Genomic DNA, 57,671 nt, shown 5'->3' on the forward strand with positions numbered 1-57,671 from the left:
CATTATCTCCAAGCCGAAGGTTATCAATTACCTGATCAAAACCTTTTAACCCAGTGCTTACTTTGTCGTGTAAATTCATAGCACACCCTACCCCCTTCCGACTCCACAGTCAATTTGACCTTTCGGCAAAGGTCAATTGTTAAAGCTGTTAACTAATTTATCAAAATCAGACTTAAAAAGCTTTCCTGAATAATGGGGTGTTTTTCAAATCCACTTTCTGGGAATTCTCTTTCTGTCAGATAGTTCTTATTAATGGAAACATCACTCTTAACCAGCTTACCGTGAGGAGCCTTCCTCCAATTGCCTGCTTCCCCGCCTTTTCCAAGGCTGCCTTATGCTCTTTACAAACACCTCAGCCGCGTATCCTTAAGATACGCGGCCGGGCTGCTTAATACCGATCTGTACGCTGTACGCTGATCCACTGCTCAGTTGTGAATTTGTCTACTACCCAATGCCCGTTAAAACGTCCTACGCCAGAGTTTTTCTCTCCTCCGAACATTACGTGAGGCTCATGGGTAATTGATTGATCGTTCACATGGATCATACCGGATTCCAAGCGACGGGCCAGCTCCATCCCCTTGTAAAGGTCCTTTGTAAAGATGCTGCTGCTCAGGCCGTATTCCGTATCATTTGCGATTCGGATGGCTTCCTCCTCATCTTTAACTGGTATAACAGAACATACCGGTGCAAACACTTCATACCCATTGCCCCTTTCTTTAATTAATAGTTAGGGGAAGTATACATTTATTGCCAGTATAAAGTCAATCTTAGTTTACTTTTTAACGAAATAAGCTGGCAAGAAAGAAGAAACGGCATGCCGGAACATCTGTGGTGTATCTTTTTTCCGCCATAAAAATACCTCCAGGCTGAGTAAGTCTACCTTACATCAGCTTGGAGGTTACACAATCTTCGGGATGCTCCCGTTAACTTTTTGCAACAGAATTTTACTCTCAACCGTTTTTAATATTTTGTAATACATTTTTAAGATGGCTTACCACAGATGCTTTTGCCTTTTCTTTATCTCTTTCCTTAAGGGCTTGAATAATTTCACAATGTTCTTTATATATTTCCTGTCTGCGGTTTGCATTCTTAGTTGTATGGGTAGCAACCTCATCAATGATATCATAATAGGAATCAATAAAATTCATAAATATCGCATTATGGGAAAGCTCTGCAAGACGGTAGTGAAAATAGTGATCGATGGAACGCGCTCCTTTTTTCTTGTCTGTTTCTGAAATCAAATCATATAATTCTGCAATTTCTTCATCCGATGCAGTTTCAATGATTTTCTCCACGGTTCTTTGTTCTAAGCAAATTCGCATTTCAATTAAATCGCTATAAGTACCTTCTTTTAGTGTAATTCCCACAGAAATACTCATAATTTCTAAAATATTCGGATTAACAAATGTACCTTCTTTCGGCTTTCTGCAGATATAATTTCTTGCTTGCAATATCGTTAGGGCTTCTCTTAGAATTCCTCTGCTTACGCAGAATTCATCAGCCAAATCAAGTTCATTTGGTAATTTATCTCCAGGCTTTAAAGTTCCGTCTTTTATCTGTTCCATTATAACCCGTACAACTTTATCTGATAATCTTTCATTCTCAATTGGAGCAAAACCCATATTGATCCCTCGCTTCATCTCTAACTTTACATTTAAAAGGTCTGACATTTTAATTATACCTGAATTAATAGATAAGTCAACGAATTGCATTGACTTCTGGTAGTATATCCTAAATCTCCATAATTTCAAAATCACCGAATAAAGTTCTTCCCATGCCAATGGAACCACAGCCAAACATGCCGTACCGGAAGCTGTCATCCTTCATTTCCAATAATTTCTCATCATCTATGGACAAGGCAATCCAATCACCGACTGCTTCCAGAGTGAGTTTATAAGCGGTCCCATGCTTCCAGGCAAAATCAGTTTCTATTATTTTCTTAAAACCAAAATTATTTTTATAAATTGCTGCTTTGCCCTCTTCTGAGAATCCGGCAAAATATCCACGCATTACACCTTGAGCACGGATTTGTAACAGGTGGTTTTCCCCATTGATGGGAGTAACCGGCACTGTCATCCTAACATCCTTTGAAAAATAATTACCTGCATAAGCAAAGGATGGTTCGCACCTCATTAGAGACAGCGCATTTCCGTCTTTCTCCCAGGCTCCATGATTGACAGAAAATGGGGTAATTGTGCCAAATTCCTTTCCCTGCTTTGGGATTTTAACAGTATACTTGCTTTTACCTGTAATAGAAAATTCATCTAAGTATAAAAATCCTAAGGTTTTAGCTTTTGCAATGGAATAACCTTCTATTACAATACCTACTTCATCAATTAAATCCCCGTCCACCTCCGGTATCGCAAAGGTCACATCAATCCATTCCCCCTGCACTAATTTAATATATCCCTGTAAATGCTCTTTCTTATCGCTCATGGAACGGACATAAGGCGCTATCCCAAGTGTCTCCCAGCCGTTCCATTGATCCAGATAAAGCTTCATGGATACTGTCTGGCCCGGATATGCCGTAGGTGTAAATACCGGCATATAACGCTCATCAGAAAATTCATCCCGGCGGTAAAAAGGTTTATAGTACAGTTTACATTGATTTCCCCGTGTCATCCGATCGACTAATATCTTTAGGGAGCCGTTTCCTTCATATGCTATATCGGTGGAATGGCTTGCAGTACAGTAAAATGAATTTGATAACCGCATATTATGGGTGGATCCCGGCAGTTCAAAATCAAAATGCACTTCTCCTTCTTTTATACTGTTAAGAAGGGAAGCCGGGGCTTCTTCCTCAGCCAGTCTGTAACCCAGCAGAGCAACCTCTTTCGCATAAGTAGGTACATCCAGAATGTTCAAATAACCGGAAATCCCGGATAGAATAATACCATCATTCACTGGTTTCCGATAGCGTTCCGGCAGTCCTTGGGTCCCGCACATAACCCCCACCACGGTTCCCACATTGCCTGCATTACAGTCTGTATCCCAGCCGCACATGGTGGCAATTTCAACTGTCTTTGCAAAATCTCCATTCCCATATACCATGGATAATGCACATACACCTGCGTTAGGTATAATATGGCAGACACCGCCGTATTTATCATACCCCCAATCACGTACCAGCATGTTATAACAATCCCGCCAATTATCATTTTCTTTGTGAAAATCAAGTACTGCGTTTATAACTTTTGCGTATAAGCTATTGTCAGGAATTTGTAACAGCCCTACTCGAATAATTTCATGGATATCCTGGCATTGGAAGGCATGGGCAATGCATGCACAGAAGAAACGGGCACCATAAATTCCTTCTCCGTCATGGGATACACTGGCAGCACTCTGCCCGAATTCGGCTGCTTTAGCCGGCTGGCAGGGATTTACCAGTCCCCAGGTATCAATAAATATCTGACCTCCGATCTGTTCTGCAAGTAATTGACCATTTTGGTTCATGGACCCGGATTGGGGTGCAGAAATACCATGCTTTAAATTTAAGTAAGCAGTATGCTCCGTACTGATGCCATAACCGCCCCACCAGAACATGCCAACCCCCTCACGGGCATAATTCAGCCATGCCCTGGCAACATCCTGGGGTTTTAAATCACCGTTTTTTGCATCATCATATAAAGCCCGGAGAAAATAAACCGGCCCATTCACATCGTCATCTGCGGCAAAATTTTTATAGTCTTTTACATAATCCGTAATTTCACCGTATGTATTTAAAATGCGTTCATAAGTCCATATGGTTGGCTCTACAGGAGCCCCTAAGCGAATACCAATATTCATTCCCAAAAATCCGGAATATACTTTTTCCAAATATTTATCAGGTATCATATCCTCATTCTCCTTTGATCACTATGACCTGTCTATCAATCAGACAGACAGGCCATAGTATATTATTTAATTAAGGCTGCTAAATTAGCTGCACGGTCAAAGATATCAATTCCTTTTGTAAAGCTTAAACAGGTTCCTGATGGATATCTGGTTTTTTGTAACCACTTCTCCGGTATACCTTTTGCACCGTATTTTGCTCCAAGAACAGCTCCGGCTACCGCTCCAATGGTATCTGCATCCCGTCCAAAATTGCCGGCGAGAATCAAACCTGACTTGAAACTGCTATGTTCTAACTTCAAGCATCCAAATACTTCCGGTAATGCCTCTGCCACCGTAGAACGGTGGGTAGAGAATAATTCATAATGCAATGGCATCCAGGCATCTGCAATATCACCTTTTGCATCATCTACGATCTGAAAGGCACGTAATAATGTTTCCTTAAACCAGGACCCTTTTGGTGCTGTTTTTAAAACAGCATCTAATATTTCGTCCATGGTCGCATCAACCATTGCTAAGGATACTGCAACGGCAACAGCCTGGGCTCCCCAGACACCATCCATATAATGGCTTACGCTGGCATCAATTTCCGCCAGTCTGGCTGCTCTTTCAGGGTCACCTGCGCATAGAATACCAATTGGGCCGCTTCTCATGGCAGCTCCATCGCTTAAATAGTAAGCGTTGAATCTTCCTGATTCCGGCGGACGCATGCCTCTCCGCAGATTATTGCATGCTTCTACTTCGCTGACACCGCCGCGTTTCAGTTCATCTTCTGTTGCCACATGTCTTAACCACATAGTCACTACATCTTCTGAAGTAAAATCACCACCGGCTTCAATCATAATTTCAGCCGTCATAAGGGCAAATTCCGTATCGTCTGTACTCCAGGAAGAACTCTTGTTAAAATCCGTAGTTATTCCATAATCTCTTTGGTTTTCCGGGCCTCTTGCAGCATCACCGAAGGAGTCACCGATGGCTAACCCACACAGTGAACCGATTGCTTTATCCAGTGCAACTTCTTTATTTTGTATCAGGTATTCTCTTGTTAACATCATACGTTCCTTTCTTCCCTTGGTTATTTCAGTATTGTGTTCGCGTATTCTGTAATTTCCGCTCCGCCTAATGCATTCCAATCTGCAACAAATTGATCGAATTCATCAATGGAACGGTTGCCGCTTATTACATCCGCTGCAAATTCTATGTAAAGCGCCTGACTTGCATCCCAGTTTGTGGCATATTCATCCGGTATAACAAATGCATTGTCAAAAGAAGAATAAGTGTTGACCATGTCTAAAGATTTAAGGGCTGCTTCGCTAAAATATGGAGTCTTACTTGATATAGGCGCATCGAAATTTGCAATTGATTCATGGAAACGAGGCCACCATTCCGATATTTTAGCTGTTAATACAATTTCATTATTCTCTATATTGTATTCTTCACCTTCATAGCCCAACTTATCAAGAAGCTGACCCTCCTGACCGGCCATATACTCTAAGACTGCAAAAGCAGCTTCCTTATTTTCAGAATATTTGCTGATTGCCCAGCCGCGGGATTCCTTACTGACATCACCTGGAGTATATCCTTGTGCTGCGCCTTTTGCCGGCGGAAGAATAACTAATTTTGCATTTTCACCATTTTGTGTAACCATCTTATTATTGTAAACATTAACCACACTGCCCTGGGTTCCGCTTACAACTCCAACTTCACCGTTATAAAAAGCACTTTCTTTTGTATCCCATTTTTTTGTTAGCCATTCATTATCCAGTAAGCCCTCTTTATAAAGCTCTGCATAAAATGATAATTTTTCTTTTTCTGCATCAGTAACTTTGCTGTAAACATATTTATCACCTTGTTTTATCCAGGTTGCCTCACCCCCGAAAGCCAGATTAAATACGGTATCCAGCTCGGCAATATCTCCGGGAACGGTAAATGCCGCTTTTAGATTGTTGTTCTCTTTTAATTCCTTAAAGAATGCTTTATAATTATCTGTAGTCGGATTATCCAAAAGTGTTTTACCTGATTTTGCTGCATCAAACCAGTCTTGCCTCACAACCGGAACCTTTATCCTATCCGGTGACAACCATAAAAGATATGGATAGTTCCCTAATCTTTCCTTATTATATGGCTGCATTAATGCTTTAATATTCGTTGAATCATTGACATATTGGGTCAAGTCTTCCAAAATTCCTTGTGTAATGGCAAATTGATAATCACCGCCCTGGAAATACATCAGATCCGGAATTTCACCGCTTTGAAGCAACAGGCTCATACTTTCTGAATAGGTTCCTTCAGAAATCGGCGCCAGTTCAATATGTACTTCCCGGCCAAGCTCTTTTGATACACCGCTGCTTACTGCCTCCAGGAATTTTACGGAAACCTCATCATCTGCTGACATATCCTTTATTACTGCCTTAATTGTTACAGATGATGAATCATTGGTACTTTCCTGATTACTATCCTGAGTGCTTTGTACATTGGTACCGGAATCAATCTTTTTCCCGCAGCCTGCCAGGGACAGTACTGCCATTCCCATAACGAATAAATATGAAATTGTTTTTTTCATTTTACATTCCCTCCATAAAATTAATATAATTCTTTGCTGTGCCTTCTCACCAAACCATCTTTAATCTACTCTTTCACACCCCCTGACAAAACACCACTGGTATAATATTTAAGAATAATTGGATATAGTAATAAAATTGGAACAACAGCCACTACAATGGTTGCAGCTTTTAAGGAAGCGTTATCCAGTTGTGCAATATTATTATTAGCTAAAATATTGGATACACCCACAATTACCTGTGAATCTGAATTAACAACAAATTGTCTTAAAAGCACCTGTAAAACAGTGTGATTTTTGCTGGTTAAAAAGATACTGGATTTGAAAAATTCATTCCAGCGGAACACTGCATAAAACATTCCTACCGTAATTAACGGGATTTTGCATAAAGGAATCATGATCTTAAATAAAATGTTATAATGTCCGGCTCCATCTATTCTTGCAGCATCTTGAATGGAAGCCGGAACCTCTTCCATAAATCTCATTAATATGATCAGGTAATAGACATTTACACTTCTGTAAATAACCATGGAAAACAGGTTATCCAATAAATGAATATTTTTCATCAAAAAATATTCCTGTACAATACCCGGTTCAAATATCATCATAATAATAAAGAAATACATAAAGACCTTTTTGCCAACCAGTCCCGGCCTTGTTAATACATAAGCAGCACTGGAAGTCAATATAATATTTAAAAACACACCGGCAGCCGTAATAAATAATGAGTTCAGTATACTTCTGATTACAATAGGCTGTCCTAAAATAACCTGATAATTCACCGTAGAAAATCCTTTGGGCAGTATATCATATCCTTTCAGGCCATGAACTAAATCCGGTTGTGAAAGAGATCTTGCCAGGATATTCAATAATGGAACTAACATACATAAAGCTAAAAGCACCATAAGAAAGCCGCATAGAAGTTTGCCAATTGATATTTTCTTTCTTCTTTTCATACTTATCCTCCTACCATGCACCCTTACCAGTCAGCTTTTTGGAAAACATATGGGTAGAAACAATTAAGAGTGTACCTATTACACCTTTAAATAAATTCGCTGCTGTTGCTAAGGAATATTGGGAATTTTGCAGACCAATCCGGTAAACATAGGTGTCTATGATATCAATCTTAGAATTGACCGCAGCATTGGTAAAGTTCAGCACCTGGTCCAGACCTGCATTCATAAAGAAACCGATATTCAGAATTAAAACGGTAACCATTGTTACAGCCAAAGCCGGCAGAACAATACTTCCAATAAGCTGAAAGCGGTTAGCCCCATCTATTTTTGCAGCTTCATAAAGGGTTGGGTCTATCCCCATAATTGCCGTTAGATATACAATGGAATCCCACCCAATAGATCTCCAGGATTCTGATGCCAGCAGAACCCATCTTATTGAACTTTTACTTGTTAACAAATTCACTTTTTCAAAACCCAAATTGGTCAAAACGCTGTTTAAAATCCCGGTAGAAGGGGATAAAAATTCAAACCATATTCCCGCAATCACAACCCAGGAAAGGAAATGGGGAAGATAAGAAATCACCTGTATCCCCTTTCGAAAAGGACCTGCCTTGAATTCATTTAACATAATTGCAAAAATAATAGGCAGCGGAAAAAACAGGAATATCTTCATTGCACTGATGATCAAAGTGTTTTCCAGTATCTGTAAAAATACCGGAGTCGAAAATAATTTTTTAAAATATGTAAATCCCACAAATACATTGTCACCTTTAATCCGGTAATCATAAAAGGCCAATTTCATACCAATGATCGGAATCACATGGAATACAAAGAAATATATGAAAGTGGGCAGTAAGGTAAGATATAAAACCCTATCCCGCCAGATGCGTTTTAACTTTGATTGTGCCCCCCCAACGTTTCGTTTTGCCATCACCTGTACACTCCTTTTCTAAATGCTGACTATTAATTCACCTAAAGGTGCATGCTGCTGTGCCCCATAAACATCGGTATCATAACAAGTTCCTGATGATATTTTTCTCGCAAAAGTTATTTTAAACCCCAATGCCTTGTCATAAAATACAATTTGTGTAATTTTATCCTCCGTCAACTGGTATAGATTGGAAATAATGGTTTTATTAATAATATCACTGTTTTTTATTTTTTGATATATTACCGGATCATCAAAAAGCACATCCAGGGTAATTTCAAAAGGTCCGCTGTTCTTTGAACGTATTACTTTCGCACAATCATACAAGCTGCATTCTGCCATTTTTGTCTTCTCCTTTCCATTACATATCAGGGTATTCAATGGGGAACATCTGACAACTATCTTCTACCTCCATTAAATGGTAAACAGAAAATTCATATACTGCACCAAATGGAATATCACTTGGCGCAAATGGGAAAGCCAGATTTCCGGCAGTTGATTTTCTTCCGATGTAACCATAGTGAAGTAAACTGGATCGGAGGGAACCGCATACTGCATCAGCAAGTTCCTGGGACTTTGCAATTACCTCAAACACAATTCCGACTTCATGGGGTAATTCCTTTGAAGGTTCCAACTCTCCCATTACACCATTTATTCCATAATTAATAAAGTGAATCGTATAATCTTCCTCCGGTATATCCGAATAATAAGTTCTAACCTGCTCTTCTGCAAGTCTCTCGATTTCCTCTAACTGGGATATCATAAGAGAATCTCTTACACCCGCTACCACAAAGGTTCTGTAGGCAACTTTCATGGCTCCCTCTAATTTAATGCAGTAAGGATTTGATTTTTCAATTCTGCTTCCGGTTACAAATACGCTCTTTTCATCAACCTGTTTAAATTCACAATCTTTTAAATTTAAGGTTATTCCAGGACCGTGAAGGATATAGGGATGATCTTTTTCATAAAATGTATGTGCTGCCACGGAAAGAGGAGTACAAATTCTTTCATCGGATAAGGGTGTGATCATAAATCCTTCCTCTGTTATTGTTCCAAGCATGCAATCTTTCGTAGTTCCCGGTACGGCACAAAGGGCTGCACACTCAAGAATCTTACCGGCATGATATCCATAGCTCAGAGGAAATCCGTGATACACGGCTACTGCCGCAAAGGGAGATGGATCATAAGCTCTTCCGCAGATTATTATATCAGCTTTGGATTCCAATGCTGTTACAATCGGTTCATGCCCCATCTGGGCCACAATGCCATTGGTTAATTCCAACCGTTCTTCCGTCAATTCTTTTACAGAAAGACCCAAGGGCTGAACTTTGCCATGATGTAATTTTTCTTTTACCACTTCCTTAGGAATATCCGCCCATATGATTGCTACTTTTTGTGATTGCAATGCCTGTTCCTTGAGAATTTCTTTTATAATATTCCAGGTCCATTCAACATGAACTCTTCCCCCGCTTCCTCCGGCTGACCCGATTATTACCGGAATCTTAGCTTTTGCACCTTCCGTAATCATGATTTCCAAGTCTTTTTTACAGGCTTTTTCACTTACAATTGCCACTCCGGCACCTAATTTATGAGGTCCTGCATCGGTACTTCCCGCATCAACAACAATCGCATCCGGTTTATAAGACATTCCTTTTAGAAAAGAGGACTTGGGATATCCGTAACCCAGTATTCCACAGGGCGCTAGTATTTTTATTTCTTTCTTCATATGACCTCCAGAATTCAATGCACTATTAAGAACTTATAGGTTTATTCATCTAATTGTTTAACAATTAAATTATAGCACAATTACCGATCAAGTCAATAATATTTTCAATCATTCAACATGTTTTAACTTTAAAATATAAGAATCCCGAAATTTATATAATGATATTAAATCCCATGATAATATGAAGACTCACAAATAAAACATACGAAGCATTTATCCCCATCTCTATGATCTTGTCTTTATTTATAATTTCTCCAATATACAATAATTCTTGAAATCATTCTATGGCTTTTATAAATATGCGTTTTTTCCTATGGGGTTACCCTGACAGTTGAAAAGCATAACTTCCACGTTCATGGAATATATGATATAATTAAGCCTTAAATCAGAATAACACCATCACTGAACCTAATCATATATTTTCTTCGCTTTTACAAATCTCATGAAAGCCATATCACCCTAAGGAGGCCTTTTGAATGTCGCAGATAACAAAGCGAGCTTTGGAAACCTCGCTCAAAAATCTTTTATTACAGAAACCACTTAACAAGATTACCATATCAGACATTGCAAATGATTGCGGAATCAATCGAATGACCTTTTATTATCATTTCAATATGGCTAAAAGAAGAATGGACAGGTCTTCCAAAAGACAGGCTCTATTATCCCGCTGCCTCACTCTTTTAACAAATATGGAATTTCTATTTTTCAGAATTGTATTATAGCTTTTCTTTATAATATGCCAAATAAAAAACACGTCCAATTTTGTACTGTAACCCAAACATTGAACGTGTTTTTAAGATGAGACCGTTGCAAAGTAACTTATCTTATACCGCAACTCTGGAAATTGCTGTTTTTCTTTTGTACTCCTTCCAATTAAAATACTTAATTTTATACAAGGGCTCCGCCGCCATCTACGATGATGAACTGACCCTGAACATAACTGGAACTGTCGCTGGAAAGATAGAGAACCGTACCATTTAATTCCCCTTTTCTTCCAGGGCGTCCTGCTGGATTCAATGTATTATACTGGTTCAGAAATTTTTCTGACTTAAATAAGGTTTCACTCGTCATTTCACTTTCAAAAAGAGCCGGTCCAATGGCATTCACTGTAATACCATATTGGGCATAGGAAGCTGCCATACCTCTTGTCAAGCCAACCACTGCCGCTTTAGAGGAATTATAGGAATGTCTGATAAAAGCATCAAATTTATCTGCAACTACTGCATTTACGGATGCGATATTAATAATTTTACCATAGCCTCTTTCCTTCATCTGCGGAAGTACATATTTGCTTGCTAAAAAGATTCCCTTCACATTCGTATCAAAGGATTTATCCCAATCCTCCACGGACATGCTGTCTACACCGCCACGAACAGCAATTCCTGCATTATTTAACAAAATATCAATGTGGCCGAAGGTATCAAGCACGGTCTGCATTGCTGTCTTTACACTTTCCTCATTAGTGATATCACAGCTAACCGCAACTACCTTTCTGCCTGTTTTCTCAATTTCTGCTTTTACCTCATTTAGCTTTTCGATACGCCTTGCCAGTAATGCAACATCAGCTCCGGCTTTTGCATAGGCAAGTGCCGCATCTGCTCCAAGCCCTGAACTTGCTCCTGTTACTATAGCTACTTTTCCAGTTAAATCAAAAAAATTCTCCATTTCAATACATCCTTTCTTTTTTAAGAGACTACAAATAATATTCCCAACTATTGAATTAAATACGGCCTGTTTCCATAAATGCCGTACGGTCATAACGTCCGGTTAACAAATATGGAATTACATCATTGGCTTCTAATTTTTCTACTAAATTAAGTTTATGTACTAACAAACTGTTTTTTGAATAAGCACCGCCTATTATGGTGTTAACCGGCAGCTCTGCCCATGGGTCATCAATACTTGATTTTAAATTAAGCGATACAATTCCCGGCTCCCATGATTGATAATTATATTCGCATTGATTCATAAGCAATGCTCCGCTTCGGAAATGAGATACTCCGTTTTCATCGGGTATACGGTCAAAATGGAAATAGAAACCGCCTCCAAATGTCTGCTTACCTGCTGCCGGGAATTGATAGAGGGCAGCCGTCATAGGATTATTATATTCACCTAATTTCATGGTTACTTCTACAAGCTGTGTTCCTCTTCTCGTTACTCCTGCTGTTACCGTATCACCATTTCTTCTGATGACAAATTCTCCCCCCAGTTTCTTTGGAATACTTCCATTATCACGGCCGCATTGTACTGCCATCTCGGCTCCGGGTCCGCCAAGTACCAGACCCATGGTATATAAGCCAAGTGATTTGCCATAGGTTGCATAGACTCCTAAAATTGCTTCATAGTAATCATCTGCAAATGTCGGATTATTCACATGACAGATGGATAAGGTAACTATTGGCATAGAAAATGGTTTCAATGGCGGCGGCAGTATCCGTGCAATTGCTGATGGGTCAGTAAGATAGCTTATGTAGAGTCCCTCCTGATTATCCATAAGAGATACCTTACCGAAGTTTGGTAATTCATCTTTGGAAACCCGAAAGCTTGGAACTTTTTGTTTCTCTGTAAACAATTCACTTCCTGCTTCATAGCCTGTTCGTACTGCAGGTGCGATAGTTCCATCTTTTATGGCACTTCCTATTACCTTCACTTGTGCACCCTTTGCTTCTAATTCAGAAACCAGAGATTGATCCGGACTAAATCCAAGAGAAAGTACGACAGCATCTGCAGATACATTTACTTCTGCGTGGTCTTCCAGCCTCTCCAGTACAATACTGTCAGCTTTTATCTCTTTTAAGGAATGTCCCAGTAAATAATCTGCACCGTATTTACCCAAACGTCCACAGACGTCAGCTACATTGGTATGATTTGCATTTGGGGCAGGCTTGTCAAGCATATCAATAATGGTAACCTGATTTCCCTCTTCACAAAGATATTCTGCCGTCTCAAGTCCTGTAAGCCCTGCACCGATCACAGCTACTTTTTTCCCTTTTAATTCTGATTTACCTGACAGCACCCATTCCACCGTAAATACGTTGTTCCCCATTATTCCGGGAATCTTTCCGGGAATAATGGATGCAGAGCCTGTGGCAAGAATGACTGCATCCGGTTTATATTCCATAATCATATCTGCGGTTGCTTCCGTATTTAGCTTTACTTCTACTCCAAGCCGCATTAATTCACCGTTATAGTAATCAGCAATCCACTGCATACGTTCCTTTAACGGCGGTTTCTTGGCCAGATTAACAGTTCCTCCAAGTTCCCTTTGACGGTCAAGTAAAGTCACCTTGACTCCGCGAAGGGCGAGGGTTTGTGCTGCACACATTCCAGCCGGTCCGCCGCCCACAACAATTGCAGTATGTCCTTTGGCATCGTGAACAAGGTTCCCATATTTCCGTTCTCTTGCATATCTGGGGTTTAGTGCACATTCCGGCGGTAAACCGGCAGCGTTATATTCATTCAGACTTTCAAAGCAGCGCAGGCAGGAGATACATTTGCGTAACTCATTTTCTCTTCCTTCCAGTACTTTTTTCCCCCACTCTTCATCGGCATTCCAGGAACGTCCCATGGAAATAAAATCTACTACCCCTTCTTCCAGGAATTTTTCCGCTACTGCAGGTTCCCTAAATACCGATACACCGATTACAGGAATTTTTACATGACTTTTTACTGCTAAAAGCATGTCATGTCTCCAGCCCTGGGGGAAAGAAATTGGTTCTATGCAGGTCATGCCTGTTTCATATAATCCACAACTGATATCAATAAAGTCAATACCTGCCTGTTCTAAAGCCATGGCAATTTTTACACCATCCTGAATATGGATATACTCTTCTGTTACACCTGTCTTATCTAAAAATTCTTCTACACTTAACCGGACACCTATTGGGAAATCCGGACCACATTCCTTCCGGATTCCATGGATAATTTCAATGATCATTCTCAGGCGGTTTTCAAAACTTCCGCCGTATTCGTCTTCTCTTTTATTTGTATAAGGAGACAGAAACTGATGCAACAGATATCCATGTGCTGCGTGTAATTCCACGCCGTCACAACCTGCTTTTTGAACTCTGACTGCACCTTCAATAAACTGTAAAATCAATTGTTTTATTTCATCTATGGTAAGTGCACGTGTCTCCTGTTTTACTAATTTACATGGAATAGGGGAGGGTGCAACTACCGGCTGTCCGCCAAGAAGTGCAGACACCGTTTCACGTCCAGGATGATGCAGTTGTATAAATATTTTGCTGCCATGCTTATGTACTGCTTTTGCAAGTTCGGCCAGTGGTCCGATATGCCTGTCTTTTGTGACGGATAGCTGTCTCATAAGCCCCGCCCCATGGATATCATTGATACGGGTAATCTCTGGTATGATGATTCCTGCACCGCCAACCGCTCTTGCTTCATAAAAAGCAATCATATCTTCAGACGGTGTTCCATCAAGATTGGCAAGTCCACACCCCATTGGAGACATAACCAAACGATTCTTAATAGGTACCTTTCCAATTCTTCCCGCTTCAAATAATTTGTTATACATTTTTCCCCTCCTATTATGTTCCTGCAAAAAATTATCTGCATTAAGCGATAACCTTCATAATGCCATAAGAATACGTTAAAATCAGCAATTTAACAACGTGTACCATGAATGATAAAAATTTGACAATTTGTTCATGATGCACTATAGTAAAATTATATTTTAAACAAATCATTTCTGAAATGGGGGAAACTATGAAATTTACAAAGCTGATAGAAAAAATCTCAGAAGAATATTCCATTGACATCCTATCACAAGGAGAGGATTTAGAAATACATGATGTTGCTTTGATGGATAACAAGCATGATAATACGATTAGGAATACTCTTTACTTTGGTTATGATAAACAATTAAAAAATACAGCATCTGTTCCACCTCAATGCATAATTGCACGCACGGATCCTGCAGCGTCTCCCCTTTCCACTGTGGGTAATATTGCTTTGGTGACAGAAGACTCTTTATTTCCCATATTCAACGATGTGAAAACTTTGATTGAAACGACTCGCAAAGGAATTTTTGAAGAACTTACTGCTCTCGCAGATAAAACCCATAACATTGAAGCCGTTATTGATGCTGCCTCCGTAAGGCTTGGAAATTCTTTGCTATTTTGTGATATGAACTTTAAAATCATTGCCGCTTCTACATCTGTCCCTGTCCTCGATCCTCTTTGGATAGAGAATACAAAGCAGGGATACTGCTGCTATGAATTTATCAGTGAAGTAAAAGAATTGAAATCCATACGTAACGCTTCCCAGACTACAGCCGCAATAGAAGTCACCTGCACCAAATCCCCTTACCGTAAGTTAAGCAGTAAAGTTTTTCATAATCAAACTCAGATTGGATTTTTATTGATGATTGAAGGAGAGAACAATTTTCTTCCTTCCCATTTTGAAATGCTAAGCACAATAAGCCATGTGATCAGCTACACCATTGCGTACTATACACCGGACTTATTTAAAAAAAACAGCCTTTATCATGAACTATTATATAATATGCTGATTGGAGCGCCTTCCAGGGATATCATGCCAAGACTGGCAGAACTTCAATTTCCTGCCAAAATGATGGTTCTATTCATTCGTCCTATAAGATATCCTGGACAACCCTACTTAAAAAATTTTATATGCAGGAATCTGAAAACACAGATTCCCGGTACCCATGTTACTTATCATAAAAACGGTATTGTTGCGGTTATTCCCTTAAAGGAAGATATTGAAATGGATTCAGAGCTGCTGGAACTATTGAAATGCTTTTCTAAAAAGGAACACATACGAATTGGAATCAGTCATTCTTTTTCCTGCATTGAAAACTTTGTAAGCCACTATGAACAAGCCCATGCTGCATTAGAGTTGGGCCATAAATCAAACCCGGAAGAATTGGTGTCTCACTATCAAAATTATCAGATTTTTGATTTGTTTTCGGAAGTAAAAAATCCCGATCATTTAGAACGGTTCTGCCATCCTGCTCTGGCAGCTCTCAGTCAGTATGACCATGAAAACAGTTCGCAGTTGTATAAGACCTTATGTATGTTCATAGATAAGGGATGCAATATTAAATTAACTTCAGAAAGTCTATATATCCACCGAAATTCTCTTGTCTACCGTTTAAATCGTATCACTGAAATATGCCGGGTTGACCTTTCAGACATTAATACGCTTTTCCTGCTTCGGCTTTCTTTTCTCATAGACCGGTATAATGAGTTAAATGATAGCCTGACTAAATCCTTTCAGCATAATAGAATGCCTTGACAACTTATTTCATCCTTAATTGAATTTTCATAGTGAATCAGATATAATAAAGGAAAAGAATGAACAAATGATGCCAAAAATAAGTATGTCCATATGGAGAAACTTATGAGGAAAAAGGAGGACTCTACATGGCACAATTATTAACTAAGAAAATGATTCGTGAAGTGTTCGTTCGGATGTTAAGTGAACGTCCATTACATAAAATAACAGTGACTGATGTTGTTACTGCTTGTGAAATCAACCGGAATACGTTTTATTACTATTATGCGGATCTTTATGACATTATCTCTGAAATATTCCAAACAGAATTCCAAAAAGTAATCAACGATTATAACGATACTAATTCTTGGGAAGAGAGCTTGCTTCAAGCATTGAATTTTGCCGTAAAGAACAAAAAGGCTGTTTACCATATCTATAATTCCATACAGAAAGAGAAGTTGGAAAAATACTTATTTGATGTCTCAGGTAATGCCATAAGACGTTATGTGGAAAAGATAATGAATAGCCTTGATATTCATGCTTCCCATAGTGATATAAATATTATCATACTATTTTATCAATATGCCCTCACAGAAATGTTAATTAATTGGATTTCTTCCGGGATGAGCGTGGAACAAGAAAATATTATTCGCAGAAGCGGGCAACTATTTAGCGGAAATATAGAACGTTCTTTACGAAAAAGTGTTGAGTTAAATGATAATTGGTAAACTTGCTTCTGTAAGGTAAGTTTATAAAATATATGAAAATTCATCAAATAATCAAGAGTGTTCGATATTCGAACACTCTTGATTATTTGTCTGTATCAATGAAAATCTATTGTTGCTAGAATAAATACAGAAGCTTTATGGGTATGTCATTACGGCAAAATAAATTTGAATTCCCTGAGCTCACTATCATAAAGGAGGTTTAATCATATGTATTACAGCAGTGGTAATTATGAAGCTTTTGCGCATCCTTTGAAGCCGGAAGGTGTGGATAATAAATCCGCTTACTTGATCGGTTCCGGTCTTGCAGCTTTATCAGCAGCTTGTTTTCTTGTCCGTGATGGACAAATGCAGGGAGAACGAATCCATATTTTGGAGAAAGACGATCTCCCAGGCGGTGCCTGTGATGGTTACAAATACAATGAACTTGGATATGTAATACGGGGCGGACGGGAGATGGAAAGTAATTTTGAGTGTATGTGGGATTTGATGCGTTCCATTCCATCCATAGAAACAGAGGGTGTCAGTGTATTAGACGAATACTATTGGCTCAACAAACGTGATCCTAACTATTCTCTTATGCGCGCGACGATCAATCAGGGAGAAGATGCCCATACAGACGGAAAATTTGAGCTGCCCGATAAGGGATCCATGCAGATTATGAAACTGTTTTTTATGCAGGATGAAGACCTGTATGATAAACGCATCGACGAAATATTTAGCGATGAAGTGCTGAATTCTAATTTCTGGTTATACTGGCGTACCATGTTTGCCTTTGAAAATTGGCACAGCGCTTTGGAAATGAAACGCTACCTTCACCGCTTTATTCACCTCATCGGGGGCATGCCCGATTTCAAAGCACTTAAATTTACCAAGTACAATCAATATGAGTCATTAATTCTTCCGATGGTAAAATATCTTGAGAGTCATAACGTTCAATTCCACTATGGAACAAAAGTAGTAAATGTGGAGTTTGATATCCAAAAGGATAAGAAACTGGCAAAGAGTATCTTGTGTACCCACGGTGATACGAAGGATACCATCAACCTGACAGAGAACGACCTTGTTTTCATTACAAATGGAGGCTGCGTTGAAAATTCATCATTGGGCAGCCAAAATCATCCGGCAGAATTCCATTGTGATATCAATGCTGGTGGAGGCTGGGATATGTGGCGCAAAATCGCAGAACAGGATGCATCATTTGGAAATCCAAATAAATTCTGCAGCAACCCTGAGCAGAGCAACTGGATGTCCGCTACTGTTACCACTTTAGATGATCGTATCCCGCCCTATATTCAAAATATTTGTAAACGTGATCCATTCAACGGCAAAGTAGTAACAGGAGGAATTGTAACAGCGAAAGACTCTAACTGGCTTCTTAGCTGGACATTCAATCGCCAGCCGCATTTTAGCAATCAGCCAAAGAATCAGCTAGTTGGTTGGATTTATGGACTATTCAGCGATAAACCAGGTAACTTCGTGAACAAATCCATGCGAGAGTGCACAGGTAAGGAAATCTGTATGGAATGGCTGTATCATATGGGCGTACCTACAGATAAAATCGAAGACCTGGCAGAGCATAGCGCAAATACGGTTCCTTGCATGATGCCTTACATTACTGCATTTTTCATGCCTCGCCGTTTAGGTGACCGTCCTAGTGTTATACCTGAAGGCAGTGTTAATTTCGCTTTCCTTGGACAGTTTGCTGAGACCAAACGGGATACAATCTTTACTACAGAATATTCTGTAAGAACAGGAATGGAGTCCGTTTATACGTTATTGAATATTGATCGTGGTGTGCCTGAGGTTTGGGGAAGTACATACGACATCCGTAGTCTTCTAAATGCTACTGTACAGTTACAAGATGGAAAAACCTTAATGGGTCTTGATTTAGAACCTGACCAGAAAAAGGGTCTTGTTGAGGTGATTAAGAAAGTACAGAATACAGAAATTGAGAAGCTGCTAAAGGAATATCATTTAATAGGGTAAAAGGTCTTAGGGAGGGGATGCGGACAAAAAGCTGGACTAACTTTTTGTCCGCATCCCCTGATCAGCTTTTAATTGAGTGAATATCAAAAGTATTTTAACGTTCACTCAAACTGACTCGGTCACCGTCCTATATAAACTCTTCTTGGAATGGTTATCAAGTCGTTTCCAAGAGGTTCTGAAAATCTTTTTGCTAACACAGAAAAGGGTATATTTTTGAAGTACAAGATCTCCATCATTAAACAAAGCCCATTAACCTTGGGCTTTATTTAAAATCAGTCTGAAATTTTGTATTCGTCTACGACTCCCTGTTTAAAATCCTCATACATCTCTAAAGCCGTTCTTAGAAGCTTTTCTAAGTCCAAGCTTGTTGAATAAAGTGGTGGTTTAATTCTTTTATCAGGAGAAATCAACAATTTAGGATAGATACTCCATGGACTCCCTAATCTTACTTCTTCATTATGATAAACTACCCATATAAATTCTGCAACTCCTGAACGTAGTACCACATTAAACCAAATTCTATATTTGGGTAAATCTTCAACTAAACCTACTTTAAAAAACCTCTCCTTCTTATCATATTTTGTTTCATAACCAAGATCATTAATTATCTTAGTTACTTGTTCAATTGAAATATCAATTATATCCGCCTTTGCAGATATGTCCCTACTGCTTTCTGATAAAGCTTCATATCTCTCAACAAAATTAATTTTAGTCAAGACCTGTTTAATTTCAGGTTTTAATTCAAAACTCATTTTATTCACCTCTAAATCTTAATTCTACCCCATATTCATCAGCTATTCTTGTATATTCATCAATATTGGACAAATTTTAATCTGATCAACTACAACTTCAGGAACGCCAACATTTGTGCAACCACCTGGAATATAGCATTCCGGCCATGCCCCGGTTGTAAAATCTTGCACCTGATTCTTAATCTCATTTTCTCCTCCAATCTATCCCTTTATCGTACCCATTTCATCTATTGACAAAAAACAGAGTTCAACAATATTTTCCCACTTTATCTTATCTTTCAAAGAACAATTAAATGTCCCATGAAGAACGGTATCTTTCATCTTGACTATATATATTCGATTATAGTTTTGCCCATCTAAAGTATAGCCTACAAACTCAAACCAACTCATTGCATCGCCTTCATTTGTGACCACTTCCGTTTGTTCACTAGCCTTAATTGATGGATTAACATTTCTCAATGCCATCTGAAACTGGCTACATATTTCGTTCGCATTGCTATTTTTCGATTCAATTTCTAAAATGCTAAAACACCAGTTTACAGTACTATCTAAACTAGTTAATATCCATTCCGGGGCATCTTTAGACGGATATTTCATCAATTTTACCGATTCCGGCATTACTATAAATTGCTCTGGTAACAACATAGATATTTTAGAATCCGGAAGTGTGATACGCAAAAATGTAATTAACTCATCATCTACATAAATTCCGTTTTCTAATGTTGTATGCTGCTGACGCTCCAATTTCTTTCGAGATTCCACTATAGCTTCATCTATGTATTCCATGCTTTTCCTCCATACTTACGCACTTTTTCTCCTCATCTCGTGTCTCATAATTCTATCCTCCAGCAGCCTGAGATCCGTGCAGTTCGACTATATTGATTAATTTTAATTTTTGTTTTCCAATGATGCTGCAGATAACTTATCAACAAAACTCGTCCAGACTCCTGCCCATTCAAGTCCAAGAGATTTTCATCTCCTCTTTCATATATTCTCAGTCTATCTGATAATAAAGTATCTTTTCAGCTAATACATTTCATGAATGTTGTATTTTACAGTAATTTAAAATAAATAAAAACTTCCCAATGTAGTCATGAAATTTATTTCAATCTAATAATTCTGATTGATCAAATAAATCATTTAATTCTTCTAAAGAAGAATAGGGAATATCCAAAACATCAGATTGTACAAATGTATTATTTATTTTATGATATTGATAGCATACTCCATCTTTGAGCAATGCTTCCTCTAATGTACGATACAAGACATCAGTTTCTTTTATATAAATTGGACTGCTATAATATTCATCTAAACAAGAATAGTAAATAAAATCATGAATAAAATAGTAATTTATTTCCCTTTTCCCCATTTCTCCATAATAAATCAGCTTATATCTAACAACTATGTCGTTTTCATATTTAGTAATTTCTCCTCCTTCTGTACTTCCACCTACCAAAGTCCGTTTATCAATATCTAATCCTTCAGACAACAAATAGTCTCTCATGTCAAGATCTAAGCCCGCAGACGATATATAGTCACTCATGAATTGATTCATATATTCGCTTATTTCATCCTTAATAGTATCGCTTATTATTTTGCTATTTTCATTTTCGGTCGTTGTTTTAGCCAACGATAATTTGCAACCTGATAGCAATAATATTACTAATGTGGTTAATAATAAATTTTTTTTCTTTTCACAAGAATCGCCCCTCATAACGCTCTCTTTCTTACCACGTTTTTTCAAAAGCTTCTGGTGTTGCATAGATCTGTTTCAATTTGGCTGTTGTACTTCCCCAGTCAGGGAGATAAAAATGTGATTTATCAACGAGGCATTTCCAATCCCCTCCCCATTCTAGCTGTCTATAACTTCAACATGATGGCAGCCCCTTATGCTACACTTGTATATCTCCCCGTGCTCGTATGTAGGTATTATCATATACATGCCACACAAATCCTGCATACACTAAACATGTAGACACATAGGGAAGAACAGTCATCATATACCGTAATCCCAATTATCAGACAATAAATTCAATCGGAAATTCCAGTAAAATAATCACTTAAGTTATTATTAAAAGGTGGATAATCCGCCCCCACTGCCAGATATATAAAAAAGATTTTCCGTAACATTATTAAATACCACATCAAACTGTTCAAAGCCCGCTTTCATTGTTGGCATTGTAATAAAGTATTATTTTATCTATATACCCCTGATCCCTTCTCAAATAATACCATTTACTATCTTTACCACACTTTATTCCAAAATTTTCTAGAACTAGTTTGCTTTATATTTTGGCCAATAAAAGCTTTCACTCTTCATCAATAACTGTTACAATATCAAATGTTTCCAAATCAATCATTTTAATTTCGTTCCCTCCAAATCTACGAAAAAATACATAGTTGTCCACTAAATTAATACTTGTGTCTCGCAAGCCGCCTTCAATTTCAATACGATTTATTAATTTACCATTTGTATCTAAAATAACAAATGATGACAAGTCGCTACAAACCAATTGATTATTATTAATATTAAAATTATAATACTCATCTTGATTTATTATTTCAATTTCATTTGAGTTTGTGCTGATCTTTCCTAATTTTAAGTTTTCACGATCAATATAGTACAGGAAACCATCATGAAAAATTAAATTAAATGCAAGCACATCATTCATTTTTTTATTTTCACTACCATCCAAATTCATCTGGTATACTTCACCAAATCCCCCCCCCCCATAAATCCAGTTTTTCCAACTCCTCTACTGTATTTTCCTCCATATTATCTTTTGAAGTATAATATATTTTATCATTGACCACATTAACATTCTCACTAAATATATGATTCAGAGGTGTTATATTTTTCGTTTCTATATCTACACTAATGATATTACGATCAACCAGATAAATCATATTATTATATATTATAAATGGGCATGAATTATTGTAATAAATCTCAACATTACTACCGTCCAGATCGGAACCCACGATCCCCCTCTCAGAAGCATAATATAACCTATTATTATAATAGTTCAAACTACCTTTACAGTCTTCCCGCACTAATTCCATGTACTTAGTGTTCAAATCATACTGATACAGAAGGCCATTTGATGGAATATAATTATCATTTACAAATAGATTTTTATCCACTTTTAAAATATATCCACCATTTATTATATTTCCATTAGAATTTCCCCATTGTATCTTCGGTACATTCGCACTACTTTCATTAATAACCTCGGAATTATTGATTGCTCCATTAGAATAAACGGAACTATTACAGCCTGATAAAATAAAAACACTCAAAATTGCAAACAAAATACGTTTCATTTTTCCTCCTGACTTAATTTCCAGTTTTATAAACCACCTCGCCCTCTTTCGTCAGGACATTCCCATGCCAGACAAGTTTTTCTATAAAACTGTCATCAGGACCATCTCCCCTTATAAAATTTTCAATATAGCCTTCACAAACTTGAAAATCGGCAAGCATATCAAATTCCTGAAATATCACTTTTGTATAATTCTGTGAAGAAAAATTCCAAATATAAAGCTCATGTGTTTCATTCCATGTTCCACCAGTATTTAACACAATATCTGTATATCCATCTAAATTCACATCCATAAACTTGATACCTACAATAATTTGACTTTCAAGAGCAAGAGATTGCAGTTCCTTTGACTCAGAATCCAAAAGAGTTAATGTAAAATTATAATTGGTATCCTTTGATATTGTTACTGTATAAATAATACCGTCATGCAGGATAACATAACTATTTGGCTCATTTAGATTTATATCTATATCCACATTCAACGGACTTTCTTTTAACGTTGAATCATTTTTCATTGATTCTGTACCAGTTTCCGTCACCATTTCACTAGAAGACACTTCAACTGTAGTAACTCCATTTTCTAGTTCATTTGATATTATCGCATTTTTATTTTCATCTGCAAAAATTTCCGTTGGCTCTTTAATAGCATCCTGATTTGTTAAGTTACCCTCTATAACCTCATTGCTTAATTCCTGGCGTTGTTCCAAATTAGAACAGGATGCTAAGGCAAGAAATGCAACACTAACTCCTATAATAAATAATAATTTTTTCATAGTTACCTCTTTCATTAAACGGTTGATTATCACACCACTTTCATTATATTGTATAGTTTTTCTGCAGTCTTAGCTCTGCTGGGTGCCTTGCTATTATAATCCTTTGGTATTTCATACTTTACACATAGATTATATCCAGCATTATATCCAGCTGTACCTGAATCCAAATTGCCAGCATTGGCAGTCAACCAGTTTGAATAAATACTGTAATAAGAACCATTTAATTCTCGACTAATCAGCTTGCCTTCTGACTCTACCACCTCATCAAATGTTATACTACTATTGCCTCCGGTAACCTCCATATAAACCTCTACCAAAGTCTTAGTTCTTCCACCCGTCCATTGAACACAGCCCAGACCAAATTTCCCTTTATTCCAGCTATAAGACTCCAGTACACACAATAGATCGTATACATTAACTTGTATATTTCCCTGTACTCTTATGTAGGTATTATCATTACATGCCACACAAATCCTGCATACACTAAACATGTAGACACATAGGGAAGAACAGTCATCATATAGCGTAATCCCAGTTATCAGACAATAAATTCAATCGAAAATTTCTCAAAATAATTACTTAAATTATTATTAAAAGGTGGATAATCCGCCCCCACTGCCAGATAAATAAAAAAGATTTCCCGTAACATTATTAAATACCACATCAAACTGTTCAAAGCCTGCTTTCATTGTAGGCATTGTAATAAAGTAATAATTCCCTACTGTTCCGGTATAGTCAAAGTCCTCTATCGTAACTGGACCACCCATGCTTTCTATATATTCTGCTGATAATTCAGCATTTGCGAGGTTTTTTATAAAATATTTATAAGTTATACATCTTGCTTGCTCTATACTGTATTGGGGAGGATTAATATCCACTTTTTTGTCTATCCAAACAAATGGCAAATAACCTTCATATTTTTGTAAGACCCCAGTGCTATACTCTTCTTCTCCAAAACTCTCAAATAAAAAATACTCTTCTTCCTCCAATACTACTTTTTCGTTGTCAGGCACCTGGACTTCATTCCAAAAATTGTTTAGTGCATTTATAGGAATATTATATGTTCCATCTAGAAATTTTACTGTGCCCGCAACTGGAAAGCCATTTAGAAATAAAATTGCATCTGACTGTACAAAGACTGGTATCCCCTCATCCCCATAACTAACGGAATATACATTGTCACCTACTTCCGTGTTTATATTCCATTCGACCTCTTTTTGGGGTAATGGATACTGTTCAAAACTCGGCACTTGTACTAGGTAAAATAATAGTATAATTGACAATATAATCGATTTCATTATCACAAGACTCCCTTAATAAAGTCCTCTAATTGTCGTTCTTGATATGAGTTCTTACATCGGTATAATCTGTTGCAAACAATGTAAATTTATAAGTTTCCTCTTCAACGTGTTCGCAAGCTATCTGGTAAGAAAGTATTTTTTCAGCCAATTCATTTCCTTCTAGAATACTTGTGTTATGATTATTATATTTTACGGTTATTCCAATTGTATTAAAAAATTCTTCTATGGCTGTTTTGAAATTATTGTAACGGCCTTCTTTTCCATACTCTTCCGTATACATTAATTCTTCTGATATTACATTTCCATTTTCAAATTGATATCCTGTATATTCAAAATCTGAACTTCCAACTCCATTTTGAGAAAATGAACCTGCAATTTGCAACTTATTATCTTCTAATCTCAATACCCAATAATTACAATAAAAACCATCTGCAAATGCATAGATATCTGTTGAGGATTCTATCATAATATATTTACTGCCATTAGCCGATATGGTCGAAATAAACAAATTTTCTACTGCACTGTGATTAGAGAAAATGCTAGTATATATTTTATTCCGCTCTCCGCTATATGCATAAATTTCTGTTTCATCAATCTTATAGGGAATATCATTCTGCAATCCATAAACTGCTGCATATAAATTATATCCAGAGTAAAATTTGTTTTCTAAGGTCTCCGACTTATCTTCCTTATAATAAAGCAAAAGTAACTCTTTCTGCCCATCACCCTTCATATCTTCTATATATGCCGAGACAATCCCACCTGGATTAAACCAACTACCATCTTGTGCATTCTGCATAATTCCATAAGTAGAATCCATTGATGCAAGTCCATACTGTGGTATTAATTCATCTCTGATATAACTATAATATACATCTAATTCATTTACATAATCTGGGTCATTACTATTCGTTGTTTCAATTGTGGCCTGTACATCCCCTGCGCAAGATGTTAATAAAAATAAAGCAATACACAAAATGATTATGATATACCTTTTTAAATGTTTCAAAATTATTCCTCCTCTATTTTTCTATTCTCCAATAACCAGAAGTTCTTGATGTCCAACTTGCTTTTGATCTCTTTACTGGCAATGATGAATATACTTTTCCCCACGACCATATGGAAGTCGAGCCATCTTGTGTATCGTAACTATCAATTACTTCAACATGATGGCAGCCATTATGCTGCACTTGTATATCTCCCCGTGCTGGTATATATGTACTATCATATGCATGCCACACAAATCCTACAGAACTTAATGCAGTACCTAATGCGGCTGAATAGTTACTACTACTCTTATTATAAGCCCATGAATTATACTGAGTTGAGGAAGCACTTCCTACATACACTAAACAGGCAGATACATAGGAAGAACAGTCATCATATACACTAGGGTAAATTAATGGGCAGCTATAAGCTCTTCTATTTGTATTTTTACCGTCGTTACTTAAATATGTACTAACATTTGCCACATACCACGTCCCCATTGCTTCAACCGATTGCATCCATTCTTCAATTTTATTTCTTTCTGCACACCCCCCATCTGCATCTGCAAAATAAGTTTTTCCAGACACCTTATCAATAATTGTCTCCGACACAGCCATAGAACCATCATCTTTTAAGTAATATAGCTTTCCTTTCCACTCTCTAAGGCTGGACTTTTGCATCGTTCCATTACTACGTTGAAAATACCATTTCCCTTTATAACCGATCCATTCAGAAACTGCCATTGTCCCATTTCCATGAAAATAAAACCAGTGCATTTCTCCATTATATTCAAGCTCTATCCAACTGGTAACCATATGACCATACTTTTCCACTCCGGAACTATCCTTCTTTGAAAAGAAATAAAACCACTGAGCCTTTCCTTCATAAACAATCTTTTGCCATTCCGTCTGCATCCAATAATCAGAAAAATAATACCATTTTCCATTATCTTTAAGCCAGCCTTCCTTCCTGTAATAATTTCCTGTCTCCTCTCCCCATTTCCAACCTTTTTCTGAACGAAATAATTTCCAACCATAGGGTACAATCTCAAATACAGGCTGAGCAGAGTTGTTTTGAGATGCCAACAGGTACGAATTATTTGCAAATTCATTGCTGGCACTGACATTATAACTAAATAGGAACTGCCCTGTCATATTGTCTTTCCCAACAACGATCTGATTTGCACTGGACATTCCTCCTAAAGCCTTCAACAGCATATGATTATCTGAATTGGCATTTATCACAACCGGCATACTACCCAACGCTTTTGCAATACTTGATCCAAAATCTGGCATAAGCCGGACATTCTCCTGAGAAAGTGCAGGAAGAGAATTATATTGACTGGCTGTTAAATAGGTCTTCTGCCCATATCCATTAAATTCATTACTCATATGAAAAGAACTGTTTTTATTTCCCATTACTTCTCACTCCCCCCTATTTCAATCTTACAAATACCATTTACTTTGTCCATATAATCTCCACACAATACTTGAATCTTATTTTCTAGCATCAAAGAACTGGCAATAATTTTATCCGCTGTTTCTTTTACAATTGATTCTATGATTGTCTGGAATCCCTGCCAGCTATCATATAATAATAACTGTTTTAAATAAAACAATTCATAAGCTTCCAAACGCAAAAATTCCTTGCGCAGCATTTTTTCCAGTTCCGCCATATCTTGTTTGACGCTATCATATACTATTTCAGGAGTCCAGTATACATACGTTGTACCTTTGTCCATATAAAGCATGGAAGTACTCATTCCCAACGCCAGTTCATAGCTTTCTGTATAATTGCTGGAGATTAACCGAAAAAAGGTAAGATACTTTATTTTATCCTGATTCCCAGTTTCTTGTCTGGTTTCTTGTGCTTTTATCAACATATCCAATCGGGAGCTAAAGGAAGGAATCATCTGTTTATAATTCTTGACTATATATCCCTTTCTTTCACTCAGCCGTTTTTCCCGATATTCTTGTATATAGGTCTCCAATTCTGTTATACGGTCCATCTTCGCTGCCCCCTGCCTGGTTTTCTTATCCCTGATATATCCCGATCTCATCCGGCGAGTCTACTGTAATCGTATTTGCTTTAAACTTTATGGTTTCCTCAGCAATGATCTCCAGATTCTGGGATGTTCTGGCTGCTATCAAAGAATTCTCCAATAACACATTATGGTTTCCACTTTTTGACAAGCTTACTGTGCTATCAAAAAGGTTCATGCATTGATCTCCTGCAATATCCAATATCCTGTTTTTATAATCAGATTTTTCATGAGCTTTGTTCTGTTTTTTATGGATACAATGAATCACGATTCCTTCCCGTTCATCCTGGCTTCCAAAGTACAAAGATACAGGAGCTCCTGGTTCTGGCACTGCATAAAGAACATTACCGGTATCCGGCAGCCACTCATAAAAATATTCTCCAGTATCCGCACCATTATCAATATCCAATACAATATTTACAGTTTCTTCTTTTATGCTCTGAACAACTCCAGACAGGCTAATGCCAGCAAACTGTTCCTGATATCCTACTTTTACTGTATTGGTCTTCCCTTCTTCGAGCAAATAATAAAATTGAACCTGACCATTCTGATATTCAACCCTTTTCTCGCAAATAATCATTTCCTGCTCAAGAAACGTCGTGCGGTCCCCCAATTTATAATTTATAAGATCCTTTACCCAATATTTGATTCCTGTTTTATCCACTTCTGCAAGATACCAGGCTTCTGAAAAGGATGGCACTGCTTCGCCTTTTCGCATTCCAACCCAAAAGCATGGATTCCCGCTTTCCACATCCGGGATAACCGGAATGTTTAAATGGCTGGCAAGGCGTTTACAAAATTCCCAGTCCGTTTCTTCATACTGGATGACCGGCTTGTCTATGACTTTGGTTTTATCTGCTGTGCAAATAACCTGCCCGCCCTCTCTCTGGGAAACCTGACTAATGATTTCATAAAATGACGTTTTAACGTCTTGAAATGACCGGCTGCGTTTTTTCTGATCCAACAGGATAGACGCCGATACTCCTGTAATACAGACTTTTTCCATTCCTGCCTGTACTGTTTTTACTATATTTAATAAGCGGCCATGAAATATAATCTGTTCACTGGCACCATCCTCGATCCATATTTTTATCTGACTTTCATATAGACGACTCCAATTCCATGTTATATTTGCTTCCACATAACCTTCCAGTTTCAAATGCGCATGGTGTTGTGGCTTCCATACCACTTCAAAAGACTCACAATTCAGCATCGGAAGCTCAACATCCAGCCGCAAATTATCCGTCATATTTATTATCATGTTCCCACCTCCTTCGTGTCTTACAACTTAATCCGGGCTCCCTGCAAACTCAGATCACCGCCAAGGTCCATTTCCGTATCTCCCTGTTTTAAGCGAACCTTCTTTGAAGCATTTAGCTCAATTGTACCGCTGGAACTGGTAATATTCATATTCTTTTTGGACCGGATCGACACAGAACCTTCGCTTCTGATTTCAATTCCATCGTCATCTAATTTAATATATGTACCATGATTGTTTGTCATCAGGATATGTTCCGGTGTCAGTTGTATTTCTTTTCCTTCTTTGTTTCGCCAGAATTTTTTATCCGGATCTTGCCGCAGCTCTGCATTTCCTTCGTGGTAAGCACTTATCACATAGGCCTCTGCTTCGTCTTTTGTCGGAAAATAAATTCTTACCCGGTCTCCTGCTTCAGGCATGCAGTACCAGCCGGTTCCATCAGATGATGAGTAAACCGTTGCAAATGGAAACCAGCAATATCCTGATGACTGGATATTATCATCTTTATCAATTTTTACATGCACCATTTCATGCTTAACTTTGACAACACTGCCAATTAACGATATGCCTGCTACTGTCTGGCTATATTGACGAGGCAGGCAAAGTCCCCGTTTAGTCTTCATATAATAGGTATGATACAATTCATCTCCCTTTAATAAGGTCTTTATTGTTGAAATATACATCTCTTTTCCATCTATAATTTTATTCTGCCCCAGTTCATAGATCTCCCGGTCTTCCCATATATAAGATACAGTATCATCCTGTGAGATATTCAGTCCTTGTGCTCTTTTCTTGCTGTATTCCTGCATATCGCTTATGATTGTATACTCACAAGTATTCTCGCTGATGCTGTCATTTCTGTTGGGAAGCCCAAAGTAGTATTTCACTCCTTCTGTTTTATATTCCGGCACAACCACTGTTTGAATTTTGCTTGCCAAACGCTTGATAAACTGCCAGTCTGTTTCCCTATATTGCATAATAAACGCATCTATGGTTTTCTTTTTTCCTTCTGTTATAATATTGTCACTATTTGGATAAGCTTTTCCGCACACTTCCAGCAGCTTATCATAGGTCAAATATTTATCCTGGAAACTTCTTATTCTTGTTTCCGTATCCATCAAGGTACTTCCTGATTTTAAGGAAGCTTCAACGATACAGGTCTGATTCTCCACCTTTACCTGCAGATGTTCCAGTACTCCAAAAAATAGAGAATATTCTTTATCGCCAGATATTGCGGCTATCTGCATCCACGTCTGTTTTCTTCCCAGCGCCATGCACTCTTGTTTCTTTTCAAAAGGAATTTGGCCGCTAAATCTTACCCAGGCATGATCATTTACCTGTTTCACTCCTTCATACGATAAAATTTCAAGATATTCCATTGGGTGAATTACAATTCTTTCTTCTCTCATAAGTTCTCCTTTACTGTATCAACTTTATAATGTACGATTAAAGACAACGCTTCAAAAACAACTCTAAAAAGACTTCATGTTAAGAATATTAGTTAAGTGTCCCAAAAACTTCAGTATAGGTTTGAGAAGGAATAGAAGCATCTATTGCCTCAAAAAAACTCTTTGTTATTTTGTCCCAATCATTTTCGGTAACTAAAACACTATTATATCCATCAACACTTATAAATCTCTCTTTGTCCCAGTTTGCTGTTTTTTCATCATATTCACTATATATCTCAAAACTTATACTTTGAGATACCTTGCCATCATTATCTAACGATTCATAACTATAGACTATTCTATTTGCGCTTGTTTGATCAAAATAATACAATTGTCCAGAACCTAAAACATGCCATTTGTCGTAACTCCTGTAGTACATATACACTTGATTTTCTTCTGGTATATATTTAAGTACAGTCGGTCCATCAGCTTCTATACTCAATTCTGGTAATCCGTCTCCATCAAAGTCAATGTTGTAGTAGTTGGCAGTTTTTAGGACAAAATCCTGAAATTCATCATTTGTTAATTCTTTGCCCCCAAGAAGATCTTTAAAAAATATAGTCTCTCCAGTATCTCGCCGCTTTATTGGAATCATGTTATTTATTGCCTTTAAATAAGCCTCTTTAAATATTTTGTCTGTTTCTAAAGTATATTTATTTGTATTTATTGGATAGTTTATGATCGTAAAATCAATCTTACTAACTTTTTCAGCAATGAATTGAATTTCATCTTCTATTTTAAAGTCGTTTGAAACATCTTTAGCTTCAAAAATGGCATTATAGTTTTTGCCATCTATGTCTTCATTGGTGGTTTCTTCTGATACTCTTTCTACATTATTGTAAGGAGAGTATCCAGAGCAAGACGCAAGTATTAATGTGATAATAAGACATAGTCCTATTCTAATTTGTTGTCTTTTCATTTTTTCACCAACTTCTTCCATATACGATTATATCTATAACCTTATATTTACTCATACGGGTACCTACAGTCATTGGTAAATGCCCCGTATAATTAAACTCCGGGCATAGGCAGGAGCCAAAATGATAGATATTGGATTTCCCGCCATCAATCGTCGTCATCACTGGTGGATTTTCTTTATATATCCCATGATCCTGGCTTGTATCCAATAAAGAATAATCGGTTCCATACGAACAGCTAAGTTTTGATCCTCGCAGAGCTTATTGCTGTTTTAACAAAAGTCCAATATGAAATAATACAATTAAATTCTAATATTTAATAGATGCCAAATTACATTGCTTTTTTCTAGTTACCATTTTTCAACTTTTAAAAAGTCAGATATATCATCGAGATTAAGTGTTATATGTTTATCATAATCTAGCACAATGACTAACTTACCGTCGCGCAAGTAAAATGACTTTCTCAAAATAAGCGGCCCTAATGACTCATCAACTGTCGCATACCCTTCTTGAATCACTTGTTTTTGGGTATAGGAACACTCTTCCAGTTCATTTATTAATTCATCAATCGTGAATTTATTTAAATATTCCCAATTACCTTCCGCACCACCATACGCCATAGAATTTATTGATTCTTTTACTAAATTTGTTTTTTGAATATGTTCTACAAATTCTGCATCAATTCGCACTAAATTATTAAGCATAACACGATTTCCAGTCTTCATATCAATCGTAATGTAATCTTTAATATAGTCAAGTCTTCTATCACTATATTCAAAAGAATTTGCAAATGATAAATATTTTTCGTTATGGCAATAAATATATAAATCAACCGATGTGGCATTTACTACTTTACCTTCAATCCAAGATGTCATTGCCTGTCTTATATTTTCATTTATTCTGTCTTGGAGGGATGTATCAAACATATTTTGTACATTAATTGTATCAAACGAAAAGTCATTGCTCCAAGGTAAATGACTTAATCTTGAGCTATTATAAAAAGAAATAGTATACTCGTTTGCTAGTTCATTAGTATACTCTATAGCAAAATCATCTTTAGCTGATAATTCATTCGATACATAGTTACCTGATTCATCATCTTTTTCAAGATTTTGCTTTTTACAAGCCGTGGCTAAAAATAAAAAACATGCAAAAATTATTAAACAACTACTTAAAGCTTTTGATCGCTTCATCATAACTATTCTCCCTATTGTAAACATTGGCTGTATCATCCCATCCATTTGGAACTCTACACGTATCTACTCCTTTGATATTAGGCACTGAAAACTTCATGTACGCAGAAATAAAGAAGTTTCAAGTCTGACTCCAAAACCGACCCATAAGTTATGCTTTGATAAATGGATTTCAGCTCATCATTCGAGTATATTTAATTTCAAAACTTCAGACCAAAGTGAATTGTCAAGTTTCATACAATCTTTTAAGTTTTCATATGTAGTTGAAAATCGGAAATAATTATTAACAGGAAGTATAATAACAAATTTATCTAAACTAAAATAGAAATTATTTTTATTATCCATAAAATCATTTTTAAAGCGATTAAATATTTCTTCCATCGCTGTATCCTCAGCATTTGATGTGTCAACATCAATCCCTTTGAAAACACTGTTATCTAGTTTTTTCTTAAATGATTCATCAAAAAGCTCATCAAGCGTTATTTCCCTGCCAGTTTTTAAATTAATATTTATAGCGTATATCATATTTATTCCATGTGCATTGCCTTTCGTAAATATAGAGCCTTCAAACTTAATACTGATTATACTGTTGCTTATATAAACAATTGAGTATTCAACAGACCATTCAGTACCATCATCAATATTTTCTTCGTCGCCAAATATTTCATAATAGGGTTTTAAGGCGGTATTTTTAATTTGTTCATTTATTTGCGTTTGTATCATTATGTCGTTTATACCCTTAATCTGTGGATAATCTATATTTATTCCTATTTGGCTTTTTGTATCCGTACGTTTGAAAACTTCTTTGTCGATCTCATAATTGAAACCGGAATACAAAGACGTTTTAATTTCTGATGAAGAATAAGCTATTTGGTCATTTATTTTTGGTGCATTATTACATGCTGAAAGGTTAATAATTAATCCCATTATTACACATAAAGCTAATTTTATCTTCAAAAGATTTCCTCCTTGTTAAAGGTGTCTTTGGGAACTAAAAAGTGATTATTCCCAAGGATGTTAACACAAAAAATGTGTATTATTTAATATTTGTAACCACTTTATTATAGTATATATCTGCCCTAACTGGAAAGGAGGCTTTATCATATTTGTTAACTATTTCAGACAGCTTATCAGGCTGTACATCTGGATGACTTGCTACTTCGTTTGCATTAGTAAATACACTCCAAAAATATGCTGCACTTTCCCAAGCGTATGTACTTGCAATTCGATTAGGTCCTTCTGACATAATGAGAAGATCATCAATACTTTTTTCCTTTCTTAAATAATCACTAAATTTTTGATAATTATACTCCCATGTCAAGTGTATATATCCAGCACCGATATATGGCCAATACTTTTGACCTTGCAAATATTCCTTTGATCCAATTTCTATTAAACCATCTCCATATCCGGTTTTGTACCAGTCATCAGATTCATGACTGGCTTGAGCAATGAAATGTCTGATGCTGTTAATATCTGTGATACCGTACGCTTCTAACACTCTATTTAGCTCTTTTACCATCTCTGGAGTTACTACGTCCTTACTCCAACCAATCGCAATAAGTTGCTCGGCGCTTACGTACTCCTTCACCGGCTCCTTACTTGTTCCTGTTTGCGGAACCTCAACAATCCTTATCAATCCACCATATTGGCAAACCAACATCGCACTATCTAATAACAGAGGTGCATAACCTTTTGCACATGTTTTTGCCATAATACTATGATCGACCTGTTTCCAGGCTGATCCCTCCGGCACCATTGGTACACATATATGTGCATAATTATTACATGATGCCTTTTTAGCCGCTTTGCCATTTTCACGGGTACCTACAGTCATTGGTAAACGTCCCGCATAATTAGATTCTGGACATAGGCAGGAGCCAAAATGATAAATATTGGATTTCCCGCTATCAATCGTCGTCATCACTGGTGGATTTTCTTTATATATCCCATGATCCTGGCTTGCATCCAATAAAGAATAATCGGTTCCATACGAACAGCTAAGTTTCGATCCTCGCAGAGCATATTGCTGTTTTGAAAAAATCTCATTATATTGCTGGTGTATATACATGAGCTCAAGATTCCACTCAGTATAGTTTTGTTATTTCTTAGACTTAATGAAATATTGACCCGGTTCCTCGTTTTCAGTTAACATTGGCTGAAGTTTCCCCCACTCCGTAATGAGAACATCTTCTTGCTTTTTTAACTTAAGTAAAATATCGCCTTCATTATATGTTTCAGGAATAGTACTATTACCTTCTTCATCTGTATAATAATCACAAAAAACAAACATGGTCTCTTCCCCATTACTCCATACTTTTGCTTTCAAACGCTTAAGAGTATGAAAGCCGTCAATTTTTATATGAGCATATAAACCATCATCATCATATAAAGAAATTGAATAGTCCATATTTTGGTTAGGTGGAAGATACTCATAAAACGAATAAGTTCCGACCCAAGAATACGACATATCATTGTTATGGTCAGGACGGTTGTCATACACAAAAAATAAAAACAGTGTTACAATAGTAAATATTAATAAACATAACAAACACTTTTTTCTCACGAAAATATCCTCCTAGTTGATATATTTGTTTCTTTCGTCAATTACCTTTTGTGTAGCCTCTTTCTTAGTTATTGTACCGTCACCGTTAGCATCAAGTCCCTTATTAGCCTCATACTTTTCACTTCCTTTTGTGTAAACAGCATCATTTTCTCCTTTACCAATATTGCTTGGTGCAAGGACTCTCATATATATATCACTCAAGGTTATCAATCTTCCTTTATAGGGATAAAAATATCCAAATACATAATCAAGTTGTTCGACTCCTGACATTTTTGCTAACTCCGCCGTTGTAGTATGTAAGTCTTTTGCTGTATCAGGCATAAACTGTACTAGCCCTGTCGCAGAACCTCCTGCCATATTTGTTTGTGATGGATTACAGCCATATGATTCAAATGCCATAACTGCCATTAAATCATCAGGATCAATCCCTAGCGATTTGGCAACTCCAGCTGCTTTATTCTTAAAATCTTGAGTCACATATTGCGATTTGTCCCAGTTATATTTAAAGTTATGCCCTGTAACAGGCTGAGGTAATTCTTTCAAAACCTCTTTTCCTACCCAGCAAACTTTGCTGACATCATAGTAGACTTTTATCCAAGTGCTATCCGAATCCTCTACTTTTTGTGTTTCTTTTGATTCATGAACTTTTACAATTGCTCCTGGTATAAAAACTCTATCTCCATCAATTTGTTGTCCATTGGGCGTAGCTCTTATTTTGAGTCTCTCATTAGCAAAATATTTATCTGCGATCTGCCCCGCCCCCTTAGTTGTCCCTGTTTGTGGAACCTCTACAATCCTTATCAATCCACCATATTGGCAAACCAACATCGCACTATCTAATAACAGAGGTGCATAACCTTCTGCACATGTTTTTGCCATGATACTATGATCTACCTGTTTCCAGGCTGATCCCTCCGGTACCATTGGTACGCATATATGTGCATAATTATTATAGGATGCTTTTTTTGCCTTTTTTCCATTTTTAAGGGTACCTACAGTCATTGGTAAACGCCCTTTATAATTAGACTCCGGACATAGGCAGGAGCCAAAATGATAAATATTGGATTTCCCGCTATCAATCGTCGTCATCACTGGTGAATTTTCTTTATATATCCCATGATCCTGGCTTGCATCCAATAAAGAATAATCGGTTCCATACGAACAGCTAAGTTTTGATCCTCGCAGCGCATATTGCTGTTTTGAAAGAATCCCATTATATTGCTGATGCATATACATGAGCTCAAGATACTGCTCCTGCTGTTCTTTCTCCTCATTTTTTTTATTATCACTGGCCCAGATAAAATCTCCAATCGTATTAAAAGTTGACATAACAGCCTCCATTCTGTTGTTAAACATCATTCCTGTATGTAATAACTCTATCTCCAATCGTATGAAACACTTATTCCTTTTTGGTTAAAATCACTTCTTTTAATTCAACCCCAGTTACTCCGCGCCGCAGCATGCTTTCCGCAAAATCTAAGGAAATAATGGTATGCCTTGTCAAAGAATCATGAATCCAGAAAATATTTTTATTAACATTCAGCGCTGTTTCTTCTTCAAAAAGTTTCCTGTTACATTTTCCTGCTTCAAACTCCTTATCATTCAGTTGAATACATTTACTTTCATCAAATACCGGCAAATAATAATTCTCTGCATTTGTGCTGCCCGCATCTAATAGAAAAAACTGTCGGTAAAAACAAAGATCACCATACATTTTTATTACATCCATTACCTTTTGTGAAATCAGTAAAAAGGGAGATGTGATAACATCCGTAAAAATTTCTTTTTCTGTCATGTCTAACAGGAGTAATTGACGCTCCGGCAATTTATAAAAAGAATCCAGTTTTATATCTCTTACATCAAAGCTTCCATACCAGTTTTTTAATCTCGGAGCCATATTAATTTGTGGTTTCTTCATAATTTCAAAATATTTCATTTTATTCTCTCCGCAGTATATTCGGCCATCAGTATCACATGAGCATAATCCGCTTCCCTTTCTGGTTGTATTCCTGAGATGCTGAATTGCGTTTTTTTCTATTCTTTATAATGTTTAAAAGCTCTTGATATAAATTCCAATTATTATCTGACGCGGAAGAGCTTTCATTCTTTATTTTAAGATATTGAACAATAGCATTTCGGCTTACCCTGCCATCATTGGTCAATATATTCATACTAAGAGTAATATCGAAAGGATCTAACATTTCTGTTTCCATCATTTCCTCAGCAAATTGTATCAATATTTCCGGACTAATTGTACTCCCACCTAAACTGGCAAAGGGTGTATGTATCCTATTAATGGTATCAAACTCTGTGGTATGATCCTGAAAATCTACGTAAACACTTCTTAAACGAGATCCTTCCTGTAATCAAAAGCTTCTCATATCTACTTGTAAACAAAATCACATTTCAATTCAAAGAATCAAGGTTGAATTTTAAATGAATGTATCCATCAAGTGAATCATCAAAAGGAATAGCCATGTAGGCAAACTGTTCATCTATTGCAAAGTTATATGTGCTTGTTGAATTATATATATTGCCTTCAGTATCCACATCTTTCAATTGTTTGAGGGCTTTGACAAACTCATCTATTACCTCTGGTTCATTACCTGCATAACCGCCTGTGTATCGTCCCTCAATCCATTCGAATTTCAGTGAGGTAATATCTCTTATCACACTATCCTTAGAGAAATAATCGGTAAAAGGAATAAGTTCACTATTATTTAAACTAATGGTAACGTAATTGGAAAAATGTGAGGGATTCGCCCCGCCAAAAAAATTATTACCTTCGTAATTCAAACTTATATATTTATCCCCAACATAAAGAATTTTGTATTCGATTTCACCGCCCCAGAATTCACTCGTTTCATTATTTTCATTTACTATATCATGAAATAACTTTAAAGTCTCATCAGAACTTCTGTTGTTTAAGGATTGCATTGCAACTTCCTTCAATTGTTTATTTATTTTTTCTTGTGTAGATATATCCTTCATATTAGATACTTGCGGAAACTTGATCAATGCATTTAAATATGAGTAAGAAGGGTAAGCAAAAACCCCTTCCTCTTTCTGATATTCAGCAGTAATTATATGCTTTTTTATCGTCATATTGTTAATGACTGTTTCATCGTCAACCTCCTCAATATAAGCCTTCTGGGAGCCATTATCCGAACATGCATAAAGGTTGAAGCATACTAGATAACAAACCAATATTATAATAATTTTCTTCATATCGCATACCACCTTCATAGAGGCTAAGACAACACAGTGCTTAACCTCCTTTTGTTAGTTTTTCATTATTCTGGCAATCCAAGAGTTTTACCAGTTAATATATTGTAAAACTCATTTATATATTTATTACGAGTTGGAAATGTAGCTACATCTTTTTGGTTAATAGCAGATGATATTGAATGCCAATCTTTCGTATCAGCGTATATATTCAAATCTTTTGTTTTCGGGTTTCCGCGGTTCCAAAACCATCCACAGGATTCCCACGCATATTTTCCAATATCAATAACACCTACATCACTTGGCTTGATATTGGGGATAGGTTGGTTATAAACGCCTCCTACCAGCCTGTATCCATCAATCATGATTTGTTGATCTCCAATATAGTTGGCAAACCTCTGATAATTATATCTACCTGTGAGGTGGAGATAACCAGAACCCCTGAAAATTTCACCATCATTGCCGCCTTGATTACCCAATATACTATTGTTCGAATATTTATTATTAAAATATACTTCTGGAGAACTACCAGAAAAACTTTCTAGCGTTCTTGCACCTGCACGGGATTCATGTTTTACTTGCCCCATAAAAAATGAAATTCTCAAATCAGTCGTGATGGAATAAGTCTCAAGCATCTTATTTAACTCTATGATATTGCTTTGACGTTCACTATTTGTATTTCCTATAAAAAAATCGAATTTATCTAATTGTTCTAAGGTGACATACTCCTTCAATATACCCTTAGTGGTTCCTGTTTGAGGAACCTCTACAATCCTTATCAATCCACCATATTGGCAAACTAAAACCGCACTGTCCAATAGCAGCGGTGCATAACCTTCTGCACATGTTTTTGCCATAATACTATGATCCACCTGTTTCCAGACTGATCCCTCCGGTACCATTGGAACACATATATGTGCATAATTATTATAGGATGCCTTTTTAGCCATTTTTCCATTTTTAAGGGTACCTACAGTCATTGGTAAACGCCCTTTATAATTAGACTCAGGACATAGGCAGGAGCCAAAATGATAAATATTGGATTTCCCGCTATCAATCGTCGTCATCACTGGTGAATTTTCTTTATATATCCCATGATCCTGGCTTGCATCCAATAAAGAATAATCGGTTCCATACGAACAGCTAAGTTTTGATCCTCGCAGCGCATATTGCTGTTTTGAAAGAATCCCATTATATTGCTGATGCATATACATGAGCTCAAGATACTGCTCCTGCTGTTCTTTCTCCTCATTTTTTTTATTATCACTGGCCCAGACAAAATCTCCAATCGTATTAAAAGTTGACATAACAGCCTCCATTCTGTTGTTAAACATCATTCCTGTATGTAATAACTCTATCTCCAATCGTATGAAACACTTATTCCTTTTTGGTTAAAATCACTTCTTTTAATTCAACTCCAGTTACTCCGCGCCGCAGCATGCTTTCCGCAAAATCTAAGGAGATAATGGTATGCCTTGTCAAAGAATCATGAATCCAGAAAATATTTTTATTAACATTCAGCGCTGTTTCTTCTTCAAAAAGTTTCCTGTTACATTTTCCTGCTTCAAACTCCTTATCATTCAGTTGAATACATTTACTTTCATCAAATACCGGCAAATAATAATTCTCTGCATTTGTGCTGCCCGCATCTAATAGAAAAAACTGTCGGTAAAAACAAAGATCACCATACATTTTTATTACATCCATTACCTTTTGTGAAATCAGTAAAAAGGGAGATGTGATAACATCCGTAAAAATTTCTTTTTCTGTCATGTCTACCATAAGTAATTGACGCTCCGGTAATTTATAAAAAGAATCCAGTTTTATATCTCTTACATCAAAACTTCCATACCAGTTTTTTAATCTCGGAGCCAGTTTAATTTGTGGTTTCTTAATGATTTCAAAATATTTCATTTTATTCTCTCCGCAGTATATTCGGCCATCAGTATCACATGAGCATAATCCGCTTCCCTTTCTGGTTGTATTCTTCAGATGCTGAATTGCGTTTTTTTCTATTCTTTATAATTTTTAAAAGCTCTTGATATAAATTCCAATTATTATCTAACACGGAAGAGCTTTCATTCTTTATTTTAAGATATTGAGTAATAGCATTTCGGCTTACCCTGCCATCATTGGTCAGTATATTCATGCTAAGCGTAATATCGAAAGGATCTAACATTTCTGTTTCCATCATTTCCTCGGCAAATTGTATCAATATTTCCGGACTGATTGTACTCCCACCTAAACTGGCAAAGGGTGTATGTATCCTATTAACGGTATCAAACTCTGTGGTATGATCCTGAAAATCTACGTAAACACTTCTTAAACGAGATCCTTCCTGTAATCGAAAGCGGCAAAGCTCCATTTCATCAGAATCATATGGATTTTCAGTTAAATATATATTTGTTTTCCCGCAGATCGCTCCATTTTCTTTGGTTTCATTTAAAAATCTCACCATTAAATGCCTTAGTCGATCCTCTGGGTAACATTCCAAAGTATATGGCGTTTCCATAAAATATAGATTCTCATTCCAGTAAATAATCCCACTATTTATCGTCAGCTGGTTCTCATCCCATGACAGTTCGCAGCCATTTACTATTCCATTTCCATATCCTTGAAACAACAGCTTCGCATAACGCCTGGGATAATCTCTTAATTGCTCCAGCATTTCAGTCTTTAATAAATGCTTCTTTTCAAATTCCGGATATTCATAGTAAAACATCGCACCCCTCCCGTCAACACAATGCAATTTCATCCATAACCATGGTTTCTTCAACACCAATGATTCCAAAATGATATTTATAATAAATATCTACATTTCCTGCCATATCCAAAAAACCAGAAATCAAAAACCGCAGCTTTTTCTCCAGCTTCTCTTCTCTTTTTTGACTAATATAAACCAAAATTTCACTTGGCGCTTTATTATTATGATAAACGATGTTTTCCGGGATCAGCGCTTCCATCATCTCCCGGAAGATATCAACGGAACATCCCGTCTGATATTGTCGCAGCATTCCACTCAGAATGATTTGCTGCTCATCAATATCAAATAAGGAAATCGCTTCCTTTACCAATGCCCCACTCCTGCCTAGTTTGATATCCTGTAACAGCAAGTTTTTATAATACTCCTCCCTAGTCATTCCCGACAACACATCATTGCCGGCCAGCTGATGCAAAATCAAATTAGTAAGGCTCGCCCGCAGCTCGCTTCCCTGATGATAATCTGGCTGATACAGGTCTTTAAATATTTCAAAAAAACGATAGTAAGGATTTATGTTGATTACCTGCCCCGTCTCAAGACTGTTTTGATTCATATAATTGTTGGAAATTTCCATATATGCACTGAAAACCTTTGGTACGCAGAAATGTAGATTTTCTTCCGGTATTCCCTGGTTTCTTGCTTGAATCATAGCTTCCCATAGATAATTCATTCTAACCTTCCTCCACATTCACATTCAGTAGATATAATTCCTGAACCTCAGAAACAGCAAAACTAATCAAATCCCGCAGGAGCTATCTTGTTTTCCCTTTTTCATTTGGGTAAAAAATCAAAAGCGTTAACGGCATCTATTTACCTGATTCTATGAGCTAAGATGATTTTGCCCCATATTCCTATGAGAATAGTACCTTTATACAAAAGCACACATTATCTGCCAATTGGATAAAAATATCTTTTGATATTCGGATTTTTTTACCTTCATTTCAACCTGCTTATAAGACAATTCTTTGAAGTATTCTAATCTTTCAAAGCTGACTAACGTAAAAAATCCAAGTGAAATATCGCCTATAACATTGTACCTTTCTGCTCCATCTACCTGAATAATCTCAATTTCAACAAACTCATAAAAGCCCGGAAAATTTAGAGTTCGTTCAAAATCTCCTCCAAATGTATAATCCTTAAGTAATTTATAATGCCTGATAAAAAGAACTGTATCCATCTTCGTGTTCAATACGTTTCAATTCCAAATTTTCATCTTTATAGTGCAATATTCAAAGTGCTGTTTCTCTCCGCAGTTTTTGTCAAATTCACAGGTTAGGTCGCTCATTATGCCGATAGATACCTAGATTTAACATTTTTTATAGCATTATAAGTAGCGATATGGCAAAGTTGTATTTATTTATCACGAAAAAAATTTTTAGTTATATGTTCTTTTATATCTTCATACTTTAATTCGATTTCAAAGTGGTCACCAGCGGTATGAGACGTGGCGAAACTTAATCCCAGACCATCATTAGTAAAATAGCTATAACAATCATCGTCAAATTCAGAATCTGCTTCCCTAAAGAGATCTAAAAGATAATTGTCATCATGCTCAAGAAAATCATTGTAAACAATTGCCCACACTGAATTCTTGTCAATATAAGAATTCAAAGTCTTTCTAACCATATTAACAAAATTATTATCAATGCTAATGACATCACTAAGCCTTACTCGGTTGCCGCTATTAAGGTCAATATTCATAGTCGTAAATATTGACCTTGGATAAGCGGCCTCTTTCAGAATTACATCTCCTGTGAAATTAACACTTAAATAATTATCGCTTTGATATGAAATATTGTTATCTAAAGAAATGCTAATTCCTTCAGTATTATACTTTTCGTTACCCGAGAAATCAGCTAATTCCTGAAATGCCATACTCTTAAGTAAATCATTTATTTTTTTTTGTTTTTCAGTATCTTGCATTCCTGATACACTTGGGTAAGAGATATTGATGTTTTGTTCTTTATAGTTAACGTTTTCAATAGGATAGGCATTAATATGGGCATCGGTTTCACTTTGAATAACCAACTTGCCACCGGAGCATGATAATAGTAAAAAAAGTGATATAGCAATAAATAGTATTTTAAGTCTCATTCTAACACCTCTTTTCAAGGTCAAATTCATCAACAGTTCCATATTTTTGAAGTTGATCTATGTTATAACATTATGTTATTGCACTCATAACTCAGACCTAGTTTAATAAGAGCCCAAAACTTCATTAAACCGTTTTTGTCTATCACTCCATTCTCCAGGATCTTTAGTCGAATTAGCATTCCCCCGATTAACGGCATTAGATACGCGTTTAACAATCATCATTGTATCTAGCTTATCACTTTGTCCATCTTGAATAACTTGATTAACATTATTGTTATTCCAATAATACCCCGCGGCTTCCCACGCATATCTTTGAACAATATAATCTGCTCCCTTTTCCATAATTTGAGCATCGTGTCCATATTTACTAGTAATGTAGTCAGAGAATACTTGATAATTATATCGCCCAGTAAGCTGGATGTAGCCCGCGCCTCTAAACTTGTAACCGTCTCCAACCTGAGTGTTTCCTAAATTTTTACCTGTAGAAGTATTTGGTTCATATTTTTCACAGTACTTTTTCACAGCCTCCACACTAAGCCATCCTGCTTCTGTAAGTGCTAGACGGGATTCATGTATGGTTACAGCGAGAAACATTTGAATTTCCAGTTCTGACGTTATGTTATATGTTTGTAAAACCCTGTTTAATTCACTTACCATAGGGTCAGTAACAGAGTTTGCTTGAAAATGACCAGTTGCCTTCAAAATACTTTTTAACTGCTCTATGGTAACGGTCCCCGTCTCCATAGCCGTCCCTGTTTGCGGAACCTCTACAATCCTTATAATCCCACCATATTGGCAAACCAAAACCGCACTGTCCAATAACAATGGCGCATAACCTTTTGCATACGTTTTTGCAATGACACTTTGATCCACTTGTTTCCAAACCGACCCTTCCGGTATCATTGGAACACAAATATGGGCATTATCATTACAGGGTGCCTTTTTCGCCTTTTTTCCGCCTTCTCGGATTGCTGGCGTCATTGGTAAACGTCCTTTATATGTTGATTCCGGACATAGGCAGGAACCAAAATGATGGATATTGGATTTCCCGGTATCTATCGTTGTCATCACCGGCAAATTTCCCTTATATATTCCATGGTCCAGAGTTAAGTCAAGCAAAGAAGATTCCGTACCATACGAACAGCTAAGTATTGAACCCCGCAGAGCATATTCCTGTTTTGAAACAGCCCCATTGTACTGCTGATACATGTACATACGTTCCAGGTTCTCTTCATCCAGTTTTTTCTTTTCATCCTGATTATTCATCTTATCACTTAGCCAGATTAAATCTTCTGTTTTATTTTTATCCATGACAATCTTCTTAATCTTGCTAATTATCACTCCTTCAGGCAGATGTGATCGTAGCTCAGCCTAAATCATGACTTCCTATCGTTCATTCCAATTTCCCTCCGCACTCATATTCAGGATATAGTTCCTGAACCTCCGAAACAACAAAACTCATCAAGTCCCGCAGGAGCCATGAAGCTTTCCCTGCATCATTAGGTTTAAAAATCAGAAGTAACTGCTTATTCCGCTTGTCCTCCCGAATCTCATCTTTCAGGAAAGGATTCATGGAATAAGTTTCTGTTAACAGCTCTGATCCGTCCAGAATTTTACAGCCTAAATATTCCAGATAATCCTCCAAATTAAACCCCAGAATAACTCGTTCCAGCTCCGTTTTTGTTTTTACAACTTGCCCGTTTTTCCTCTGGAATCGTTCCGCAAACCCGTCCACCCGAAGATTTCCCATAGCCGGATATGTATATTTTGAGATTTTCCCCTCTTCACCATTTCGGATACTATAGACATTCCATTCTTGTGATTTCTCCTTCGGACTAATCAGCATAATCTTCTTTCCATTTTGCCTTACACCGGTAATTCCCAATGTGCCTTCTACCATGTACACAAATTCCTCTCCATAATCAGCAATCGAAATCTCATGTTCATAGCTTTTATGGTCCTTACAAGCCAGGGGAAATCCAACACTATCCAGTTTAAAATGCCATACATTCCAAATTGGAATCAAATCATAGCACACAGAAGAGGTCAATTTTCCCAAATCGACATGAAATGATTGTATCATCTCCTTTTCCTGGCACATCGTTGGAATCTGTACTGCGTATACATCCACCATCTTAAACAGATACGGACAGTTAACCGTCTGCCAGGGAATCCCATTCTTTATAAACAGATGATAGAACTGCTCTACCTTTTCCAAATAGCTTTTGTTTTGTTCCAGAGAAAAGGAAACTTCATAATCTTGATCGGTTCGAATTGTTCCCAAAGCTTGATGATGGTTTTTCATCAGGTTTTGGATATCCAGATAATCACATTTCAAGAATACTGTTCCAAGGAAACACCTACCATCCTCTGCGATTTCCTGCCGGACATCTTTTACTGTTATTTCCCTCTCCTTCCAATCCTGCTCCTGTATCACAGTCATAAAATGATGAGTTGGATCAAGAAACTTTCGCTCTACCAGACCGGTTTTAATTAAGTATTGATTCACATCATATGCCAAATCGTTCATCACACGGTCTTCCAGTCGCTGATACATTTGCTCATTCGTTCCATAAAGGGATAAAAATACCCCTTCCATAAGCTCTTTCAATATAATTCTTTCTTCAAGACTGCTGATCGATTGTATCTCGTTCCGTATCATCTGCTTCATCTGTTCCTGCTGGCTCATAACAACTATTTCCTCCCATCAAAGAAGTTGTTCTCCCATGTGTCGTCTTCAAAATCAAAGAACAACTGTTTTCCTCTGTACAGCAATTCATTCTCTCTCCGTATCGGAAGAACAACAAATCCCCATTGCCGTCGGTCTACCCAGATAAAAAACTTCATTTCTCCTTCCAGAATCGCATCTGTTTCGTCTTGAATTACAGTACCGGAATATTGCTGATCAATTTCCTCCTGTGTCGTCTGTTCAAACTCATGAAAGCCACTTTCATAATGACAGGTTTTTAGATGCTCCCCGGAACGATCCAATAAATGAATATCTAATTGCCTCCCTATCATAAACCGGGAGATGCAGCCAATATGTCCCTCTTTGTCCGTACTGCGAATCAAAGTCTGCGGTTTATTTTCATGAGTATATACCATGATCTCATACGGCAGTGCCCCTACATTGTGACTGGAGCTGACATTCATATAACCAACCTTATGATTAAAAAAGTATGATAAAGCCCCTTCTAAACAGCACATTTTAAGCTCACTTCCATCGGTTTCTTTGTTACTTCGTTGAATCAATATTCCAGGTATATATTCTTTCAAAGCTTCTTCAAATAAACGCGATCTGCATGACTGACCAGTTAACTGAATCATATCATAATGCTGCAGCTCATCGCCAATGAATTTTGATTTTAAAAATCGTTCCATTAGCTGATAAATGTCTGGCCGAAGGAGATCCTCTATCTCATATAAATACAAACGAAAACGAATACTCTTTTCCAAACGTTTCATCTGCTCTCCCTGGACAATAGAAATCTTCCATTTATCCAGAAACAGTTCATTTTCTTTATCAGTTCCAATCCACATTTCATATCGGCCCTGATGTTGAAAAAACATCTTCTTTATCTGCTCTGCCAGCTCAAAAAGATAGTAGTAATTATTTTTCACGTAAAAGTAAGTTGTCCGATCTTTTTCTTCATAATTTTTAAATAATGCCGGAAGCAGATATTCTGCATTATCATATTCCATTTCCCAATTTTCTATGGTTTTGGCTCCTGATCCCATCAATTCCCGGCAAATTTTCACTTTTAAAAGCTGCAAAATACGGTATGTAAGGTTATTACCGCCAAAATTAGTATCTCCATTCTCATAGCTGGTTTCCAAATTAATCGTATAGGATACACGATTGCTCTGTACCCGGAAACGTCCGGAAGTCAAATCAGTTGTACCTCCGCCGCAATCAATAATGAGCGCATGATACCAATGATTTGGTTCATACTGTCCCTTCGATAACAATTTATCTACATTGGAAAAGAGAACTGCCATCCCTTCATCCAGACTACAATCAACTATGACATCGGAAATCAAACCGTCAAACAGTTTTTCAAACTTCTCTTTCTGTCGAACCGGTGCCAGAAGCTGAATGGCTCCGAATTCACACTTAAACTGTTTACGGGCCAATTCCAACAAGTAATTAAAAAATGCTCTCAGCATCTCTTTGCGGCATACTTCCACTTTTATACCATTGTTAAGTATCACTCGTTCCATCCGGTCTGGATCGCTAATCCAGCGTTTAATATCATAAAACACGGTTACATCCTGATCCTGATAGTTATTCTGAGTCAGAATCATCGCTTCATAACCAAAGACGAAACTTAATCCCTCCTTATTCGTACCAGCGATCCCAACCACACTTGGAATGACATATCCATCACGGCAGGCAGCGATTTTCCTGCTTCCATCTGGCAGACACATTCCCATCGTAGTGTTACAACTGCCAAAATCAATAATCAAAGGGAGCTCTGTTTTCTCAATTGTTTTTACTTCCAGTTCCAGCAAAGGGATTCGGATTGCCCGAATCGTGCCCGGAAATGAACTCTCCAATTCCCAATATTGTTCATATAAATATTCCGAATGCTGCGCTGATGGAAAATACAAAAAAGAGTACTGATGCTTTTCCGCATATCGTACTTCAACATCCTTACCTTTACAAATCCAGAACTTCCCATCGATTACCCTGATATAACAACAGGTATAAACTTGAAGGCTTTCATCTACCAACAATAAATTCCCTTCATAAAGTTCGTGATCTGAAGAGGTAACTTGATATCCGTCCAGCTCATCCATTGCCATGTTGTGATACAAAACAACACGGGCGGGAACTCCGAGCCGATTATTATCGGTTATCTGTAATGGCTTTTCTTGAAGCAGATTCTGCAATCGCTCCACTCCCTCCTTACAAAAAGCTTCAATATGCCGATACTCCTTTCGTCCCCGAAAGCGCATAATCAGGCGGATGAATCCCTCCTTGTCAAAGGAAAAGCTAGAAGAAGATACCAATCGTTCATTCCGGCAAATTTCCCGAAGCTGAAACGTAGTCATTTGCTCCAACTGACTTTGCTTATAAAAATACTTATTGTCATCTTTTTTCTTTCCTGGATTTAGTCGGTAAGTATATTGACTCATTAATCTGTCTCCTCCCGGTCCCCCGGACCGGTTTTCTTATTCAGGCTGGCTTCTTTCTCTGCCTTCTCAGATTCAGCAGTCGCAACACGGGCTGCAAGCTCCTGTGCCGCCGATTCCTCAGCTGCTTTCTCTTCCGCTTCTTTTTTGGCTTCCGATTCTTCCATTGCCACAATTCCTGCTTCCGCCGCCTTAATCTTGTCTTCTATGGCATCACTCAATTCAATCATTTCCAGCCGATCATAAATGGATTGAGCTGTACGATAAAAAGTAATAGCATGTTCATACTTCCCTTCCTTCATCAAATCGTTTGCTGTATTTTCTAAGTCAATCGCATTCTTTTGGTCGTTGTTTTTCTGTTGATTCTCTATTTCCTGAACCGTCGCCTGAGATTCCTTCTCTTTATCTTCCTCTTCTTTGACTGCCTGTGCCACCGCTGATGCCTCAGATGCCAGCTTTTCTTCTACTGCCAATTGTTTCTTCAGTGCTTCTTCTTTATTTTGTTTATCATATAAAGCCGTTGCTTTCTCTTTTGCCCGCTTATAAGCCTCAACCGCTCCATTTAAATCTTCATATTCTTCTCTGATTTCCCCAATGGCAATCCAATCATAAACTTCAATGTAGGCTTTTGCATCTGCCAGTTGCGATTCAATATATTTTTTTCCGACATTTCCTGCTTTTACGGATAATTCCCTTGCCAACAAATATAAATCCTGTGCTTTTACGTATTCTCCTGACAGCATTGCTTCATCTGCCAAATTGATCTGCTCTGTAAGTTTTAAATACTGATTCGCCTCTGTCAAATCTTCTTGCTTGTTTAATTCAGATGCCAGTTTTTTCGCCTCAGCATATTCTTCCGATGCTTTCTTATAATTATCGTATTTAAGATATTCTTCTCCGCTTACCATGTATTGTTCGAGACTGGTTTCTTTGATTTTCAAGTTCCGATACCGCAGATACAGCATCACAGAAATCATACCAATTACTAACAAAACAGGCAGTGCTATCATTAAAATCTGCTTGATGGATATCTTCTTTTTCGGGGATTGATACACTTTAGTTATGAAAGTAACTGCCAGGGAATAATTATCAATTTCCTGTTCTTCTTCCTGGCACCCCAGGATATGATCCTCTGCCCGTTCCAAAATATCTTGCGGCTCTGTTGCATCTTTAATAAATCCCATCAAATCTTCATCGCTGCAATTTTCCCATACTCCTCGGGTTAACTGAGCCAGAATATCTCCATCTTCCAGTTTGATTTTTGCAGAAACAACCACTTTTGGAGTTCCACGCTCGCCTAAGTATGAATAAAGATTATTGCGTTCCTGGTGTATCGTCGCCTGATCCATCGGCAATTTTTCTTCTTCTATCAAATTCTGTGTCAAAGACTGATCTTTTGTTTGAGTAAAATATCTGCCATTGCGAATTAAATAAAAGCGGCTGTTTCCGGCATGGCAAGAACACACCTTCCGATAATCTGTCACTACCATAACAGCGGAAGCCTTTAGTCGTCTGCCTTTCCGTGTTTTGTCAAGTTCCCGGTGAGCCTGCATCATATAATGCTTCAACGTACGTGCTCCCATGGTGGGATGTTCTCCAAAACTCCGGATCAAGCTTTCCACAACAATTCTGGCACTATTTGCTTCCATGTCTTCATCCAGGCTGTCTGCCATGACATAACATGCAAAGTCATCCATTTCTACATAACCAAAGTAATCCCGGTTGGACAGCTTGTGTCCTTCTTGAGACAGGTGCCTGGTCTGAAACTCAGAATTGACTTTTCTCATGATGTACCTCCGTTGCCAACAGTAAAACACTTCCGTTTTCTTTATCCTGTGCTTCTTTCTTTTCCGTTCCCTCTATTATGCTGCCAGCTTTCTCTTTTAGTGTTACTTCTTTTAAAAGAATCTCTTCTATATCCACCCAAGATAACTCTTCGTAGATTCCTTGGCTGAGCATCACGATAAGGTCGCCCGGTTGCAGAGATATGGGCGGTTTGCAGATTTCTATTTCATGAAATCCGTCTTTACCCAGATAATTCCATATCTGTGTTTCTGTCTGACTCCAGATTGTTTTGTCTCTTGAGAGACACCCTTCCTGGTATGCTTTTCGTGCAAGTACATCCAGAGTCTGCCCTTCACTTAAAGGAATCAGCTCCTCATTTCGCAGCAATGCGATCCTGATATTTCCTGCAAGGGCGTAATAGAGATGCGTTTGATTAACAAAGAGCACTGCCATACTGGCACCGCCGCGGCGTTCTCCAATTGTTTGTTGTATCCGCCGATGGGCTTCTAAAAAAGCAGTCTGAAACAGATATTCCGGATTATGTAATGTACGATATGATTCAAATGCATCTAAGGCTGTATCAACTGCAATCTGGGCCGCTACTTTTCCTGTATTCTCTTTCCCAATACCATCTGCCATAACAGCAGTAATACCTGCCTCATTCTGAAAAACCTGCACATAGTCCGATTGAATTTCTTTATTTCCAGTCGTTTGACTAATGAACCAACCGATTTCTTCATGCCTTACGTTTCGGATTTTTATTGTAAGCCGAAACCAATATAAAATACAAACCAGCAGGCAAATTGAAACCCCTGCCAGTAAAAACCATTCAATTACTGTCATCACGCTTTATCATTCCGTTCCCACACAAAATTTTCTCCACAAAAAGTAACATATACAAAAACACTGCAGCCCATTTCAATTTTATCATAAGACTGAACCTCAGTCGGAAGGTATACAGCCTCTCCGCCCAAATACACTAATCCTTCGGAATCTCCTGGCAAGAGCATCGTTTTATCATTCTTTGGATCATATACCAAAACGGCATGGTTTTTTCGGTTGATCTGGTTATCTCCCAGAATCTGTATATCCATATCATCGCTTCGGCCAATAAAATTTTTACCGCTATGCACTTTATAATCCATACCAACTCTGGTACCTTCAATGCATACCAGCCAACCACATACCGGTTTGATTTCCTCTTGTAAAAGTTCGACTGGAGGTTCAAATCCTTCCGGTTTCTCAATCCCCTCCTCTTCCTCCAATTTCATTTTACAATAAGGGCAAATCTTTCCATAGCGGATTGCATTGTACACGTGACCTGATGGGCATTTTACTAGACTCATCTTCTCCCTCTCCTTTTAGCTTTAAGTAAATAACAGTTTTGTTTTAGCTATATATATTACATCACCGGCAGAGATTTTACAGGGACGGCTTGCTGCCACCTGATAGCACTTTCCATCATCCACCTTTTGGATTTGTATTCCATTTTGAGAGCCTAAATCCTCAATATACCAGGAATCCAGGCAATAATTCATAACTGCATGTTGAATGCTGATAAGAGCACTGTATTCACAATCACCCAAATCCACATCCACTTCCGCATCTTTATATGTTCTTCCAATAATTACCGCAGTCTTGTCAGTTAAATCCCAAGATCGAATTGGCTTTTCATCTTCATTGAGTAAAATCAGCTCATGAATCATAAAAACAGCCGCAGCATGTTCTTTAAAAGCCTGTTCATCTTCTCCTCCTAGTTGTTTCATACAATCCATAAGGAAAAAAATTATCATGAATGCTGCTGCAATGAAACTGATTAATATGACCTGCATTGGCAACCTAAAATTCCAAACTGATGCCGCCAATGAACAAGACATAATTATAATCGCAAGATCGAGCCAAATTTTTCTTCTTCTGAGTTCTTTCATCCCCATTCCCGCTCTCCTTACTTTTTCTGTCCAAAATAAGTTGCAAATAACTCTTCCACATTTATGGGAGCATTTGCTCTTTTTGTATTTATTTGCTGACTCTGTTGCATGTCCATACCTTCTTCAACTTGAAATCCGAAAAAATGTTCAAACAGTGCCGTATTCGGATTTTTTGTCCCCTTATCCACATTTAATTGCCTATGTTTGTCTCTGTTCTTTTCCTTCCGTAAACTTTCATCATATTTTTTTCGCTTTTCCTTATCTCCCAGCACATCATAAGCTGATTGAATTTCATACATTTTTTCTGCTAACTTACAGTTGTCTTTCACCGCATCTGGATGATATTGCTTTGCTAATTTCCGATAAGCTGCTTTTATCTCTTTGTCGCTTGCCTGTGATAAAACCCCTAAGATTTTATAATAATCCGCCATCCTCTTTGTCTCATTTCTCAATTTTTATCCCGCTTATTGACAAACAAGGGCTGCCACCAGACAGCCCTTGCTCATTTTCCCCAAAGGCACCCTGGGGATTTCTTTCACTATGCGCTATATCCGCCTTCTACAGCAACCTGTGACATTTTATCCTTTTTCTGCTTAATTACCAAGCGAAATGTGCCTATGCCTTCTACATCACCATAATTTTCATTATAATCAACAATAAAAGCATTTGGATATGTATATTTTCTTACCACCTGAGAGGCTGCAATGACTTCAATTGTCACAGTCCGATAGCAATCTGATTTTTCTGCTGGCACTAATGACCATAAACCCAACTGTTTGGTAGCATCAAACGGGTCTCCATCCACAGCGGTTAATATCTTCCCCACAATTTCCACTGTACTTCCCATATCAGTGGAACGAGCATTGGAGTCCACCGGAATATCTGTTTTGAATTTCACACCGGTAACACTTGTTGTTCCTAATTCAATTGTTGATGGTCCATCAACTTTTAATGTAAATCCCATAATTTATCTCCTTTTCGTTTTCATTTGTCTGATCCAGTTTCAATTAATTAACTATTCGCCACTAAAACCGCCTTCAAATTTCAAGTTGGCCATCTTGTCTTTCTTCTGCTTCATTAATAGACGAAAGATTCCGATCCCAGTTTCATCACTAAAATCTTCTTCATATCCTACCACGAAAGCGTTAGGGACTGTGATCTGTCTGACAATCTGAGATGCACTAACTACAGTAATCTCCACATTGCGGTAACAATCGCTATTCTCTGCCGGAACCAAAGACCATCTGGCTATTTTACTGGTGTCATCAGCAGTTTCTCCACCAATTGCTGCCAATATCTTTCCTTCCACCAATACAGTAGATCCTAAATCTGTGGAACGAGCGTTAGAATCGTGAGGAATATCGGCGCCAAATTTAATTCCTGTAATACTGGTTTCCACTAAGTTAATGGTTTCGCTACCTTCAATTTTCATTCGTAATCCCATATTTTTGTCTCCTTTTTCAATTTTTATATGACAAAACATCCCATCATCAGCTTACTAGTCCGGCTTTTCTGGTCAGTTCTACCTTTAGATTTTTTGTGGTATTACTGAAAGTTACTTGAACATTACAGATACTGTTCTTTTCATCAATACTAAAACTCAATTCATCACCATCTTGTAAAATAGAATTAATATACTGACGATTTGTATCCCATTTACTCTTCTGACTGCTTGGATTATTACTAAAGAAATTTAAAATTTTATCCTGCTTAAAGTCATTGCTATAGAACCGGAGCATCCTTTCAATATAGGTTACTACCAACGTCTTATAAATCGGTTCAAATTCACTGCCATTACTAAGCAGGTTTCTCGCCTTATATACCATAATGTTACGGATATCTCTGCCCTTGTACTGGGCATTATCAGATGTAAATACAAAACCAAAGCCTGTATTATTAATAGAATTTTTAATCGTACTGGTAAAACCAGAAATCTCTTTTGTCATGCTGGTAGCTGCAAGCAGTGCATTATCCCCGCCTTCAATATCAAAGCGCACACCAGGATAATCTTTACTTGTATGATTAAACCGCTGCTTTAGGTATTCCGGGCACTGCCATGCTGCTGCAATACCAGCTGCACCATAGGCCGCACCAACATAAATACCCTCCAGCCACATTTTCATAATATCTTCTTTTTCTTGCGATAAGATAGCACTGCCATTTTCATTAAGAATCATTTTGCTGTCCAGAATTAAACCAGATTTATCTTTTGGAATAATTGTCATATTCGGAATACATGGAACAATAAATTCACTGTATTCCTGCTTCATCAGAGGGGTACATTTATCTTTAAATGATGCTACTCCTTCGGTGGCAATATAGTTAAAGGTGGTTTCTTCGCTGGTTGCAAAGCTAAAAAACGTAGTAATCCGGTACGGAGAAATTGCACTCATAAGAGCTGCAAGACTTTCCATCGAATTTGTACCATCTCTTTCCACTTTTTGATTTCCTGCAAAACGCAATCTTTGAAGCTTTCCACCGCCAGATATATTCATTTCCACATCTGGAACGATACCAAACCATAATGTATTCTCAAATTCATTTTTATCATTGGTTGTGTTTAAATAGGTTAACAGTTTTGGTAAGTTACTGGACTTTACCAACAGTTCTAAACTAATATTAGCGATCAAAAGCTTAGGCTGCATCCCCTTTTCTTTTACCCGATACTGGTCAAAGAATGATTTTACTCCCAGGATCTTTTCGATCAATGGTTTTACAGCTTTGACAAAATCATCCTTACTTTTTTTATAGAATTCGAGATAATTGTTATAGTTCTTTACCTCTGTTCCCAAGTCTACATTACTCTCCATCGTAGATACCAGAGGGCAGAAAGTTCTTACTACCAGATTTCTTACATAGTCAGAATGATTTTCGTTTAATGAGTCATAATCCTCTTGAAACACTTCAATCAGGCTGGTATTGATCTTATCGTCAACCACTGCAAGCTGAGTGCCAGCTTCCTGTTTCATTTCTAAGATTTTAAGCTCTCCATCATCTCCCATACTGAGTAGCCCAGCTTTAAATGTCTGGTCTCCCTGCTTATCCTCTCCATCCCCCAAAAGTAAACGGGTTTTAATGTCAGAAATAGCGAGTGGAAGCATTGCTAATACATGATTATAGTTTTTACTTGCCTGCTCAAACTGGTAATTCAGTTTATCTCCCAAATCAAGGCGCTTGGGATCACCCTCTTCCAGCTCCATATACTTTCCATAGGTATATTGGATTTCTCTCCTCACTTGACGGATATCCTCCATAACCTTCTTAGGTGAAATCATATCCAAAACATTGCCAAATTTAAAGTCCACATTAGCAACGCCCTGAGCCCCTTTTGCATCCTGAAGAGTTACCAGCATATTCAATAAGTCATTATCTAAATTCAGTGGAATCTCTGTAATACAGTTTTTCGGAATGTTTTCCGGCTTTACCAGATTGTATTGAATACTTCCGGTTGCCGCATCAGTCCAGGAATACACAACCGGATTAAATTTGCCGAAGAATTCTTCCAGACTTTCCACTACCAATTCCTCATTGATTTCTTTAATTTTGTCATCGTCCAAACTGGTTTTACCTCTTACATCGCCAATCATCGTCAGCAAATTCAGTTTCTCCGGATTGACTTCGGCAAACAATATTGTACGATTTGTTTGTGTTATTGTTTCCATTGGCCCTCTCCTTTTTCATTTTTATTATTGAATTACCGATATGTAACGTAATTCCAGATCATAAGCACCATCTTCAGATGTAATATAAATTACGTCGCCAAAACTTATGCTGTACTGGATTTTTTTACATACGATAGAATTCCCAATCATAATAGTCGAATCCGATGAATGAAACAGAACCATTTTCCGTCCTTCATCTGCTACTAAATACACTTTTTCCAGGTTCAGCGCTGCTGCTACGGCCGGATACTCTCTCAACAAATCACCTAAGCACAGTTTGTTGTCCTTTACTTTATGCAAATGAAATACTAATGGCGGAATTTCATCCATACCCTCAGGCAGCATAGTAAAATAAGCATCTAGTCTGCCATTGAAACGATTTGAAGTTTTTTCTCTGGTAATCTGAATAAGCTCTGTTTCCTGATTAGGCTTATGCCGATTATGCTGAAATATCCCAAGTGTGATTCCAACGATCAAAATGATACTCACAATCAGCCACCAATAAGCCTGCCAGAGTGACAGCACTTGAATTGAAATCGGATAGGTGAATATAGATTCTCCATCAGATACCAGAATTATTGCAGTTTGAAGTCCTGGCTTTATGGATTTGATTGTAAGAATATTATTTTCTAAAAGTAGTTCGCAGCTCTCTCCTGCATCTGTTTGAAGTGAATATTCCAAAGTATCATTTTCTGCATCTGTGAAATATTCATCCAAATTCCAGGTATCACCTTTGCTTAGAATTGTATATTCCCTTTTTGGAAGGTTTCCCGACGGCGGGGTATTATGTATCTGCACTTTCGTATAAAACTGATAATTCCCCAGTTCATCTGCCAACTGACCTTCTACCAAATATTCATTGGAATTCGCAAATTCCAACGCACCCTGTAAGTATCCGTCTTTTATCTGTGTAAACTGGCTCTGCGGGGATATGTTCCATTCTAAACTTTGATAAAATGCTTCATCTTTAATAATTTCTCCATGGGCATTTTTAAAATATACCTGATATGGGATCTGCTCATTTCTTGCAGCATCAGTTTGTATGTTTAATATTGGTTCCAGATTTCGATAACCGATCACGTAAACCTTAACTGCCTGCCCATCCATAGTCTCAGTATTTATTGTCAAATGACGAATATTATGATCAATATCATTGCCAGTTATTTTTCCAACAGCATAGTAAGTCATAGCTGCAATAGAAATCTGTTTTTCACCATATAAGAGTTCTGTTGTACCAAGCTTTTGCGGAGAGATAAAAAGAACTACTATTTCACTTAAATAGTCTTCGTTTATAATAAAGTCGATCTCTTGTTTTCCCTGCGCATAAATGCTTGCAGACACTTGCTGGATTTTATAGGCCAGATTATCACTTAAAATTCCATATAAAATTTCAATGAGAAGATCCGGGTTTTGAGCCGAATAGCTTTGTGCTCCTGTTTCCTTGGCAATCGTTTGTAGGATTGCTGAACTTCCATCATACTCTCCAAAAGCAATTGTATAGATAGGAACCTGCATTTGCTGACAGTTCTGAATAACACTAGCCACGTCCTC

Annotated in this window: 55 protein-coding genes and 1 pseudogene (2 of these 56 running past the window's edge); 4 read left to right on the forward strand and 52 right to left on the reverse strand. The window is 37.3% G+C overall.

From position 1 onward, the window contains the following. From ACYVD3_RS19170 to ACYVD3_RS19215, 10 genes are all read right to left on the reverse strand, one after another. Positions 1-79, reverse strand: partial view of a PEP/pyruvate-binding domain-containing protein gene (locus tag ACYVD3_RS19170; RefSeq protein ID WP_460644091.1) — the 5' end (the start) only. 2,471 nt of this gene lie to the left of the window's left edge; 79 of the gene's 2,550 nt are visible here — the first part of the coding sequence; its start codon is at positions 77-79; its stop codon lies beyond the left edge, outside the window. Positions 80-388: 309 nt separating this feature from the next. Then, positions 389-694: an aldehyde dehydrogenase family protein gene (locus ACYVD3_RS19175; RefSeq protein ID WP_460644092.1), complete on the reverse strand. Its 306-nt coding sequence runs from the start codon at positions 692-694 to the stop codon at positions 389-391. A 256-nt stretch (positions 695-950) separates the two neighbouring features. Next, the gene (locus tag ACYVD3_RS19180; RefSeq protein ID WP_460644093.1) at positions 951-1,757 is read right to left on the reverse strand and encodes a FadR/GntR family transcriptional regulator; all 807 of its coding nucleotides are present in this window, start codon (positions 1,755-1,757) and stop codon (positions 951-953) included. Then, on the reverse strand, positions 1,732-3,834 hold the full coding sequence (locus tag ACYVD3_RS19185) for an ADP-ribosylglycohydrolase family protein (protein ID WP_460644094.1): 2,103 nt from the start codon (positions 3,832-3,834) through the stop codon (positions 1,732-1,734). Before ACYVD3_RS19185 ends, ACYVD3_RS19180 begins: the two co-directional genes overlap by 26 nt. A gap of 62 nt (positions 3,835-3,896) precedes the next feature. Next, complete coding sequence (locus ACYVD3_RS19190) at positions 3,897-4,886, reverse strand: ADP-ribosylglycohydrolase family protein (RefSeq protein ID WP_460644095.1); 990 nt, start codon at positions 4,884-4,886, stop codon at positions 3,897-3,899. A gap of 20 nt (positions 4,887-4,906) precedes the next feature. Further along, entirely contained in the window at positions 4,907-6,226 is a 1,320-nt protein-coding gene (locus ACYVD3_RS19195; RefSeq protein ID WP_460644096.1) for an extracellular solute-binding protein, read from the reverse strand. Positions 6,227-6,459: 233 nt separating this feature from the next. Continuing rightward, the gene (locus ACYVD3_RS19200; protein WP_460644097.1) at positions 6,460-7,347 is read right to left on the reverse strand and encodes a carbohydrate ABC transporter permease; all 888 of its coding nucleotides are present in this window, start codon (positions 7,345-7,347) and stop codon (positions 6,460-6,462) included. Positions 7,348-7,357: 10 nt separating this feature from the next. After that, positions 7,358-8,278 carry an ABC transporter permease gene (locus ACYVD3_RS19205; protein ID WP_460644098.1) on the reverse strand — a complete coding sequence of 307 codons (921 nt, stop codon included), beginning with the start codon at positions 8,276-8,278 and terminating at the stop codon, positions 7,358-7,360. An 18-nt stretch (positions 8,279-8,296) separates the two neighbouring features. Further along, a complete protein-coding gene (locus tag ACYVD3_RS19210; RefSeq protein ID WP_460644099.1) occupies positions 8,297-8,617 on the reverse strand; it encodes a DUF4387 domain-containing protein in 321 nt (106 codons plus the stop codon). Between the two features lie 19 nt (positions 8,618-8,636). Beyond that, positions 8,637-10,001 carry an acyclic terpene utilization AtuA family protein gene (locus ACYVD3_RS19215; protein WP_460644100.1) on the reverse strand — a complete coding sequence of 455 codons (1,365 nt, stop codon included), beginning with the start codon at positions 9,999-10,001 and terminating at the stop codon, positions 8,637-8,639. Positions 10,002-10,477: 476 nt separating this feature from the next. Here ACYVD3_RS19215 and ACYVD3_RS19220 point away from each other — a divergent pair. Next, positions 10,478-10,612, forward strand: a pseudogene (locus tag ACYVD3_RS19220) (TetR family transcriptional regulator); the annotation flags it as partial. Positions 10,613-10,889: 277 nt separating this feature from the next. On the opposite strand, the gene ACYVD3_RS19225 reads toward ACYVD3_RS19220, so the two are convergent. Together ACYVD3_RS19225 and ACYVD3_RS19230 are read right to left on the reverse strand one after the other, a co-directional pair. Continuing rightward, positions 10,890-11,666, reverse strand: a complete 777-nt coding sequence (locus ACYVD3_RS19225) for an SDR family NAD(P)-dependent oxidoreductase (RefSeq protein ID WP_460644101.1) — start codon at positions 11,664-11,666, stop codon at positions 10,890-10,892. Between the two features lie 55 nt (positions 11,667-11,721). Beyond that, the gene (locus tag ACYVD3_RS19230; protein WP_460644102.1) at positions 11,722-14,535 is read right to left on the reverse strand and encodes an oxidoreductase; all 2,814 of its coding nucleotides are present in this window, start codon (positions 14,533-14,535) and stop codon (positions 11,722-11,724) included. A gap of 191 nt (positions 14,536-14,726) precedes the next feature. Between ACYVD3_RS19230 and ACYVD3_RS19235 the strand changes: the two genes are divergently transcribed. From ACYVD3_RS19235 to ACYVD3_RS19245, 3 genes are all read left to right on the forward strand, one after another. Beyond that, entirely contained in the window at positions 14,727-16,277 is a 1,551-nt protein-coding gene (locus tag ACYVD3_RS19235) for a PucR family transcriptional regulator (protein WP_460644103.1), read from the forward strand. A gap of 128 nt (positions 16,278-16,405) precedes the next feature. Continuing rightward, positions 16,406-16,984, forward strand: a complete 579-nt coding sequence (locus tag ACYVD3_RS19240; RefSeq protein WP_460644104.1) for a TetR/AcrR family transcriptional regulator — start codon at positions 16,406-16,408, stop codon at positions 16,982-16,984. A 207-nt stretch (positions 16,985-17,191) separates the two neighbouring features. Next, positions 17,192-18,970 carry an oleate hydratase gene (locus ACYVD3_RS19245; protein ID WP_460644105.1) on the forward strand — a complete coding sequence of 593 codons (1,779 nt, stop codon included), beginning with the start codon at positions 17,192-17,194 and terminating at the stop codon, positions 18,968-18,970. A gap of 272 nt (positions 18,971-19,242) precedes the next feature. On the opposite strand, the gene ACYVD3_RS19250 is transcribed toward ACYVD3_RS19245, so the two are convergent. From ACYVD3_RS19250 to ACYVD3_RS19445, 40 genes are all read right to left on the reverse strand, one after another. Continuing rightward, entirely contained in the window at positions 19,243-19,722 is a 480-nt protein-coding gene (locus ACYVD3_RS19250; RefSeq protein ID WP_460644106.1) for a hypothetical protein, read from the reverse strand. Between the two features lie 201 nt (positions 19,723-19,923). Further along, a complete protein-coding gene (locus ACYVD3_RS19255; protein WP_460644107.1) occupies positions 19,924-20,508 on the reverse strand; it encodes a hypothetical protein in 585 nt (194 codons plus the stop codon). Positions 20,509-20,827: 319 nt separating this feature from the next. Beyond that, positions 20,828-21,484, reverse strand: a complete 657-nt coding sequence (locus ACYVD3_RS19260) for a hypothetical protein (protein WP_460644108.1) — start codon at positions 21,482-21,484, stop codon at positions 20,828-20,830. 547 nt (positions 21,485-22,031) lie between these two features. Further along, complete coding sequence (locus ACYVD3_RS19265) at positions 22,032-22,424, reverse strand: DUF5050 domain-containing protein (protein WP_460644109.1); 393 nt, start codon at positions 22,422-22,424, stop codon at positions 22,032-22,034. Between the two features lie 10 nt (positions 22,425-22,434). Further along, a complete protein-coding gene (locus ACYVD3_RS19270) occupies positions 22,435-23,046 on the reverse strand; it encodes a lipoprotein (RefSeq protein WP_460644110.1) in 612 nt (203 codons plus the stop codon). A 13-nt stretch (positions 23,047-23,059) separates the two neighbouring features. Then, on the reverse strand, positions 23,060-23,818 hold the full coding sequence (locus tag ACYVD3_RS19275) for a hypothetical protein (RefSeq protein WP_460644111.1): 759 nt from the start codon (positions 23,816-23,818) through the stop codon (positions 23,060-23,062). 29 nt (positions 23,819-23,847) lie between these two features. Further along, the gene (locus ACYVD3_RS19280) at positions 23,848-24,285 is read right to left on the reverse strand and encodes a phage tail tip lysozyme (protein ID WP_460644112.1); all 438 of its coding nucleotides are present in this window, start codon (positions 24,283-24,285) and stop codon (positions 23,848-23,850) included. 123 nt (positions 24,286-24,408) lie between these two features. Continuing rightward, complete coding sequence (locus tag ACYVD3_RS19285; RefSeq protein ID WP_460644113.1) at positions 24,409-25,116, reverse strand: hypothetical protein; 708 nt, start codon at positions 25,114-25,116, stop codon at positions 24,409-24,411. A 28-nt stretch (positions 25,117-25,144) separates the two neighbouring features. Further along, positions 25,145-26,128: a hypothetical protein gene (locus ACYVD3_RS19290; RefSeq protein ID WP_460644114.1), complete on the reverse strand. Its 984-nt coding sequence runs from the start codon at positions 26,126-26,128 to the stop codon at positions 25,145-25,147. Between the two features lie 13 nt (positions 26,129-26,141). Further along, entirely contained in the window at positions 26,142-27,524 is a 1,383-nt protein-coding gene (locus ACYVD3_RS19295; RefSeq protein WP_460644115.1) for a hypothetical protein, read from the reverse strand. Further along, a complete protein-coding gene (locus tag ACYVD3_RS19300) occupies positions 27,524-28,114 on the reverse strand; it encodes a hypothetical protein (RefSeq protein ID WP_460644116.1) in 591 nt (196 codons plus the stop codon). Before ACYVD3_RS19300 ends, ACYVD3_RS19295 begins: the two co-directional genes overlap by 1 nt. A 25-nt stretch (positions 28,115-28,139) precedes the next feature. Beyond that, entirely contained in the window at positions 28,140-29,408 is a 1,269-nt protein-coding gene (locus ACYVD3_RS19305; protein WP_460644117.1) for a contractile injection system protein, VgrG/Pvc8 family, read from the reverse strand. Positions 29,409-29,428: 20 nt separating this feature from the next. Continuing rightward, on the reverse strand, positions 29,429-30,814 hold the full coding sequence (locus tag ACYVD3_RS19310; RefSeq protein ID WP_460644118.1) for a phage baseplate assembly protein V: 1,386 nt from the start codon (positions 30,812-30,814) through the stop codon (positions 29,429-29,431). Positions 30,815-30,902: 88 nt separating this feature from the next. Further along, positions 30,903-31,793 carry a hypothetical protein gene (locus ACYVD3_RS19315; protein ID WP_460644119.1) on the reverse strand — a complete coding sequence of 297 codons (891 nt, stop codon included), beginning with the start codon at positions 31,791-31,793 and terminating at the stop codon, positions 30,903-30,905. Then, positions 31,777-32,028 carry a PAAR-like protein gene (locus ACYVD3_RS19320; RefSeq protein ID WP_460644179.1) on the reverse strand — a complete coding sequence of 84 codons (252 nt, stop codon included), beginning with the start codon at positions 32,026-32,028 and terminating at the stop codon, positions 31,777-31,779. Before ACYVD3_RS19320 ends, ACYVD3_RS19315 begins: the two co-directional genes overlap by 17 nt. Before the next feature lie 92 nt (positions 32,029-32,120). Continuing rightward, entirely contained in the window at positions 32,121-32,966 is an 846-nt protein-coding gene (locus tag ACYVD3_RS19325; protein WP_460644120.1) for a hypothetical protein, read from the reverse strand. A 177-nt stretch (positions 32,967-33,143) separates the two neighbouring features. Beyond that, a complete protein-coding gene (locus ACYVD3_RS19330; protein ID WP_460644121.1) occupies positions 33,144-33,920 on the reverse strand; it encodes a PdaC/SigV domain-containing protein in 777 nt (258 codons plus the stop codon). Between the two features lie 79 nt (positions 33,921-33,999). Further along, entirely contained in the window at positions 34,000-35,034 is a 1,035-nt protein-coding gene (locus tag ACYVD3_RS19335; protein ID WP_460644122.1) for a PAAR-like protein, read from the reverse strand. 30 nt (positions 35,035-35,064) lie between these two features. After that, entirely contained in the window at positions 35,065-35,529 is a 465-nt protein-coding gene (locus ACYVD3_RS19340) for a DUF5991 domain-containing protein (protein WP_460644123.1), read from the reverse strand. Between the two features lie 12 nt (positions 35,530-35,541). Further along, entirely contained in the window at positions 35,542-36,858 is a 1,317-nt protein-coding gene (locus tag ACYVD3_RS19345) for a PAAR-like protein (protein WP_460644124.1), read from the reverse strand. A gap of 70 nt (positions 36,859-36,928) precedes the next feature. Further along, complete coding sequence (locus ACYVD3_RS19350) at positions 36,929-37,465, reverse strand: hypothetical protein (protein WP_460644125.1); 537 nt, start codon at positions 37,463-37,465, stop codon at positions 36,929-36,931. Between the two features lie 470 nt (positions 37,466-37,935). Next, entirely contained in the window at positions 37,936-38,757 is an 822-nt protein-coding gene (locus ACYVD3_RS19355) for a PdaC/SigV domain-containing protein (RefSeq protein WP_460644126.1), read from the reverse strand. 65 nt (positions 38,758-38,822) lie between these two features. Then, a complete protein-coding gene (locus ACYVD3_RS19360; protein WP_460644127.1) occupies positions 38,823-40,061 on the reverse strand; it encodes a PAAR-like protein in 1,239 nt (412 codons plus the stop codon). 70 nt (positions 40,062-40,131) lie between these two features. After that, positions 40,132-40,668, reverse strand: coding sequence for a hypothetical protein (locus ACYVD3_RS19365; RefSeq protein ID WP_460644128.1), 537 nt, complete (start codon positions 40,666-40,668; stop codon positions 40,132-40,134). A gap of 34 nt (positions 40,669-40,702) precedes the next feature. Then, positions 40,703-41,476: a hypothetical protein gene (locus tag ACYVD3_RS19370; protein WP_460644129.1), complete on the reverse strand. Its 774-nt coding sequence runs from the start codon at positions 41,474-41,476 to the stop codon at positions 40,703-40,705. Between the two features lie 13 nt (positions 41,477-41,489). After that, positions 41,490-42,185, reverse strand: a complete 696-nt coding sequence (locus ACYVD3_RS19375; protein WP_460644130.1) for a hypothetical protein — start codon at positions 42,183-42,185, stop codon at positions 41,490-41,492. Positions 42,186-42,383: 198 nt separating this feature from the next. Then, positions 42,384-42,704: a hypothetical protein gene (locus ACYVD3_RS19380; protein ID WP_460644131.1), complete on the reverse strand. Its 321-nt coding sequence runs from the start codon at positions 42,702-42,704 to the stop codon at positions 42,384-42,386. 164 nt (positions 42,705-42,868) lie between these two features. Continuing rightward, a complete protein-coding gene (locus ACYVD3_RS19385) occupies positions 42,869-43,609 on the reverse strand; it encodes a polysaccharide deacetylase family protein (protein ID WP_460644132.1) in 741 nt (246 codons plus the stop codon). 102 nt (positions 43,610-43,711) lie between these two features. Further along, positions 43,712-44,920 (reverse strand): PAAR-like protein, encoded by a 1,209-nt coding sequence (locus ACYVD3_RS19390; RefSeq protein WP_460644133.1) that lies wholly within the window; start codon positions 44,918-44,920, stop codon positions 43,712-43,714. An 82-nt stretch (positions 44,921-45,002) separates the two neighbouring features. After that, the gene (locus ACYVD3_RS19395) at positions 45,003-46,298 is read right to left on the reverse strand and encodes a hypothetical protein (protein WP_460644134.1); all 1,296 of its coding nucleotides are present in this window, start codon (positions 46,296-46,298) and stop codon (positions 45,003-45,005) included. Between the two features lie 5 nt (positions 46,299-46,303). After that, positions 46,304-48,748 carry a hypothetical protein gene (locus ACYVD3_RS19400; RefSeq protein ID WP_460644135.1) on the reverse strand — a complete coding sequence of 815 codons (2,445 nt, stop codon included), beginning with the start codon at positions 48,746-48,748 and terminating at the stop codon, positions 46,304-46,306. Continuing rightward, positions 48,748-50,532 (reverse strand): PP2C family protein-serine/threonine phosphatase, encoded by a 1,785-nt coding sequence (locus tag ACYVD3_RS19405; protein WP_460644136.1) that lies wholly within the window; start codon positions 50,530-50,532, stop codon positions 48,748-48,750. Before ACYVD3_RS19405 ends, ACYVD3_RS19400 begins: the two co-directional genes overlap by 1 nt. Continuing rightward, a complete protein-coding gene (locus ACYVD3_RS19410; protein ID WP_460644137.1) occupies positions 50,513-51,373 on the reverse strand; it encodes a PP2C family protein-serine/threonine phosphatase in 861 nt (286 codons plus the stop codon). Before ACYVD3_RS19410 ends, ACYVD3_RS19405 begins: the two co-directional genes overlap by 20 nt. Then, a complete protein-coding gene (locus ACYVD3_RS19415) occupies positions 51,373-51,876 on the reverse strand; it encodes an FHA domain-containing protein (protein ID WP_460644138.1) in 504 nt (167 codons plus the stop codon). The genes ACYVD3_RS19410 and ACYVD3_RS19415 overlap by 1 nt, the downstream gene beginning before the upstream one ends. 21 nt (positions 51,877-51,897) lie before the next feature. Continuing rightward, positions 51,898-52,464: an FHA domain-containing protein gene (locus tag ACYVD3_RS19420; RefSeq protein WP_460644139.1), complete on the reverse strand. Its 567-nt coding sequence runs from the start codon at positions 52,462-52,464 to the stop codon at positions 51,898-51,900. An 11-nt stretch (positions 52,465-52,475) separates the two neighbouring features. Beyond that, entirely contained in the window at positions 52,476-52,889 is a 414-nt protein-coding gene (locus tag ACYVD3_RS19425) for a DnaJ domain-containing protein (RefSeq protein ID WP_460644140.1), read from the reverse strand. Positions 52,890-52,996: 107 nt separating this feature from the next. Beyond that, positions 52,997-53,422: a membrane-associated protease 1 gene (locus tag ACYVD3_RS19430; protein WP_460644141.1), complete on the reverse strand. Its 426-nt coding sequence runs from the start codon at positions 53,420-53,422 to the stop codon at positions 52,997-52,999. A 51-nt stretch (positions 53,423-53,473) separates the two neighbouring features. Next, positions 53,474-53,902 carry a membrane-associated protease 1 gene (locus ACYVD3_RS19435; RefSeq protein ID WP_460644142.1) on the reverse strand — a complete coding sequence of 143 codons (429 nt, stop codon included), beginning with the start codon at positions 53,900-53,902 and terminating at the stop codon, positions 53,474-53,476. Between the two features lie 46 nt (positions 53,903-53,948). Then, positions 53,949-56,120 carry a transcriptional regulator gene (locus tag ACYVD3_RS19440; RefSeq protein ID WP_460644143.1) on the reverse strand — a complete coding sequence of 724 codons (2,172 nt, stop codon included), beginning with the start codon at positions 56,118-56,120 and terminating at the stop codon, positions 53,949-53,951. 24 nt (positions 56,121-56,144) lie between these two features. Then, positions 56,145-57,671: the 3' portion of a vWA domain-containing protein gene (locus tag ACYVD3_RS19445; protein WP_460644144.1), read on the reverse strand. Its footprint extends 501 nt past the window's final position; the window shows 1,527 of its 2,028 coding nt (coding positions 502-2,028); the start codon falls outside the window, past its right edge — the gene reads right to left on this strand; its stop codon occupies positions 56,145-56,147.

The organism is Lacrimispora brassicae, from assembly GCF_054772055.1.

Excerpts from the sequence above, each read along its gene's own strand:
- ACYVD3_RS19185 (WP_460644094.1), bottom strand. The coding sequence starts at position 3,834 with ATGATACCTGATAAATATTTGGAAAAAGTATATTCCGGATTTTTGGGA.
- ACYVD3_RS19190 (WP_460644095.1), bottom strand. The coding sequence starts at position 4,886 with ATGATGTTAACAAGAGAATACCTGATACAAAATAAAGAAGTTGCACTG.
- ACYVD3_RS19195 (WP_460644096.1), bottom strand. The coding sequence starts at position 6,226 with ATGTCAGCAGATGATGAGGTTTCCGTAAAATTCCTGGAGGCAGTAAGC.
- ACYVD3_RS19200 (WP_460644097.1), bottom strand. The coding sequence starts at position 7,347 with ATGAAAAGAAGAAAGAAAATATCAATTGGCAAACTTCTATGCGGCTTT.
- ACYVD3_RS19205 (WP_460644098.1), bottom strand. The coding sequence starts at position 8,278 with ATGGCAAAACGAAACGTTGGGGGGGCACAATCAAAGTTAAAACGCATC.
- ACYVD3_RS19210 (WP_460644099.1), bottom strand. The coding sequence starts at position 8,617 with ATGGCAGAATGCAGCTTGTATGATTGTGCGAAAGTAATACGTTCAAAG.
- ACYVD3_RS19215 (WP_460644100.1), bottom strand. The coding sequence starts at position 10,001 with ATGAAGAAAGAAATAAAAATACTAGCGCCCTGTGGAATACTGGGTTAC.
- ACYVD3_RS19225 (WP_460644101.1), bottom strand. The coding sequence starts at position 11,666 with ATGGAGAATTTTTTTGATTTAACTGGAAAAGTAGCTATAGTAACAGGA.
- ACYVD3_RS19230 (WP_460644102.1), bottom strand. The coding sequence starts at position 14,535 with ATGTATAACAAATTATTTGAAGCGGGAAGAATTGGAAAGGTACCTATT.
- ACYVD3_RS19235 (WP_460644103.1), top strand. The coding sequence starts at position 14,727 with ATGAAATTTACAAAGCTGATAGAAAAAATCTCAGAAGAATATTCCATT.
- ACYVD3_RS19240 (WP_460644104.1), top strand. The coding sequence starts at position 16,406 with ATGGCACAATTATTAACTAAGAAAATGATTCGTGAAGTGTTCGTTCGG.
- ACYVD3_RS19245 (WP_460644105.1), top strand. The coding sequence starts at position 17,192 with ATGTATTACAGCAGTGGTAATTATGAAGCTTTTGCGCATCCTTTGAAG.
- ACYVD3_RS19250 (WP_460644106.1), bottom strand. The coding sequence starts at position 19,722 with ATGAGTTTTGAATTAAAACCTGAAATTAAACAGGTCTTGACTAAAATT.
- ACYVD3_RS19255 (WP_460644107.1), bottom strand. The coding sequence starts at position 20,508 with ATGGAATACATAGATGAAGCTATAGTGGAATCTCGAAAGAAATTGGAG.
- ACYVD3_RS19260 (WP_460644108.1), bottom strand. The coding sequence starts at position 21,484 with ATGCAACACCAGAAGCTTTTGAAAAAACGTGGTAAGAAAGAGAGCGTT.
- ACYVD3_RS19265 (WP_460644109.1), bottom strand. The coding sequence starts at position 22,424 with ATGAATTTGGATGGTAGTGAAAATAAAAAAATGAATGATGTGCTTGCA.
- ACYVD3_RS19270 (WP_460644110.1), bottom strand. The coding sequence starts at position 23,046 with ATGAAACGTATTTTGTTTGCAATTTTGAGTGTTTTTATTTTATCAGGC.
- ACYVD3_RS19275 (WP_460644111.1), bottom strand. The coding sequence starts at position 23,818 with ATGAAAAAATTATTATTTATTATAGGAGTTAGTGTTGCATTTCTTGCC.
- ACYVD3_RS19285 (WP_460644113.1), bottom strand. The coding sequence starts at position 25,116 with ATGAAATCGATTATATTGTCAATTATACTATTATTTTACCTAGTACAA.
- ACYVD3_RS19295 (WP_460644115.1), bottom strand. The coding sequence starts at position 27,524 with ATGGGAAATAAAAACAGTTCTTTTCATATGAGTAATGAATTTAATGGA.
- ACYVD3_RS19300 (WP_460644116.1), bottom strand. The coding sequence starts at position 28,114 with ATGGACCGTATAACAGAATTGGAGACCTATATACAAGAATATCGGGAA.
- ACYVD3_RS19305 (WP_460644117.1), bottom strand. The coding sequence starts at position 29,408 with ATGATAATAAATATGACGGATAATTTGCGGCTGGATGTTGAGCTTCCG.
- ACYVD3_RS19310 (WP_460644118.1), bottom strand. The coding sequence starts at position 30,814 with ATGAGAGAAGAAAGAATTGTAATTCACCCAATGGAATATCTTGAAATT.
- ACYVD3_RS19315 (WP_460644119.1), bottom strand. The coding sequence starts at position 31,793 with ATGGAAGAAGTTGGTGAAAAAATGAAAAGACAACAAATTAGAATAGGA.
- ACYVD3_RS19325 (WP_460644120.1), bottom strand. The coding sequence starts at position 32,966 with ATGATGAAGCGATCAAAAGCTTTAAGTAGTTGTTTAATAATTTTTGCA.
- ACYVD3_RS19335 (WP_460644122.1), bottom strand. The coding sequence starts at position 35,034 with ATGTATATACACCAGCAATATAATGAGATTTTTTCAAAACAGCAATAT.
- ACYVD3_RS19345 (WP_460644124.1), bottom strand. The coding sequence starts at position 36,858 with ATGTCAACTTTTAATACGATTGGAGATTTTATCTGGGCCAGTGATAAT.
- ACYVD3_RS19350 (WP_460644125.1), bottom strand. The coding sequence starts at position 37,465 with ATGAAATATTTTGAAATTATGAAGAAACCACAAATTAATATGGCTCCG.
- ACYVD3_RS19355 (WP_460644126.1), bottom strand. The coding sequence starts at position 38,757 with ATGAAGAAAATTATTATAATATTGGTTTGTTATCTAGTATGCTTCAAC.
- ACYVD3_RS19360 (WP_460644127.1), bottom strand. The coding sequence starts at position 40,061 with ATGTCAACTTTTAATACGATTGGAGATTTTGTCTGGGCCAGTGATAAT.
- ACYVD3_RS19365 (WP_460644128.1), bottom strand. The coding sequence starts at position 40,668 with ATGAAATATTTTGAAATCATTAAGAAACCACAAATTAAACTGGCTCCG.
- ACYVD3_RS19370 (WP_460644129.1), bottom strand. The coding sequence starts at position 41,476 with ATGTTTTACTATGAATATCCGGAATTTGAAAAGAAGCATTTATTAAAG.
- ACYVD3_RS19375 (WP_460644130.1), bottom strand. The coding sequence starts at position 42,185 with ATGAATTATCTATGGGAAGCTATGATTCAAGCAAGAAACCAGGGAATA.
- ACYVD3_RS19385 (WP_460644132.1), bottom strand. The coding sequence starts at position 43,609 with ATGAGACTTAAAATACTATTTATTGCTATATCACTTTTTTTACTATTA.
- ACYVD3_RS19390 (WP_460644133.1), bottom strand. The coding sequence starts at position 44,920 with ATGGATAAAAATAAAACAGAAGATTTAATCTGGCTAAGTGATAAGATG.
- ACYVD3_RS19395 (WP_460644134.1), bottom strand. The coding sequence starts at position 46,298 with ATGAGCCAGCAGGAACAGATGAAGCAGATGATACGGAACGAGATACAA.
- ACYVD3_RS19400 (WP_460644135.1), bottom strand. The coding sequence starts at position 48,748 with ATGAGTCAATATACTTACCGACTAAATCCAGGAAAGAAAAAAGATGAC.
- ACYVD3_RS19405 (WP_460644136.1), bottom strand. The coding sequence starts at position 50,532 with ATGAGAAAAGTCAATTCTGAGTTTCAGACCAGGCACCTGTCTCAAGAA.
- ACYVD3_RS19410 (WP_460644137.1), bottom strand. The coding sequence starts at position 51,373 with ATGACAGTAATTGAATGGTTTTTACTGGCAGGGGTTTCAATTTGCCTG.
- ACYVD3_RS19415 (WP_460644138.1), bottom strand. The coding sequence starts at position 51,876 with ATGAGTCTAGTAAAATGCCCATCAGGTCACGTGTACAATGCAATCCGC.
- ACYVD3_RS19420 (WP_460644139.1), bottom strand. The coding sequence starts at position 52,464 with ATGGGGATGAAAGAACTCAGAAGAAGAAAAATTTGGCTCGATCTTGCG.
- ACYVD3_RS19425 (WP_460644140.1), bottom strand. The coding sequence starts at position 52,889 with ATGGCGGATTATTATAAAATCTTAGGGGTTTTATCACAGGCAAGCGAC.
- ACYVD3_RS19430 (WP_460644141.1), bottom strand. The coding sequence starts at position 53,422 with ATGGGATTTACATTAAAAGTTGATGGACCATCAACAATTGAATTAGGA.
- ACYVD3_RS19435 (WP_460644142.1), bottom strand. The coding sequence starts at position 53,902 with ATGGGATTACGAATGAAAATTGAAGGTAGCGAAACCATTAACTTAGTG.
- ACYVD3_RS19440 (WP_460644143.1), bottom strand. The coding sequence starts at position 56,120 with ATGGAAACAATAACACAAACAAATCGTACAATATTGTTTGCCGAAGTC.